60 protein-coding genes (1 of these 60 cut by a window edge) are annotated in these 54,463 nt (G+C 61.4%); 23 read left to right on the top strand and 37 right to left on the bottom strand.

Annotated features, from left to right (window positions below):
• Positions 1 to 520, bottom strand: the 5' end (the start) of a protein-coding gene (polA, locus tag KVQ74_RS00300) for a DNA polymerase I (RefSeq protein ID WP_217829001.1). It extends 2,288 nt beyond the left edge of the window; the window shows 520 of its 2,808 coding nt (coding positions 1-520); it begins with the start codon at positions 518 to 520; its stop codon lies beyond the left edge, outside the window.
• Positions 521 to 594: 74 nt separating this feature from the next.
• On the opposite strand from polA, the gene KVQ74_RS00295 reads away from it, so the two are divergent.
• Both KVQ74_RS00295 and KVQ74_RS00290 read left to right on the top strand, forming a co-directional pair.
• A complete protein-coding gene (locus KVQ74_RS00295; RefSeq protein WP_217829000.1) occupies positions 595 to 891 on the top strand; it encodes a DUF2782 domain-containing protein in 297 nt (98 codons plus the stop codon).
• 61 nt (positions 892 to 952) lie between these two features.
• On the top strand, positions 953 to 1,906 hold the full coding sequence (locus tag KVQ74_RS00290) for a homoserine kinase (protein WP_217828999.1): 954 nt from the start codon (positions 953 to 955) through the stop codon (positions 1,904 to 1,906).
• Positions 1,907 to 1,947: 41 nt separating this feature from the next.
• Here the strand turns inward: KVQ74_RS00290 and KVQ74_RS00285 are convergent, their stop codons facing one another.
• On the bottom strand, positions 1,948 to 2,877 hold the full coding sequence (locus KVQ74_RS00285; protein ID WP_217828998.1) for a zinc ABC transporter substrate-binding protein: 930 nt from the start codon (positions 2,875 to 2,877) through the stop codon (positions 1,948 to 1,950).
• A gap of 57 nt (positions 2,878 to 2,934) precedes the next feature.
• Here KVQ74_RS00285 and KVQ74_RS00280 point away from each other — a divergent pair, with 57 nt between their 5' ends.
• From KVQ74_RS00280 to KVQ74_RS00265, 4 genes are read left to right on the top strand one after another with little or no spacing between them, the layout of a single operon-like run.
• Positions 2,935 to 3,417, top strand: coding sequence for a Fur family transcriptional regulator (locus KVQ74_RS00280; RefSeq protein WP_217828997.1), 483 nt, complete (start codon positions 2,935 to 2,937; stop codon positions 3,415 to 3,417).
• A complete protein-coding gene (znuC, locus tag KVQ74_RS00275; RefSeq protein ID WP_217828996.1) occupies positions 3,417 to 4,202 on the top strand; it encodes a zinc ABC transporter ATP-binding protein ZnuC in 786 nt (261 codons plus the stop codon). The genes KVQ74_RS00280 and znuC overlap by 1 nt, the downstream gene beginning before the upstream one ends.
• The gene (znuB, locus tag KVQ74_RS00270; RefSeq protein ID WP_217828995.1) at positions 4,195 to 4,983 is read left to right on the top strand and encodes a zinc ABC transporter permease subunit ZnuB; all 789 of its coding nucleotides are present in this window, start codon (positions 4,195 to 4,197) and stop codon (positions 4,981 to 4,983) included. The genes znuC and znuB overlap by 8 nt, the downstream gene beginning before the upstream one ends.
• A 37-nt stretch (positions 4,984 to 5,020) precedes the next feature.
• Positions 5,021 to 5,734 carry a PA5502 family lipoprotein gene (locus KVQ74_RS00265; RefSeq protein ID WP_217828994.1) on the top strand — a complete coding sequence of 238 codons (714 nt, stop codon included), beginning with the start codon at positions 5,021 to 5,023 and terminating at the stop codon, positions 5,732 to 5,734.
• Positions 5,735 to 5,794: 60 nt separating this feature from the next.
• On the opposite strand, the gene katE is transcribed toward KVQ74_RS00265, so the two are convergent.
• Entirely contained in the window at positions 5,795 to 7,936 is a 2,142-nt protein-coding gene (gene katE, locus KVQ74_RS00260) for a catalase HPII (RefSeq protein ID WP_217828993.1), read from the bottom strand.
• Between the two features lie 259 nt (positions 7,937 to 8,195).
• Between katE and KVQ74_RS00255 the strand changes: the two genes are divergently transcribed.
• The 3 genes from KVQ74_RS00255 (at position 8,196) to KVQ74_RS00245 (ending at position 10,724) form a co-directional block, all read left to right on the top strand.
• Positions 8,196 to 9,203 (top strand): methionine ABC transporter ATP-binding protein, encoded by a 1,008-nt coding sequence (locus KVQ74_RS00255; protein ID WP_217828992.1) that lies wholly within the window; start codon positions 8,196 to 8,198, stop codon positions 9,201 to 9,203.
• Positions 9,203 to 9,877 carry a methionine ABC transporter permease gene (locus KVQ74_RS00250; protein WP_217828991.1) on the top strand — a complete coding sequence of 225 codons (675 nt, stop codon included), beginning with the start codon at positions 9,203 to 9,205 and terminating at the stop codon, positions 9,875 to 9,877. The genes KVQ74_RS00255 and KVQ74_RS00250 overlap by 1 nt, the downstream gene beginning before the upstream one ends.
• A 76-nt stretch (positions 9,878 to 9,953) precedes the next feature.
• A complete protein-coding gene (locus KVQ74_RS00245; protein ID WP_217828990.1) occupies positions 9,954 to 10,724 on the top strand; it encodes a MetQ/NlpA family ABC transporter substrate-binding protein in 771 nt (256 codons plus the stop codon).
• 271 nt (positions 10,725 to 10,995) lie between these two features.
• On the opposite strand, the gene KVQ74_RS00240 is transcribed toward KVQ74_RS00245, so the two are convergent.
• The 5 genes from KVQ74_RS00240 to KVQ74_RS00220 are packed head-to-tail and all read right to left on the bottom strand — an operon-like array spanning position 10,996 to position 14,904.
• On the bottom strand, positions 10,996 to 11,631 hold the full coding sequence (locus tag KVQ74_RS00240) for an SCO family protein (protein ID WP_217828989.1): 636 nt from the start codon (positions 11,629 to 11,631) through the stop codon (positions 10,996 to 10,998).
• Complete coding sequence (gene cyoE, locus KVQ74_RS00235) at positions 11,628 to 12,527, bottom strand: heme o synthase (protein ID WP_217828988.1); 900 nt, start codon at positions 12,525 to 12,527, stop codon at positions 11,628 to 11,630. The genes KVQ74_RS00240 and cyoE overlap by 4 nt, the downstream gene beginning before the upstream one ends.
• Positions 12,515 to 13,594, bottom strand: coding sequence for a COX15/CtaA family protein (locus tag KVQ74_RS00230; RefSeq protein ID WP_217828987.1), 1,080 nt, complete (start codon positions 13,592 to 13,594; stop codon positions 12,515 to 12,517). Before KVQ74_RS00230 ends, cyoE begins: the two co-directional genes overlap by 13 nt.
• A 10-nt stretch (positions 13,595 to 13,604) precedes the next feature.
• The gene (locus tag KVQ74_RS00225) at positions 13,605 to 14,198 is read right to left on the bottom strand and encodes a hypothetical protein (protein WP_217828986.1); all 594 of its coding nucleotides are present in this window, start codon (positions 14,196 to 14,198) and stop codon (positions 13,605 to 13,607) included.
• Positions 14,164 to 14,904, bottom strand: a complete 741-nt coding sequence (locus KVQ74_RS00220; RefSeq protein WP_217828985.1) for an SURF1 family protein — start codon at positions 14,902 to 14,904, stop codon at positions 14,164 to 14,166. Before KVQ74_RS00220 ends, KVQ74_RS00225 begins: the two co-directional genes overlap by 35 nt.
• 69 nt (positions 14,905 to 14,973) lie before the next feature.
• Here KVQ74_RS00220 and KVQ74_RS00215 point away from each other — a divergent pair, with 69 nt between their 5' ends.
• Positions 14,974 to 15,177, top strand: coding sequence for a twin transmembrane helix small protein (locus tag KVQ74_RS00215; protein WP_217828984.1), 204 nt, complete (start codon positions 14,974 to 14,976; stop codon positions 15,175 to 15,177).
• Positions 15,178 to 15,180: 3 nt separating this feature from the next.
• Here the strand turns inward: KVQ74_RS00215 and KVQ74_RS00210 are convergent, their stop codons facing one another.
• From KVQ74_RS00210 to coxB, 4 genes are all read right to left on the bottom strand, one after another.
• A complete protein-coding gene (locus KVQ74_RS00210) occupies positions 15,181 to 16,068 on the bottom strand; it encodes a cytochrome c oxidase subunit 3 (protein ID WP_217828983.1) in 888 nt (295 codons plus the stop codon).
• Between the two features lie 25 nt (positions 16,069 to 16,093).
• Positions 16,094 to 16,645 (bottom strand): cytochrome c oxidase assembly protein, encoded by a 552-nt coding sequence (locus KVQ74_RS00205; protein ID WP_217828982.1) that lies wholly within the window; start codon positions 16,643 to 16,645, stop codon positions 16,094 to 16,096.
• Between the two features lie 27 nt (positions 16,646 to 16,672).
• A complete protein-coding gene (gene ctaD, locus KVQ74_RS00200) occupies positions 16,673 to 18,259 on the bottom strand; it encodes a cytochrome c oxidase subunit I (RefSeq protein ID WP_217828981.1) in 1,587 nt (528 codons plus the stop codon).
• An 82-nt stretch (positions 18,260 to 18,341) separates the two neighbouring features.
• The gene (coxB, locus tag KVQ74_RS00195; RefSeq protein WP_217828980.1) at positions 18,342 to 19,469 is read right to left on the bottom strand and encodes a cytochrome c oxidase subunit II; all 1,128 of its coding nucleotides are present in this window, start codon (positions 19,467 to 19,469) and stop codon (positions 18,342 to 18,344) included.
• 369 nt (positions 19,470 to 19,838) lie between these two features.
• Between coxB and KVQ74_RS00190 the strand changes: the two genes are divergently transcribed.
• Positions 19,839 to 20,489: a hypothetical protein gene (locus KVQ74_RS00190; RefSeq protein ID WP_217828979.1), complete on the top strand. Its 651-nt coding sequence runs from the start codon at positions 19,839 to 19,841 to the stop codon at positions 20,487 to 20,489.
• 49 nt (positions 20,490 to 20,538) lie between these two features.
• On the opposite strand, the gene KVQ74_RS00185 is transcribed toward KVQ74_RS00190, so the two are convergent.
• From KVQ74_RS00185 to KVQ74_RS00160, 6 genes are all read right to left on the bottom strand, one after another.
• The gene (locus KVQ74_RS00185; RefSeq protein ID WP_217828978.1) at positions 20,539 to 22,065 is read right to left on the bottom strand and encodes a SulP family inorganic anion transporter; all 1,527 of its coding nucleotides are present in this window, start codon (positions 22,063 to 22,065) and stop codon (positions 20,539 to 20,541) included.
• A gap of 90 nt (positions 22,066 to 22,155) precedes the next feature.
• Positions 22,156 to 22,887: a carbonic anhydrase gene (locus KVQ74_RS00180; RefSeq protein ID WP_217828977.1), complete on the bottom strand. Its 732-nt coding sequence runs from the start codon at positions 22,885 to 22,887 to the stop codon at positions 22,156 to 22,158.
• 237 nt (positions 22,888 to 23,124) lie between these two features.
• Entirely contained in the window at positions 23,125 to 24,183 is a 1,059-nt protein-coding gene (locus KVQ74_RS00175) for a PA0069 family radical SAM protein (protein ID WP_217828976.1), read from the bottom strand.
• A gap of 74 nt (positions 24,184 to 24,257) precedes the next feature.
• Complete coding sequence (locus KVQ74_RS00170; RefSeq protein WP_217828975.1) at positions 24,258 to 25,559, bottom strand: c-type cytochrome; 1,302 nt, start codon at positions 25,557 to 25,559, stop codon at positions 24,258 to 24,260.
• 12 nt (positions 25,560 to 25,571) lie between these two features.
• Positions 25,572 to 27,356, bottom strand: coding sequence for a GMC family oxidoreductase (locus KVQ74_RS00165; protein ID WP_217828974.1), 1,785 nt, complete (start codon positions 27,354 to 27,356; stop codon positions 25,572 to 25,574).
• Positions 27,357 to 27,358: 2 nt separating this feature from the next.
• Positions 27,359 to 28,102, bottom strand: a complete 744-nt coding sequence (locus KVQ74_RS00160; RefSeq protein ID WP_217828973.1) for a gluconate 2-dehydrogenase subunit 3 family protein — start codon at positions 28,100 to 28,102, stop codon at positions 27,359 to 27,361.
• A gap of 301 nt (positions 28,103 to 28,403) precedes the next feature.
• Here KVQ74_RS00160 and KVQ74_RS00155 point away from each other — a divergent pair, with 301 nt between their 5' ends.
• A complete protein-coding gene (locus tag KVQ74_RS00155) occupies positions 28,404 to 29,048 on the top strand; it encodes a dual specificity protein phosphatase family protein (RefSeq protein WP_217828972.1) in 645 nt (214 codons plus the stop codon).
• A 45-nt stretch (positions 29,049 to 29,093) separates the two neighbouring features.
• Here the strand turns inward: KVQ74_RS00155 and KVQ74_RS00150 are convergent, their stop codons facing one another.
• Positions 29,094 to 29,378 (bottom strand): YheV family putative zinc ribbon protein, encoded by a 285-nt coding sequence (locus KVQ74_RS00150; protein ID WP_217828971.1) that lies wholly within the window; start codon positions 29,376 to 29,378, stop codon positions 29,094 to 29,096.
• On the bottom strand, positions 29,375 to 31,453 hold the full coding sequence (gene prlC, locus KVQ74_RS00145; RefSeq protein WP_217828970.1) for an oligopeptidase A: 2,079 nt from the start codon (positions 31,451 to 31,453) through the stop codon (positions 29,375 to 29,377). The genes KVQ74_RS00150 and prlC overlap by 4 nt, the downstream gene beginning before the upstream one ends.
• Positions 31,454 to 31,515: 62 nt before the next feature.
• On the opposite strand from prlC, the gene KVQ74_RS00140 reads away from it, so the two are divergent.
• Both KVQ74_RS00140 and KVQ74_RS00135 read left to right on the top strand, forming a co-directional pair.
• Positions 31,516 to 32,061, top strand: coding sequence for a gamma carbonic anhydrase family protein (locus tag KVQ74_RS00140; RefSeq protein WP_217828969.1), 546 nt, complete (start codon positions 31,516 to 31,518; stop codon positions 32,059 to 32,061).
• 18 nt (positions 32,062 to 32,079) lie between these two features.
• A complete protein-coding gene (locus tag KVQ74_RS00135; RefSeq protein ID WP_217828968.1) occupies positions 32,080 to 32,730 on the top strand; it encodes an HAD family hydrolase in 651 nt (216 codons plus the stop codon).
• Between the two features lie 38 nt (positions 32,731 to 32,768).
• Here the strand turns inward: KVQ74_RS00135 and KVQ74_RS00130 are convergent, their stop codons facing one another.
• The gene (locus tag KVQ74_RS00130; RefSeq protein ID WP_217828967.1) at positions 32,769 to 33,845 is read right to left on the bottom strand and encodes an aminopeptidase; all 1,077 of its coding nucleotides are present in this window, start codon (positions 33,843 to 33,845) and stop codon (positions 32,769 to 32,771) included.
• A 59-nt stretch (positions 33,846 to 33,904) separates the two neighbouring features.
• Here KVQ74_RS00130 and KVQ74_RS00125 point away from each other — a divergent pair, with 59 nt between their 5' ends.
• Both KVQ74_RS00125 and KVQ74_RS00120 read left to right on the top strand, forming a co-directional pair.
• Entirely contained in the window at positions 33,905 to 34,327 is a 423-nt protein-coding gene (locus KVQ74_RS00125) for a PA0061/PA0062 family lipoprotein (RefSeq protein WP_217828966.1), read from the top strand.
• A 41-nt stretch (positions 34,328 to 34,368) separates the two neighbouring features.
• The gene (locus KVQ74_RS00120) at positions 34,369 to 34,788 is read left to right on the top strand and encodes a PA0061/PA0062 family lipoprotein (RefSeq protein ID WP_217828965.1); all 420 of its coding nucleotides are present in this window, start codon (positions 34,369 to 34,371) and stop codon (positions 34,786 to 34,788) included.
• Positions 34,789 to 34,794: 6 nt separating this feature from the next.
• On the opposite strand, the gene KVQ74_RS00115 is transcribed toward KVQ74_RS00120, so the two are convergent.
• Positions 34,795 to 35,028, bottom strand: coding sequence for a DUF1161 domain-containing protein (locus tag KVQ74_RS00115; RefSeq protein WP_217828964.1), 234 nt, complete (start codon positions 35,026 to 35,028; stop codon positions 34,795 to 34,797).
• 103 nt (positions 35,029 to 35,131) lie between these two features.
• Positions 35,132 to 35,563, bottom strand: coding sequence for an OsmC family protein (locus KVQ74_RS00110; RefSeq protein ID WP_217828963.1), 432 nt, complete (start codon positions 35,561 to 35,563; stop codon positions 35,132 to 35,134).
• A 241-nt stretch (positions 35,564 to 35,804) separates the two neighbouring features.
• Here KVQ74_RS00110 and KVQ74_RS00105 point away from each other — a divergent pair, with 241 nt between their 5' ends.
• Entirely contained in the window at positions 35,805 to 36,806 is a 1,002-nt protein-coding gene (locus tag KVQ74_RS00105; protein WP_217828962.1) for an LLM class flavin-dependent oxidoreductase, read from the top strand.
• 127 nt (positions 36,807 to 36,933) lie between these two features.
• On the opposite strand, the gene KVQ74_RS00100 is transcribed toward KVQ74_RS00105, so the two are convergent.
• Positions 36,934 to 37,158 carry a DUF1161 domain-containing protein gene (locus KVQ74_RS00100; protein ID WP_217828961.1) on the bottom strand — a complete coding sequence of 75 codons (225 nt, stop codon included), beginning with the start codon at positions 37,156 to 37,158 and terminating at the stop codon, positions 36,934 to 36,936.
• Positions 37,159 to 37,285: 127 nt separating this feature from the next.
• Positions 37,286 to 37,501, bottom strand: a complete 216-nt coding sequence (locus KVQ74_RS00095; protein ID WP_217828960.1) for a dodecin — start codon at positions 37,499 to 37,501, stop codon at positions 37,286 to 37,288.
• 156 nt (positions 37,502 to 37,657) lie between these two features.
• Here KVQ74_RS00095 and KVQ74_RS00090 point away from each other — a divergent pair, with 156 nt between their 5' ends.
• Positions 37,658 to 37,984 carry a DUF883 family protein gene (locus KVQ74_RS00090; RefSeq protein WP_095190284.1) on the top strand — a complete coding sequence of 109 codons (327 nt, stop codon included), beginning with the start codon at positions 37,658 to 37,660 and terminating at the stop codon, positions 37,982 to 37,984.
• Here KVQ74_RS00090 and KVQ74_RS00085 read toward each other — a convergent pair.
• Positions 37,957 to 38,874: a LysR family transcriptional regulator gene (locus KVQ74_RS00085; RefSeq protein WP_217828959.1), complete on the bottom strand. Its 918-nt coding sequence runs from the start codon at positions 38,872 to 38,874 to the stop codon at positions 37,957 to 37,959. The genes KVQ74_RS00090 and KVQ74_RS00085 overlap by 28 nt on opposite strands.
• Before the next feature lie 126 nt (positions 38,875 to 39,000).
• Here KVQ74_RS00085 and trpB point away from each other — a divergent pair, with 126 nt between their 5' ends.
• The 3 genes from trpB (at position 39,001) to KVQ74_RS00070 (ending at position 41,611) form a co-directional block, all read left to right on the top strand.
• A complete protein-coding gene (trpB, locus tag KVQ74_RS00080) occupies positions 39,001 to 40,233 on the top strand; it encodes a tryptophan synthase subunit beta (protein ID WP_217828958.1) in 1,233 nt (410 codons plus the stop codon).
• The gene (gene trpA, locus KVQ74_RS00075; protein WP_217828957.1) at positions 40,233 to 41,045 is read left to right on the top strand and encodes a tryptophan synthase subunit alpha; all 813 of its coding nucleotides are present in this window, start codon (positions 40,233 to 40,235) and stop codon (positions 41,043 to 41,045) included. The genes trpB and trpA overlap by 1 nt, the downstream gene beginning before the upstream one ends.
• 122 nt (positions 41,046 to 41,167) lie before the next feature.
• Entirely contained in the window at positions 41,168 to 41,611 is a 444-nt protein-coding gene (locus KVQ74_RS00070) for an anti-virulence regulator CigR family protein (RefSeq protein ID WP_217828956.1), read from the top strand.
• A gap of 56 nt (positions 41,612 to 41,667) precedes the next feature.
• Here the strand turns inward: KVQ74_RS00070 and KVQ74_RS00065 are convergent, their stop codons facing one another.
• The 11 genes from KVQ74_RS00065 to KVQ74_RS00015 form a co-directional block, all read right to left on the bottom strand.
• Positions 41,668 to 43,629, bottom strand: coding sequence for a DUF7844 domain-containing protein (locus KVQ74_RS00065; protein ID WP_217828955.1), 1,962 nt, complete (start codon positions 43,627 to 43,629; stop codon positions 41,668 to 41,670).
• Positions 43,626 to 43,946 carry a DUF2388 domain-containing protein gene (locus KVQ74_RS00060; RefSeq protein WP_065260625.1) on the bottom strand — a complete coding sequence of 107 codons (321 nt, stop codon included), beginning with the start codon at positions 43,944 to 43,946 and terminating at the stop codon, positions 43,626 to 43,628. The genes KVQ74_RS00065 and KVQ74_RS00060 overlap by 4 nt, the downstream gene beginning before the upstream one ends.
• A 28-nt stretch (positions 43,947 to 43,974) precedes the next feature.
• A complete protein-coding gene (locus tag KVQ74_RS00055) occupies positions 43,975 to 44,283 on the bottom strand; it encodes a DUF2388 domain-containing protein (protein WP_217828954.1) in 309 nt (102 codons plus the stop codon).
• Between the two features lie 108 nt (positions 44,284 to 44,391).
• Positions 44,392 to 44,709, bottom strand: coding sequence for a DUF2388 domain-containing protein (locus tag KVQ74_RS00050; RefSeq protein ID WP_217828953.1), 318 nt, complete (start codon positions 44,707 to 44,709; stop codon positions 44,392 to 44,394).
• A gap of 134 nt (positions 44,710 to 44,843) precedes the next feature.
• Positions 44,844 to 45,053, bottom strand: a complete 210-nt coding sequence (locus KVQ74_RS00045; protein ID WP_217828952.1) for a DUF1127 domain-containing protein — start codon at positions 45,051 to 45,053, stop codon at positions 44,844 to 44,846.
• A 257-nt stretch (positions 45,054 to 45,310) separates the two neighbouring features.
• Positions 45,311 to 45,526 carry a DUF1127 domain-containing protein gene (locus tag KVQ74_RS00040; RefSeq protein ID WP_085579493.1) on the bottom strand — a complete coding sequence of 72 codons (216 nt, stop codon included), beginning with the start codon at positions 45,524 to 45,526 and terminating at the stop codon, positions 45,311 to 45,313.
• A gap of 322 nt (positions 45,527 to 45,848) precedes the next feature.
• Entirely contained in the window at positions 45,849 to 47,342 is a 1,494-nt protein-coding gene (locus KVQ74_RS00035; protein WP_217828951.1) for an acetyl-CoA hydrolase/transferase family protein, read from the bottom strand.
• A gap of 214 nt (positions 47,343 to 47,556) precedes the next feature.
• The gene (locus tag KVQ74_RS00030) at positions 47,557 to 48,990 is read right to left on the bottom strand and encodes an NAD(P)(+) transhydrogenase (Re/Si-specific) subunit beta (RefSeq protein WP_217828950.1); all 1,434 of its coding nucleotides are present in this window, start codon (positions 48,988 to 48,990) and stop codon (positions 47,557 to 47,559) included.
• Complete coding sequence (locus KVQ74_RS00025; protein ID WP_217828949.1) at positions 48,990 to 49,310, bottom strand: NAD(P) transhydrogenase subunit alpha; 321 nt, start codon at positions 49,308 to 49,310, stop codon at positions 48,990 to 48,992. The genes KVQ74_RS00030 and KVQ74_RS00025 overlap by 1 nt, the downstream gene beginning before the upstream one ends.
• Before the next feature lie 15 nt (positions 49,311 to 49,325).
• Positions 49,326 to 50,447, bottom strand: coding sequence for a Re/Si-specific NAD(P)(+) transhydrogenase subunit alpha (locus tag KVQ74_RS00020; RefSeq protein WP_217828948.1), 1,122 nt, complete (start codon positions 50,445 to 50,447; stop codon positions 49,326 to 49,328).
• Between the two features lie 434 nt (positions 50,448 to 50,881).
• Positions 50,882 to 51,781 (bottom strand): LysR family transcriptional regulator, encoded by a 900-nt coding sequence (locus tag KVQ74_RS00015; protein WP_217828947.1) that lies wholly within the window; start codon positions 51,779 to 51,781, stop codon positions 50,882 to 50,884.
• A gap of 158 nt (positions 51,782 to 51,939) precedes the next feature.
• Here KVQ74_RS00015 and KVQ74_RS00010 point away from each other — a divergent pair, with 158 nt between their 5' ends.
• A complete protein-coding gene (locus tag KVQ74_RS00010) occupies positions 51,940 to 53,121 on the top strand; it encodes an acyl-CoA dehydrogenase (RefSeq protein ID WP_217828946.1) in 1,182 nt (393 codons plus the stop codon).
• Between the two features lie 13 nt (positions 53,122 to 53,134).
• Positions 53,135 to 54,355, top strand: coding sequence for a CaiB/BaiF CoA transferase family protein (locus KVQ74_RS00005; protein WP_217828945.1), 1,221 nt, complete (start codon positions 53,135 to 53,137; stop codon positions 54,353 to 54,355).
• Positions 54,356 to 54,463 lie beyond the last annotated feature (108 nt).

Here is a 54,463-nt window from a genome sequence, read left to right as displayed (position 1 = left end):
TGATCTGCTCGGGAGCGACGCCGAATTTCTCCTTCACGCCGTCCACGTCCATCGAGCTACCGGACATGGTGTTGACCAAGGTAATGTGCCCGTCGACCAGTTGCGCCATGTCCTTGTCACCGGTGGAGATGATCACCGGGCGATCCGCCGCCGCGCTGCTGCGGGCCAGGGTGCCGATCACATCGTCGGCCTCGACGCCGTCGACACACAGCAGCGGAAAGCCGAGCGCAATCACGCTCTGGTGCAGGGGTTCGATCTGCACGCGCATGTCGTCGGGCATGCTAGGGCGGTTGGCTTTGTATTCGGCGTACATCTCATCGCGAAATGTCCCACCCTTGGCGTCGAACACCACGGCGAACGGACTGTCCGGATACTGCTTGCGCAGGCTCTTGAGCATGTTCAGCACGCCCTTGACCGCACCGGTCGGCAGGCCTTTGGACGTGGTCAGCGGTGGCAGCGCATGAAAGGCGCGGTACAGGTAGGACGAACCGTCCACCAGGACGAGGGGGGCTTGGCTCATGAGCAGAATCAACCTTTTCGGCGGGCCCGGCGCTAGAATAGCGGGACCGTTGACGACAAAGGGACAAGGTTATCATGCGTACGTTAAATCGCTTGCTGCTGGTCAGTTTGATTGCAACCACACCGTTGGCCGCGATCGCGGCGGATGATGCGCCGTCAGCGGAGCCTGAAGTCACCATCAACACGCACACGGAAGGCGACAAGGTCATTCAGGAATACAGCCGGAGTGGGTTCGTGTATGCGATCAAGGTCACGCCGAAGGGCGGCAAACCATACTTTCTGGTCCGCGCCGACGGTACGGACGCGAACTACATCCGTTCCGACCAGCCGGATATGCTGATTCCGTCGTGGGAAATTTTTACCTGGAAGTAAGTTTCCCGACTTTTAACAGGCGCCGCTTCGTGGCGGCGCCCGAACTGAGCAGTTTTTAACCATGTCTGTGTTCACCCCCCTGGCTCGGCCCGAGCTGGAAACCTTTCTCGCCCCTTACGGGCTCGGCCGTCTGCTTGATTTCCAGGGGATCGCCGCCGGCAGTGAAAACACCAATTTCTTTATCAGCATGGAGCAGGGCGAGTTTGTCCTGACCCTAGTCGAACGCGGCCCGGTGCAGGAAATGCCGTTCTTCATCGAGCTGCTAGACGTGCTGCACGAAGCCGACCTGCCGGTGCCTTACGCACTGCGCACCACCGACGGCGTGGCGTTGCGTGAGTTGAAAGGCAAACCGGCGCTGTTGCAACCGCGTCTGGCCGGCAAGCACATCAAGCAGGCCAACGCCCAGCATTGCGCGCAGGTCGGCGAGTTGCAGGCGCATCTGCACCTGGCGACCCAGGGCGAGCACATGATCAAGCGCAAGACCGATCGTGGCCTGGACTGGATGCTGGAGGAGGGCACCGAGTTTCTTTCGCACCTGAGCGACGAGCCGCGTGCGCTGCTGCAAAAGGCGCTGGAAGAAATCACGCAACAGAAAGAGAAAATTCTCGCGTTGCCGCGGGCGAACATCCACGCCGACCTGTTCCGCGACAACGCGATGTTCGAAGGCACGCACCTGACCGGGCTGATCGACTTCTACAATGCCTGCTCCGGGCCGATGCTCTATGACGTGGCGATTGCCTTGAACGACTGGTGTTCGGACGATGACGGCCTGATCGACGGCCCGCGTGCCCGGGCCTTCCTGGGTGCCTACGCGGCATTGCGCCCATTCACGGCCGCCGAGGCCGAATTGTGGCCGACCATGCTGCGAGTGGCGTGCGTGCGGTTCTGGCTGTCGCGGTTGATTGCGGCGGAATCGTTCGCCGGGCAGGACGTGCTGATTCACGATCCGAAGGAGTTCGAGCAGCGTCTGGCGCAGCGTCAGACGGTCAATACGCCGCTGCCATTTGCCCTGTAAAAGAAAAAACCGCAGCCTGTGCAGGCTGCGGTTTTTTTGTATCAGAGCGACTCCAGGCAGCCCGCCAGATCATTGCCCAGCTTCTCCAGCACTTGCTCATAACCCTGAGCAGTCGCCGGCGTATACCCACCCAGCGCATCCAGTTCCGCCAACTTGACCGGCAGGCCCGCCACCAGGGTTTCCGCCAGACGTGGGCGCAGCGGCGGTTCACTGAACACGCAGGTCTTGCCGACTTCCTGCAACCGCGCGCGCATCGCCGCTACGTGCTGGGCGCCCGGTTGCACTTCCGCCGCGACGCTGAACACGCCGGCGTGCTTCAAGCCGTAGGCATCTTCGAAGTAGTCGAAGGCTTCGTGGAACACGAAGTAGGGTTTGCCTGCAACGCCGGCCAGACGTTTCTTCAAGCGCTGATCCAGGGCATCCAGACGCTCATCGAAGGCTTTGGCGTTGCTCTGGTAGCGCTCGGCATTGGCCGGGTCGGCGGCACTCAGGTCGGCCGCCATCTTGTTGGCGATGACCCGGGCGTTGACCGGCGACAGCCACAGATGCGCGTCGAGGCTCCCGGGACGGTGGTCGTGATCGTGCTCGTCCGCCTCTTCGGCGTGGGAGTGGCTGTCTTCAGCGAAACGCCGCAGTTTCATCCCCGGCAGATCCTGCACCGCGACGCTCGGCAGTGTACGACCGTTCAGCACGCGCGGCAGGAAGCCTTCCATGTCCGGGCCGATCCAGTACAGCAGATCCACCGACTGCACCTTGCGCACGTCGGACGGGCGCAGCGCGTAATTATGCGGCGAGGCACCGGGCGGCAGCAGGACTTCAGGAATCGCCACGCCGTCTTGTACGGCAGCGGCGATCAACTGCAACGGCTTGATGCTGGTGAGGACTTTGACTTCGGCCTGGGCCGAGCCGATCAGCAGAAAACTGGCGAAAAATGCCACAAAAACAGAAAAAAGTCGGGACACGATGACCACTCAAGGAGGCGAGAACGGGTAACATAATAACGTCTCTAACCAAACTCGTCGCCGCTCATGCCTATTACACCGATTGCCAGCCGTCCCCACGACCATTCTCACTGCGTCCACAGCGCCCTGTCCGAGGCCGATGCCTTGTGTGCACAGAAGGGCCTGCGCCTGACCGCACTGCGTCGGCGGGTGCTGGAACTGGTCTGGCAGAGCCACAAGCCGCTGGGCGCTTACGACATTCTGGCGGTACTCAGCGAGCAGGACGGTCGCCGTGCTGCGCCGCCAACGGTGTATCGGGCGCTGGATTTCCTGCTGGAAAACGGCCTCGTCCACCGCATCTCTTCACTGAACGCCTTTGTCGGCTGCGTTCATCCTAAGCATTCGCACCAGGGCCAGTTCCTGATCTGCCGCGAGTGCCACGCCGCCATCGAGCTTGAGCAAAAAACCATCAGCGACGCCATCGTGCATAGCGCCAAGGACGTCGGTTTCATCGTCGAGGCGCAGACCGTCGAAGTGGTGGGTCTGTGCTCCGGTTGCCAGGGGGCTTGATGAGCGACGCGCTGATCCGTCTCGAGCAGGTGGCTGTCCGGTTTGCCGGGCAGAACGTGCTGGACAACATTCACTTGAGCGTCGAACCGGGGCAGATCGTCACCCTGATCGGCCCCAACGGCGCCGGCAAGACCACCCTGGTGCGCGCCGTGCTCGGGCTGTTGAAACCGGACAGCGGCAGCGTCTGGCGCAAGCCGAAACTGCGCGTTGGCTATATGCCGCAAAAGCTGCACGTCGATCCGACCCTGCCGCTGTCGGTGCTGCGTTTCCTGCGGCTGGTGCCGGGCGTCGACCGTCCGCGCGCGTTGGCGGCACTCAGGGAAGTCGGCGCCGAACACGTCATCGACAGCCCGGTGCAAAGCGTTTCCGGTGGCGAAATGCAGCGCGTGCTGCTGGCCCGCGCCCTGTTGCGCGAGCCGGAGCTGCTGGTACTCGACGAGCCGGTGCAGGGTGTCGATGTCGCCGGCCAGGCCGAGCTGTACAGCCTGATTACCCGCCTGCGCGACCGTCATGGCTGTGGCGTACTGATGGTGTCCCACGATCTGCATCTGGTGATGAGCACCACCGACCAGGTGGTGTGCCTCAATCGCCACGTCTGCTGTTCCGGGCATCCCGAGCAGGTCAGCGGCGACCCGGCCTTCGTCGAGCTGTTCGGCAACAACGCGCCGAGCCTGGCGGTCTATCACCACCATCACGACCATGCCCACGACCTGCACGGTTCGGTGGTCAAGGGACCGGTGAAGGGCCAACCTCACGTTCACGGAGAAAACTGCAAGCATGGCTGATTTTCTGTTCTACGCCCTGCTTGCAGGTCTGGCGCTGGCGGTAGTGGCCGGGCCGTTGGGATCGTTCGTGGTCTGGCGACGCATGGCCTACTTCGGCGACACCCTGTCCCACGCCGCGCTGCTCGGCGTGGCGCTGGGCTTCCTGCTGGATGTCAGCCCGACCGTGGCGGTCACGGTCGGCTGCCTGCTGCTGGCGGTGGTGCTGGTGACCCTGCAACAGCGTCAACCGCTGGCGTCCGACACCCTTTTGGGAATTCTCGCACCGAGCACGCTCTCCCTCGGGCTGGTGGTACTAAGCTTCATGCATGAAGTGCGGATCGACCTGATGGCCTATCTGTTCGGCGACTTGCTGGCGATCAGCCCGACTGACCTTGCGTGGATTCTCGGCGGCAGCGCGGCGGTGCTGGTATTGCTGGTGACGCTGTGGCGACCGCTGCTGGCGATCACCGTGCACGAAGAGTTGGCCAGGGTTGAAGGCCTGCCGGTGGCGGGTCTGCGCATGGCGCTGATGTTGTTGATCGCGGTGGTGATCGCTGTGGCGATGAAAATCGTCGGTGTGTTGCTGATTACCTCGCTGCTGATCATCCCGGCGGCTGCGGCACAACGTCACGCCCGTTCGCCGGAGCAGATGGCGCTGGGCGCGAGCCTGCTGGGCATGCTCGCCGTGTGTGGCGGGCTGGCACTGTCCTGGTTCAAGGACACCCCCGCCGGCCCGTCAATCGTTGTGACGGCTGCCGCACTGTTTCTGCTGAGTTTTGTTCTGCCCCGTCGAGGGGTGTAGACTTGCTCGTTTTTTGCGCAAATAGAGAGTCGCAGGAATGAAGCCGTTCGCCTCCCGTTATCTGCTCCTTGTCGCATTTTCAGTGCTGCTGGGCGCCTGCCAAAGCACGCCGCCGGTGGCCGAGGTCCCCGATGCGCGGGCCACGGCCATCGCGCAGCTGGAGCAAAGCCTGGCCAGCAGCGAACTGGCCACTGCCGAGGACCAACTGGCAGCCTTGCAGGCCGAAACGCCCAACGATCAGTCCCTTGAGCAATATCAGCGACAACTCGCCGAAGCCTATCTGCGGCGCAGCCAGATTGTCCTGCAAAAGGGCGATGTGAACGCCGCCGCGACCGCGTTGAGCCGTGCCCGCGCCCTGATGCCCAAGGCACCGGCGCTGACCGGCGGGGTCAACGGTGCGATCACCGAAGCGCGCAAGGCTGAACTCGAGAAGGCTGAGGCGGCGCTGCAAGCGGCCGAAGCCAAGCCGAAGGCCAAGGTCATCGACCCGACGGCCGAGAGCACCACGGTTGCGCTGAACATCACCGACAGCCGCAAACTTCGCCGACAACTGGATGCGATCGCCGCCGATGTGGTGAGTTACGAGTGTGCGGTGAGCATTCAGGCCCCGCGTACCGATGACTATCCGTGGCTGGCGACCTTGCTGACCAAGAGGGTGAAGAAGCTGGATCCGGATTTCGATCTGAAGATCGAGAAACAGATTCTGCGTACCGTGCCGGCGCAGATGGTTCTGAGTCCTAAAAAACCTTAAAAGCTTCGCAAGCAAGCCCGCGCCCACAAAACCGGTGGGGCTTGCTTGCGAAGGCGTTGCCTAGGCCGGAATCGCCTTGGCCTTCGTTTCCCGATCCCAAACCCGATGCTGCCCGATGGCGGCAAAGAACCCCTTGGTCAACGCTGGCACATCCTTGCCGGCGATCAATCCTGCATCCGCCTCCAGTTTCAACAGATCCAGCAACTGCTTCGCCTCGCCCTGCACGGCAATTGCCTTCAGGTGCTTGTAGGCCTCCAACAGGTAATGCAGCGCCACCCCGTTACCGCTCAAGGCTTTGACAGACGCCGCCCCACCCGGCACGAACACCGCGTCGAAGATCACCGACGGCATTCCCTCCATCGACGCATCCACCGCCAGGCTTTTGCCCTCGGCGGTTTTCACGGGGGCCGATGTCGGGCCGAGCAGTTTGGCGTGGGCGCCTTCTGCCTCGAGCGCCTTTTTCATTGCATCAATCGCTGCACCCTCGACGCCGTTTGCGGCAAGTATCGCCACTTTTCGTGTCTTGATGTTTTCCGGCAACAGATTGGCCTGACTCAGTGCCGGCGAGTGATCCAGCGAAGTCTTGCGTACCTGCACCGTGCCTTTGCCCGGTGCCGGCAAGCCGAGGTTCTCGGCCACGCGTTTGGCCAGTTCCAGATCGATGTTGGCCAGAATCTCGTTCACTTGCCGCGCCCGGATGAACTCACGCTCCACCTTGCCCAGCTCGAAGCTGTAGGCCGCGATGATGTGTTCCTGCTCGTGCTTGCTCATGCTCTTGAAGAACAACCGCGCCTGGGAGAAATGATCGCTGAACGACTCGCTGCGCTGGCGGATCTTGTTGGCATCGATGCGTTCCGGATAGCTCTCGAAGCCACCGTCCTGTGCGGCCGGTGGCGTCTCCTTCGGCCAGCCGCCGTCGATGGAATTGGGTTCGTAGGACGCACGCCCCTTGTCGATCGTCGAGCGATGCTGGGCATCGCGTTGGCCATTGTGGAACGGCGCCACCGGGCGGTTGATCGGCAACTCATGAAAATTCGGCCCGCCGAGTCGGCTGATTTGCGTGTCGGTGTAGGAAAACAGCCGACCTTGCAGCAGCGGGTCATTGGAGAAGTCGATGCCCGGCACGATATGGCCGGGGCAGAATGCGACCTGCTCGGTTTCGGCGAAGAAGTTGTCCGGGTTGCGGTTGAGGGTCATTTTGCCCAGCGGCGTGATCGGGACGATTTCCTCGGGAATCAGTTTGGTCGGGTCGAGGATGTCGAAGTCGAAGGCGTGCTCGTTTTCCTCCTCGATGATCTGTACGCCAAGTTCCCATTCCGGGTAGTCCCCCATCTCGATCGCCTCCCAGAGATCGCGACGGTGGTAGTCAGTGTCTTTACCGGCCAGTTTCTGCGCTTCGTCCCACACCAGCGAACAGGTGCCGGCGGTGGGGCGCCAGTGGAATTTGACGAAGCGCGATTTACCCTCGGCGTTGATCAGCCGGAAGGTATGCACCCCAAAACCCTGCATGCTGCGCAGGCTTTTCGGGATCGCCCGGTCGGACATGGCCCAGATCACCATGTGCGCCGATTCCGGCACCAGCGATACGAAGTCCCAGAAAGTGTCGTGGGCTGAGCCGCCGGTGGGGATTTCGTTGTGCGGCTCGGGTTTGACCGCATGCACGAAGTCGGGAAACTTGATCGCGTCCTGGATGAAGAACACCGGCATGTTGTTGCCGACCAGATCGAAGTTGCCTTCGTCGGTAAAGAACTTCACCGCGAAACCGCGCACGTCACGCACGGTATCGCCTGAGCCACGTGGCCCCTGCACCGTGGAAAAGCGTACGAATACCGGCGTTTTTTTCGCCGGGTCCTGCAGGAAACCGGCCTTGGTCAGTACCGAATGGTTCTCGTAGCTCTGAAAGAACCCGTGGGCGCCGGTGCCGCGAGCGTGGACGATGCGCTCGGGAATGCGCTCATGGTCAAAGTGCGTGATTTTCTCCCGCATGATGAAGTCTTCCAGCAGCGACGGCCCGCGCGGGCCGGCCTTGAGGGTGTTCTGGTTGTCCGCGATCTTCACGCCCTGGTTGGTGCGCAGGGCCTGGCCGGTGGCGTCGGAGCGGAATTTCTCCAGGCTGTCGAGTTTGCTGTTGGTGTTGGCGCGGTCCTTGGTGTCGGTTCCGGCCAGTTGGCTCTTGTCGGAGGCAGGCTTTTTGGTACTCATCAGACGTAAACTCCTCGTTTGACCCCTTCCATCCAGGGACTCTTGAGTGGTTTCCGGGCACGGCACCCGGAGTAGCAAGTCGCTTACTTAGTGACTGACGAGGGTTTTGGCCGTTCCTTTTTTATGACCTTTGATCGCGTTATTGCCAAATGAAAGGTTGAATGCGGAATAAATGCTAATAACCTCTATACGGACAGGCTAAAATGCGCGCCCGGCTAACCGCTGATCCTTTTCTAACGCGCCCCACAAGGTTCGCTACGTGATCGAGTTCCAAAACGTCCACAAGACTTACCGCGTCGCCGGTAAGGACATCCCCGCGCTGCATCCGACCAGTCTGTCGATTGAGAATGGTCAGGTGTTCGGCCTGATTGGCCATTCCGGTGCGGGAAAAAGTACCCTGCTGCGTCTGATCAATCGCCTGGAGGATTCCAGTGGCGGCAAGATCATCGTCGACGGCGAGGAAATCACCGCACTGGACGCCAACGGCCTGCGCCGTTTCCGCCAGCAGGTCGGGATGATCTTCCAGCACTTCAACCTGCTGGCCTCCAAGACCGTGGCCGACAACGTCGCGCTGCCGCTGACCCTGGCTGGCGAACTGTCGCGTGGTGAGATCGATCAGCGGGTGGCCGAGCTGCTGGCACGGGTCGGCCTGTCCGATCACGCCAGGAAATACCCGGCGCAGTTGTCCGGCGGTCAGAAGCAGCGCGTCGGTATCGCCCGCGCCCTGGCGACCAAGCCGAAAATCCTGCTGTGTGACGAAGCCACCAGCGCCCTCGACCCGCAGACCACCGCCTCGGTGCTGCAACTGTTGGCCGAGATCAACCGCGAACTGAAACTGACCATCGTGTTGATCACCCACGAGATGGACGTGATCCGTCGCGTGTGTGATCAGGTGGCGGTGATGGACGCCGGGGTGATCGTCGAGCAAGGCTCGGTGGCCGAGGTGTTCCTGCATCCGAAACACTCGACCACCAAGCGTTTCGTCCAGGAAGACGAGCAGATCGATGAAGGCGAGCAGCGCGATGACTTCGCGCACGTGCCGGGCCGCATCGTGCGTCTGACCTTCCAGGGCGATGCGACCTACGCGCCACTGCTCGGCACCGTCGCCCGGGAAACCGGTGTGGACTACAGCATCCTGGCCGGTCGTATCGACCGCATCAAAGACATTCCCTACGGGCAACTGACCCTCGCCGTCACCGGTGGCGACATGGACGCGGCGTTCGCCCGCTTCACCGCCGCTGACGTTCACATGGAGGTGTTGCGCTAATGGCAGACCTGATGAGTTTCTTCACCAATATCGACTGGTATGAAATCTGGCTCGCCACCGGCGACACCCTGATGATGCTCGGCGGTTCGCTGCTGTTCACCGTGCTGCTCGGCCTGCCGCTGGGTGTGCTGCTGTTTCTGTGCAGCCCGCGACAGTTGCTCGAAAGCCGTGGTGTCTACGCGATCATGTCGCTGGTGGTGAACATCCTGCGTTCGCTGCCGTTCATCATTCTGTTGATCGTGATGATCCCGTTCACCGTGCTGATCACCGGTACGTCGCTGGGCGTGGCCGGTGCGATTCCGCCGCTGGTGGTGGGCGCGACGCCGTTCTTCGCGCGTCTGGTGGAAACCGCCCTGCGTGAAGTCGATCGCGGCATCATCGAAGCGACCCAGTCGATGGGCGCGACCACCCGGCAGATCATCGTCAATGCCTTGCTGCCGGAAGCCCGCCCGGGCATTTTCGCGGCGATTACGGTGACGGCGATTACACTGGTTTCCTACACGGCGATGGCCGGTGTGGTTGGCGCCGGTGGTCTGGGTGATCTGGCGATCCGTTTCGGCTACCAGCGTTTCCAGACCGACGTGATGATCGTGACCGTGGTGTTGCTGTTGATCCTGGTGCAAGTGTTGCAAATGGTGGGTGATCGTCTGGTCGTCCATTTCTCGCGCAAATAACCGGTTTTGTAATCAAGACATAAGCCGGCCATTCGCTGGCAGGCGCCGGACGGGCGCCTCACAAGGAGTTAGCTGAATGAAAAAACTGATCGTTGCCCTGGCGGCCGTTGCCGCTTTTTCGGCCCACGCCGAAGAACTGACCGTTGCCGCGACCCCGGTGCCGCACGCCGAAATCCTCGAGTTCGTGAAGCCTGCGCTGGCGAAAGAAGGTGTGGATCTGAAGGTGAAGGTGTTCACCGACTACATCCAGCCGAACGTGCAGGTGGCCGAGAAGCGTCTGGACGCCAACTTCTTCCAGCACCAGCCGTACCTCGATGAGTTCAACAAGGCCAAGGGCACCAGCCTGGTTGCCGTGACCGGTGTACACCTGGAGCCGCTGGGCGCCTACTCCAGCAAGATCAAGAAACTCGACGAGCTGCCAAGCGGCGCCAACGTGGTGATCCCGAACGACGCCACCAACGGCGGCCGTGCGCTGTTGCTGCTGGCCAAGGCTGGCGTGATCACCCTGAAGGATCCGACCAACATCCTGTCGACCGTCAAGGACATCGCGCAGAACCCGAAGGATCTGAAAATCCGTGAGCTGGAAGCCGCGACCATCCCGCGTGTGCTGACCCAGGTCGACCTGGCACTGATCAACACCAACTACGCGCTGGAAGCCAAGCTCGATCCGTCCAAGGATGCCCTGGTGATCGAAGGCAGCGACTCGCCTTACGTCAACATCCTGGTGTCCCGCGCGGACAACAAGGACAGCGCCGCCATGCAGAAACTGGCTGCTGCCCTGCACAGCCCGGAAGTGAAGAAATTCATTACCGAGAAGTACAAAGGTGCGGTGTTGCCGGCGTTCTGATTCGGGCGCTGCAACGAAAAAGGGGACGCCATGAGCGTCCCCTTTTTTGTGTTGGGCAGTTGAGAACGGCTGTGAATCTTCCCCTCACCCCAGCCCTCTCCCGGAGGGAGAGGGAGCTGATCGAGGTGTCTTGCGTCCTGCATCGACCTGAAATACCGAGTTGATTATGGATTCGGTGCAGCAAGATCAGGTCGACGTATATCTGCAGCGTCCCCCATTCAGTCCCCTCTCCCTCCGGGAGAGGGTTAGGGTGAGGGCGCTTTTGATCTGATTACTTGCGGTCAAGCATCACCGGCAACTGCGCCACCAGCTTGGCATTGTTCAACGGCGCCCGAATAAACCCGCGCTGCGTCCCGTCCGGTCCGATCACCGCCAGATTGCCGCTGTGGTCGACGGTGTAATTCGGCTTGCTCGTATCCGCCGGAATAAACGGAATGCTCACCGCATTGGCAACCTTCTGCAACTCTTCAACCGAGGCCGGCGTCAGCCCCACAAACTGCGGATCGAAGTAACCCAGGTACTGCTTGAGCTGCTTGGGGTTGTCGCGGTTCGGGTCGACGCTGACCAGCACGATCTGCAATTTGTCCACAGCCTCTTTCGGCAGTTCGCTCTTGATCTGGCGAAGCTGGGCGAGGGTGGTCGGGCAGATGTCCGGGCAGAAGGTGTAGCCGAAGAACAGCAGGCTCCACTTGCCCTTGAGCTCGTTGATCGTGACCGGTTGGCCATCCTGATTGGTCATCGTCACGTCCGGCAGGTTACGGCTCTGCGGCAGCAGGATGATGCCGGCGTCGATCAGCGCGGTAGGATCGCCCTGGCCCTTGCCGCTCAGCACTTTGTTGACGGTCAGGCCGAGGATCAGCGCGATCACGGCGACGAGGATGAAGACGGTTTTCTGGGTTCGAGTCATAGGTTCAACAGTAAGTAGTGGTCTACGAGCAGGGCGATGAACAGCAGGAACAAGTAATAAATAGAGTACTTGAAGGTGTTGATCGCCGCGTGCGGCCGACTGCCACGGTACAGCACCACGGCCCATTGCAGAAACCTGGCGCCCAGCGCGAGCGCGCAGACCAGGTACAGCAGGCCGCTCATGTGAATCACGTAGGGCAGCAGACTGACCGCGAGCAGCGCGCCGGTGTACAGCAGGATGTGTACTTTGGTGTAGTGCTCGCCGTGGGTCACCGGCAGCATCGGGATGTCAGCCTTGGCGTATTCCTCTTTGCGATGGATCGCCAGCGCCCAGAAGTGCGGCGGGGTCCAGGCGAAGATGATCAGCACCAGCAGCAACGGTTCGGCGCTGACATGGCCGGTGGCGGCGGTCCAGCCGAGCAGCGGCGGCGCGGCACCGGCGAGGCCGCCGATGACGATGTTCTGCGGCGTCGCGCGTTTCAGGAAACCGGTGTAGATCACCGCGTAACCGAGCAGCGAGGCCAGGGTCAGCCAGGCGGTCAGCGGGTTGGTGAAGGTCAGCAACAACCCTTGGCCGAGCAATGCCAGCGCCAGTGCAAAGGTCAGCGCCGCCACCGGTGACACCCGTCCTTCGGCCAGTGGCCGCTTGTGGGTACGGGCCATCACCGCGTCGATCCGCCGATCCACCACATGGTTGACCGCCGCTGCGCCACCCGCGCACAGCGCAATCCCCAGGTTGCCGAACACCAGCACCGTCCACGGCACGCCGGCTCGGGTCGCGAGGAACATGCCCACCAGCGAGGTGATGAGCATCAGCACCACCACTTTCGGTTTGGTCAGTTCCAGATAATCCCGCCACAGCGCCTGCGCCGGACGTTCGCCGATCAGAATCGCCATGGCGTCTCTCCTTTTATCGTGATGGGCGCGGCCACGTGTTTAGCGGGGCTCAGGCGCCAGCGCGCGATCATCGGCTGCTTGACGCGGACCAGACTGGTGCGCGCGTGATAGTTGACCAGCACCATGGTCAGCAACAGCGCCGCGCCGCCCGCGTTATGCGCCACGGCCACCGGCAGCGGCAGGTGGAACAGTACGTTGCTGATGCCCAAGGTGATCTGCGCGGCGAGGGCGACCAGCACCAGCCCGGCCAGGCGCGTCATGCCCACCACCTTCAGTTGCCAGGCCAGGCCCAGCAGCACCAGGGTCACCAGCAGCGCGCCGATGCGGTGGGTCAGGTGAATCGCCGTGCGCGCGTCGCTGTCCAGTTGCCCGCCGAGGTAATTCGGGCCGATGTGCTGGGTCAGGTGAAAACCGTTGGCGAAATCCGCCGGCGGCAGCCATTGGCCGTGGCAGGTCGGGAAGTCGATGCAGGCCACCGCCGCATAGTTGGAACTGACCCAGCCGCCGAGGGCGATCTGGCCGATCACCAACAACAGTCCGGCGGTCGCCCAGTACTGCAAGCGACGCGGCACGGTCAGCGCCGGCAGCACGCCGGACAGACGCAAGGTCAGCAGAAACAGCAGGCTCAACGTGGCAAAACCGCCGAGCAAGTGCCCGGTGACCACTTGCGGCCAGAGTTTCAGCGTTACCGTCCACATGCCGAACGCAGCCTGGGCGAACACCACCGCCAGCAGGAACAGCGGCAGTTTCAGCGGTTGTCCCGGATGCCGGCGATTGACCCAGGCGCGCCCGGCCAGCAACGAAATCAACATGCCGAGGGTGCCGGCGAAGTAGCGGTGGATCATCTCGTTCCAGCCTTTGTGCGCTTCCACTGGCGAATCGGGGTAGTGCAGTTCGGCATGGGCCAGTTGCGCTTCGCTTTTCGGCACGCTGATAAACCCGTAGCAGCCGGGCCAGTCCGGGCAGCCGAGGCCGGCGTGAGTCAGGCGGGTGTAGGCGCCGAGCAGCACCACAATCAGTGCCAGCAGGGTGGCAAACAACGCGAGGCGAAATCCTGGTTTGGCCATGACGATGCCCTTATCCGATGTTCGACAGTTTCAGCAGGTGACGCAGGTCGTTGAGCAGATCCTTGCCTTTGACGTTCGGGTCATAGCGCAGCACCAGATTGCCGTGGGGATCGATGATCCACAGTTGCGGCGTGGCTTTGTCGCCGGTGGTCTTGCCGAAGGTCGCGGCGTCCAGCGGGTAGCGTTGCAACTGCGGGTATTCGCGGCTCAGCTTGGCTTCGTAATCGGCGGTCAACGGTTGCGCGGCAGCGAGGGCATGGCTGGCGCGGTTGGCATCACGGCCCAGGCCGATCTGGATCTGCCGCGCCAGGTACACCAGTTGCTGACAGTCCACCGCGCAATCCCTGGGCGCGGTCACCAGCATCTGCCAGGTTTGTTCGTCGGCCTGCACGCCGAGGTCGGCGCGGGTCTGGCCGTTGCCGATCAGTTCGCCGTGATAGCTGCGGCCCTCCGGCACCCAGAACTGCAATTTGTACATGCCGGTGGCGAGGATCATCGGGCCGACCACGCCGAGCAGGATCAACAGCAGTTGAATACGCCCGCGACCGCGCCGGCCCGGGGCTTTGGCTTCAGACATGCTGGGTGGATTCATGGCCGCTCCCATGGTGTTTCTCCTTTGCGTTGTGCCAGCCGAGATAGAGGTACAGACCGAACAGGGCGGTCGCCATGGCAAACCACTGCACGGCGTAACCCAGGTGTTTTTCCGGCCCCATCGCCACCACTGGCCAGTCGGCCTCATAGCTGGCGGGGCCGGGTTCTGCGCGTAATTCGTAGGCGAAGCCGTCGCGGTCGAGGGTTTTCCACAGTCTGGCCGGTTCGACGGCGGTGATGGTTTGCGGCCAGGTATTGCTGGCGGGGTCGGCGTGCAACTGGAAGGTCGCACCGGGAGCGACGTAGACCCAGGCGTCCAGATTCACCGCGTTGCCGGGGGTATTGAATTGCGGTGGCACGCGCCGGTCCGGCCACGCCAGCCAGCCGCGATTGACCAGCAGCCACAAACCGCTGCGCTGATCCTGAAACGGTTGCAGCAACTCGACGCCGACCTTGCCATTGCGCTGACGGTTGTCGAGCAGCAGGCTATGGGCGGCGTCGAACTGCCCATATAGATGTACCCGGCGATAGGCCGGGTCGGCGCTGTGCAGCAGTTCGCTGCTGGCCATCGGGTCGGCGGCGCGGCGTTCGGCGTAACTGGCGAGCAGGGCGGTTTTCTCCGCGCCCCGGCCCAGTTGCCAGAAGCCCAGCGAAATCAGCAGCGGTAGCAGCAAGGCGACCACCACCGTCGGCACCACGCCCGGCCGAAAGCGCTTCATGGCCGCGCCACTGAGTCGGTTTTCGCGAGCGCTATACTCAAATGCATCGCCTTCCCCCGGAGTCTTCCCATGCTCAAAGCAGCGATCGTCCTGATGCTGATTGCCACGGTGATCAGCCTGTTCAGCGGCCTGTTTTTTCTGGTCAAGGACGACAGCAGTTCGAATCGCCTGGTCATCGCCTTGAGCGTTCGGGTCACGCTGGCCGCTGTCACCGTCGGCTTGATCGCCTGGGGATTCTTCAGCGGCCAGCTGGTTTCACATGTGCCCTGGTGAGGTTCAGAGCACGTAGACGAAGATGAACAAGCCGATCCACACCACATCGACGAAGTGCCAGTACCAGCTCGCGGCTTCGAAACCGAACTGGTGATCGGCATCGAAATGCCCCTTCAGAATGCGCATCAGCATCACGAACAGAATGATCGTGCCGATGGTCACGTGGGCGCCGTGGAACCCGGTGAGCATGAAGAACGTCGCGCCGTAGATCCCCGAACCGAGGGTCAGGCCCAGTTCGTGGTAGGCGTGGATGTACTCTTCGGCCTGCAACGCGAGGAACCCGCAGCCCAGTAGCACAGTGATCGCCAGCCACAGTTTCAGCGCACCGCGATGGCCTTTCTTAAGGGCGTGGTGGGCGATGGTGATGGTCACGCTGGAGCTCACCAGCAAAATGGTGTTGATCAGCGGCAGGCCCCAGGGACTGATGACTTCCTTGGGCGGCGGGAACAGTTTCGGGTCCGGGGTGTGCAGCAGCGGCCAGGTGAACTGGAAGTTCGGCCAGAGCATGTGGGCGATGCCCTTGGTGCCTTCCCCGCCCAGCGCCGGGCCGGAAATGTGCCGCACGTAGAACAGCGCACCGAAGAAGGCGATGAAGAACATCACCTCGGAAAAAATGAACCAGCTCATGCCCCAGCGAAACGAGCGATCCAGTTGCGGGCTGTACAACCCGGCGCGGCTTTCCTTGATCACTGTGCCGAACCAGCCGAACAGCATGTACGCCAGCAACAGGCCGCCGACGAAAAAGATCAGCGGGCCGTGGGATTCCGGGCGCGCTGCCTTCAGATCGTTGAACCAGGTCGCCAGGCCATACACGGTGACGAACATCCCCACCGTGGCGACGATCGGCCATTTGCTCTGGGCCGGAACGTAATAGTGCTCATGAGTTGCCATTTATTGTTCTCCTTATCGGGCACGCTCAACCGCCAGTGTTTACAGCCACCGGAGGATGTCGGGCGGTGATATCGAACAGCGTGTAGGACAGCGTCAGGTGCTTCACGTCCTTGGGCATGTCGCGGTCAACGATGAAACGCACCGGCATTTCGATCTGCTGACCGGGCTGCAGCACCTGCTGGGTAAAGCAAAAACATTCGGTCTTGTGGAAATACGCCGCCGCAGTGCTTGGTGCGATGCTCGGCACGGCCTGGGCGCTCATGGGTTTGTCGGTGGGGTTGCGGGCGATGAAGATCATCTCGTTCACCGCACCGGGGTTGGCCGTCAGTTCGTCATGCTTGGGGTAGAAGTCCCAGGGCATGTCGATGTTGTTGGTCGACAGGAACTGCACCCGCACCTGGCGCGAGGTATCGACGGTCTGCTCGCCTTCGTACTGCCCGGCGGTCTTGCCGTTGATGCCGAACGCCTTGCACATCACGTCGTAGATCGGCACCAGGGCAAACCCGAAGACAAACATCGCCACCACCACGCCGAGCAGTCGGGTCACCAGTTTCTTCATCGAAATCGAGTCAGCCATGGTGGCAGGCCTCAAAGGCTACAGGTCTCATTTCACTTCCGGCGGCGTGGTAAAGGTGTGATACGGCGCCGGTGACGGCACGCTCCACTCCAGGCCTTCGGCACCATCCCACGGCTTGGCCGGTGCCGGCGGGCCGCCGCGAATGGTTTTTATCACGATGAACAGGAAGAAGATCTGCGTGGCGCCGAACATGAATCCGCCGATCGACGACACCATGTTGAAGTCGGCGAATTGCAGGTTGTAGTCCGGAATCCGTCGCGGCATCCCCGCCAGGCCGACGAAGTGCATCGGGAAGAACGTCAGGTTCATGCCGACGAAAGACAGCCAGAAATGCAGCTTGCCCAGGGTTTCGTCGTACATGTGCCCGGTCCACTTCGGCAGCCAGTAGTAGGCCGACGCGAAGATCCCGAAGATCGCCCCCGGCACCAGTACGTAGTGGAAGTGCGCGACCACGAAGTAGGTGTCCTGGTACTGGAAGTCCGCAGGGGCGATCGCCAGCATCAGCCCGGAGAACCCGCCGATGGAGAACAGGATTACAAACGCCACGGCGAACAGCATCGGCGTCTCGAAGGTCATCGAGCCCTGCCACATGGTGCTGGCCCAGTTGAACACTTTCACCCCGGTCGGCACCGCGATCAGCATGGTCGCGTACATGAAGAACAATTCGCCCACCAGCGGAATGCCCACCACGAACATGTGGTGCGCCCAGACGATGAACGACAGGAACGCGATGCTCGCCGTGGCGTAGACCATCGAGGTGTAGCCGAACAGCGGCTTGCGCGAAAAGGTCGGGATGATCTGGCTGACGGCACCGAAGGCCGGCAGGATCATGATGTACACCTCGGGGTGACCGAAGAACCAGAACACATGCTGGAACAGCACCGGGTCACCGCCGCCGGCGGCACTGAAGAAACTGGTGCCGAAGTGGATGTCCATCAGCATCATCGTCACGCAACCGGCCAGGACCGGCATCACCGCGATCAGCAGGAACGCGGTGATCAGCCAGGTCCAGACGAACAGCGGCATTTTCATCAGCGTCATGCCGGGGGCACGCAGGTTGAGGATGGTGGCGATCACGTTGATCGCGCCCATGATCGAGCTGATCCCCATCAGGTGGATGGCGAAGATGAAATAGGTCACGCTTTCCGGCGCGTAGGTGGTGGACAGCGGCGCGTAGAACGTCCAGCCGAAGTTCGGCCCGCCACCGGCGGTGAACAAGGTCGAGACCAGCAGCAGGAACGCCGCCGGCAACAGCCAGAAGCTGAAGTTGTTCATCCGTGGCAGGGCCATGTCCGGCGCGCCGATCATCAACGGGATCATCCAGTTGGCGAGGCCGACGAACGCCGGCATCACCGCACCGAACACCATCACCAGACCGTGCATGGTGGTCATCTGGTTGAAGAACGCCGGCTCGACGATCTGCAGGCCGGGCTGGAACAGCTCGGCGCGGATCACCATGGCGAACGAGCCGCCGAGCAGGAACATGCAGAACGCGAACCACAGGTACAGCGTGCCGATGTCCTTGTGGTTGGTGGTCAGCACCCAGCGCATCAGGCCTTTGGCCGGGCCGTGGGCGTGGTCGGCATGACCGTGGTCATCGATTACAGCGCTCATGGCCTGTCTCCTTTAAGCGAGTGGGCTGGGCGGCCCGGGGCGCGGTGCCCCGGATGTTGGCTGGATAACGCGATGGGCCGGTTCATTTGCTTTCCGCCTGTTTCAGCTCCAGCACTTCTTTTGGCGTGACCATGTCGCCCTTGTTGTTGCCCCAGGCGTTACGTTCGTAGGTCACGACCGCTGCGATATCGACTTCCGACAGCTGTTTGCCGAACGCCGCCATGGCCGTGCCGGGTTTGCCGTGGAACACCAGACTCAGATGCGCTTCTTTCGGCCCGGTAGCGATTTTCGAGCCCTTGAGTGCCGGGAACATCGGCGGCAGGCCCTGGCCTTCGGCCTGGTGACAGGCCACGCAGGTGGTGTGGTAGATCTTGTCGCCGCGCTCTTTCAACTCGTCGAGGGTCCATTCCTTGCTGGTCAGCTCCTTGAGCTGAGCGGCTTCGGCTTTGCGTTCGGCCAGCCATTTGTCGTAGTCGCCCTTCTCCTTGACGTCGACCACGATCGGCATGAAGCCGTGATCCTTGCCGCACAGTTCGGCACATTGCCCACGGTAGAGGCCCGGCTTGTCGATGCGGGTCCAGGCTTCGTTGACGAAACCGGGGATCGCATCGCGCTTGACCGCGAAGGCCGGCACCCACCAGGAGTGGATAACGTCGGCGGAGGTGACGAGGAAGCGCACTTTGGCCCCGACCGGCAGCACCAGCGGCTTGTCGACTTCGAGCAGGTAATGCTCGCCCTTGGCTTCCTTGTTGTGGATCTGTTCGGCGGGGGTGGCCAGGTTGCTGAAGAATTCGACATCCTGGCCCAGGTATTTGTAGTGCCACTTCCACTGATAGCCGGTGATCTGGATATCGATATCCGGCTCACTGGTGTCGTACATCTTGATCAGGGTGGCGGTCGCCGGAACGGCCATCGCCACCAGAATCAGCAGCGGCACGACGGTCCAGAGAATTTCGACGGTGGTGCTTTCGTGGAATTTTGCGGCGACCTGCCCGGTGGAACGGCGGTGCACCATCATCGACCAGAACATGGCGCCGAAGACGATGATCCCGATCACCACACAGATCCAGAAAATGGTCATGTGCAGGTCGAATACTGCGTGACTGATTTCAGTCGCTCCAGGCGCCATATTCACAGTCCAGGCCGCATTGGCCTGGCTGAAAATCGACCACAACAGGAGGCCCATCCAGACGTGTGGATGTCGCATCATTGCGGGTTCCCCTTATCGTTCTTGTTATCCCGCCGGCTTTCGCCTGCGGCAAGGGAGCGGCTGCATCAGACTACGAACTTGAATCGCCGGGCCTTGCTGCGGGTGCAGTCGGGCGTCATCAGCTAACTCCATTCACTGGCGAGTATAGACAGCGACTGGAAATTGCAATGCGCGGACGTAAATCATCTGAAACAGCTGGCACTTGCGTTCCGGGGCACGATTGGAGAAGGATGCAGACGAGTGGTGGCAAACCGATATAACGCCGGTGCATCAAGGATGAAATAATTATGACAAATGCGTCTTAGCATTTTTCGTAAGCCAGCTAAGTTATGTCTTCCCTATTTCATTGCCTTGTTCCCTGGAGTTTTCATGAACACCGCCGCATTGCGCGAGCAGATCCAAACAGCCCAACAACACGAGGCCGATACCGGCCTGCTGGCACGTCAACTCGAAACAAAACTCCCTCATCTGCACCCGGCAATCCAGCTGCCGGAAGCGGACGCCAACGGCGTGCTGACGCGTTTTGTCGCCGCCTACATCGATGAAGTACCGGACCTGCTGGATGCAGCCAATGAAGTCGCCAGGGAAGCGGGAATCGAATCGCAGATCAAACCGGTGCTGAAAATCGCCGAGCAGTATTTCCTCCAGCCGCCAGCCGTCCTCAACGGTCACGTCGGCCTGGACAGCCTGCTGGACGAAGCCTATCTGGCGCACCGTTTCGTTGAAGAGGTCAACGACCTGTACATCAAGCATTTCGGCCAGCCACTGATCCCCTTGGACATGACGGTCGCCAATCTGATTGCTCACCAATTGATCGGTGAGGAATTTGCCAACCAACTCGACGAAGTGGTGCATCACGCGGTCGACAGCATGCTCGACGACGACAGCTTTGCGCTGGAGTCGGTGGAAGCCTACCGCGAGAAACTCAGCAGCCCGGACACCGGTGCCGCGTGGAAACGCTGGCCGTGCATGGGGCGCCGCCTGGGCGTGGGTCTGGAGCTGGACCAGCCAGCCGCCTGATCCGCGCAAAAAATCGGGGGAACAGATCACTCTGTTCCCCCAAATGTTTTCAGCCCGCCGCACCGATCCCGGTGGTGGTGCGAACCCGGCCTTCAAGCCGTCGCTTCAAGCCGCGTGACTCGATCAGCAGTTTCGACCCCTTGGCCGCGTTCGCCCGGCCCCATTCTTCCAGCAACTCCAGACACGAATGGTCGATGTAGCTCAGGTTATTGAGCGGCACATGCACCGTCACGCCCGGCGGAATGCTGCCCAGCACCTGGGTCAGCGCCGGCACCTTGAGGAAGGTCGCCGCGCCCACCAGACGCAACTCCATCTCGCCATCCTGGGGCAGGTCGATCAGGCTGATCTTCAATCGCGAAGCCTTGAGCGCGAGCTTCACCAGGGTCAGCCCGAACCCGATCAGCACGCCGGTCAGCAGGTCGGTGAAGATGATCGCCAGCGCCGTCGCGGCGTAGGTGAACATCGGCATCCGGCCATACCGCCCCAGACCCCGAAAGGCTTTCAGATCCACCAGTTTGAACCCGGTGTAGACCAGCACACCCGCCAGGCTCGCCACCGGAATGCTTTGCAGCACGCTCGACAGCAACAGCACGAACGCCAGTAGCCACAGGCCATGGAAAATCGTCGAGTAACGGGTGGTGGCGCCGGCCTGTACGTTGGCCGAACTGCGCACGATCACCCCGGTCATCGGCAGTGCGCCGACCAGTCCGCAGAGCATGTTGCCGACGCCTTGCGCCGACAGCTCACGGTCGAAGTCCGAACGCGGGCCGCTGTGCATCCGATCCACCGCGGCGGCGGACAACAGGGTTTCGGCGCTGGCGATGAAGGCCACGGCAAACGCGGCGATCAGCAGGGTCGGATCGGCCAGGCTGAGCAGATCCGTCGGGGTCAGCCAGTCGATCGCTTCCGCCAGATTCGCCGGCACCTCGACCCGTTTCACCTGCAACGCCAGCATCAGGCTGGCGCCCGTCGCCAGACCGACACCGAGCAACGCGCCGGGAATGAAGCGCAACGAATGCGGGCGGAATTTCTCCCACAACCACATCACCGCAATCGTCGACAACCCGAGCAATCCGGCCTGCCAGCCAAACGACGGCAACGCCTGCGCCACCGCGCCGGGGAACGCCGTCAGGTTATCCAGACCGGAAGGTTGTGGCTTGGCATCGAGCATCACATGCACCTGGGACAGCACGATCAGCACACCAATCCCGGCGAGCATGCCGTACACCACGGCTGGCGCGGTGACCCGAAACCAGCAACCGAGCTTCAGGCGCCCGGCCACCAGTTGCAGAAAACCGGCGAGCAGCAGGATCGGCCCGAGCATCTCGATACCGTGCTGGCGCACCAGCTCGAACACCAGCACCGCCAGACCCGCCGCCGGCCCGCTGACTTGCAGCGGCGAACCGGCCAGCCAGCCGACCACCAGACCACCGATGATCCCGGTGATCAGCCCCTTGGCCGGCGGCAACCCGGAAGCGATGGCGATACCCATGCACAGCGGCAGGGCGACAAGGAACACCACCACCGAAGCCAGCAGCTCCCGTGGCAGAACAGCTTTCAATTGAGCAGCACGCATGACGATTCTCCCGAAGCGTTCTTCAGGCGTGGGGAGGCCGGGCCGCTGAAGCAGCGACCGGCATCAGACCACACAGATTTTTAGGAGGATTTAGAAGCGCGCTTTGGGCGTCGCCACCGGAATCGGATGGCTGCCGTCGAGCGGCAGGAAACAGGCCTTGTCCGCGTCGTAGGCTTTGATTTCGCTGGTTTCGATGTTGTAGACCCAGCCATGGATGAACAGATGACCGTTCGCCATGCGCGAGGCTACCGAAGGATGGGTACGCAAGTGCTGCAATTGGGCGATGACGTTTTCCTCGGTGAGGATCGGCATGCTTTCTTTTTCGTCGGCGCAGTTGCAGTTGTCCTGCACCATGGTTTTCGCGACTTCGGCGTGGCGCAGCCAGGCTTTGACCGTCGGCATTTTTTCCAGGCTGTCCGGGTTGAGTACCGCGCGCATCGCGCCGCAATCGGAATGGCCGCAGATGATGATGTGTTGTACGCCGAGGGCCAGCACCGCGTATTCGATGGCGGTGGAAACGCCACCGTTCATCTGGCCGTAAGGCGGTACGACGTTACCGACGTTGCGCGTCACGAACAAATCGCCAGGGGAGCTGTGGGTAATCAGCTCGGGCACGATGCGCGAGTCGGCGCAGGTGATGAACATCGCGCGTGGCGACTGGGCCGTGGCGAGTTTCTTGAAGAGTTCTTCCTGCTGTGGAAAGACCTCATGATGAAAATGCAAAAAGCCGTCAACAATGTGTTTCAGCGCTGCATCGGCGGATTCCGCCACAGGTTGTGGAGATGCCGACGCAGCCAACGGCTGTTTATCCTTGTCACTCATGATTCATCCTCTTTGGCGGATTCAGGGAGTCTTCCCGTGTAGTCCGGTGGAAGCCAGTGGCTGTTTACAACATCCGGGTCATCCCGACCCGTCAGTCACTCGATGAACAAGGTAGCGGCCGAAACTTAACTCAAACTGAATCAAGCGCTCTAGAACGTGTGTTCCAGGTCACAAAAAACGTGACCGACGTAAACCGGGCCAAGCCATTCCAGCGACTTAACCATAGGCCAATTGTCGCTAAATCAACGCCATCTGGCGACCCGGCGGACAGAAGGCCGTGCAATCGAGGTTGAACCCCTCCCGATGATTGAGCCCCAGGCGTTTGATGGCTTTGTTGAAGCGCTGCGCCAGCAGGTCGGCGAACGGCCCTTCACCGCGCATGCGGGCGCCGAAACGGCTGTCGTACAGTTCACCGCCCCGGCTCTGGCGGATCAGGCTCAACACATGAGCAGCCCGTTGCGGGTAGTGCGCCTGCAACCATTCCTCGAACAGCGGTGCCACTTCCAGCGGCAGGCGCAGCATCATGTAGGCGGCGCTCTGCGCGCCGGCGGCGTGGGCTTCGGTCAAAAGACTTTCGATCTCGCTGTCGTTGATCATCGGAATCATCGGCGAGCACAGCACGCCGACCGGAATTCCCGCCTCGCGCATCACCCGGATCGCCCGCAACCGGGCCTTGGGCGCGGCGGCGCGGGGTTCGAGGATGCGTTTGAGTTCGTCGTCCAGGGTGGTCAGGCTGATCATCACCGCTACCAGTCGTTGCTGTGCCAATTCGGTGAGCAGGTCGAGATCGCGCAGGATCAGTGAACCCTTGGTGACGATGGTCACCGGATGCCGATAGCGCAGCAGCACTTCGAGGGTCTGGCGGGTGAGCCGCTGTTCGCGTTCGATCGGCTGATACGGATCGGTGTTGGAGCCCAGATTGATCGGTGCGCATTGGTAGCCGCGTTTGCTCAACTGTTCTTCCAGCACCTGGGCGGCGTTGGTTTTGGCGATCAGTCTGGTTTCGAAGTCCAGCCCTGGCGACATGTCCCAATAGGCATGGCTGGGGCGGGCGTAGCAGTAGATGCAACCGTGCTCGCAGCCGCGATAGGGGTTGATCGAACGGTCGAAGGGCAGGTCGGGCGAGGTGTTGCGGGTGATGATGGATTTCGCCGTTTCAAAGCGGATTTCGGTGCTTTGGGTCTGCGGCACTTCCTGATACCAGCCGTCATCCTCGGCCACCGAACGATTCGGCGCGAAGCGGTTGTGCGGGTTGCTGGCGGTGCCGCGACCGCGCGGGGGAAGTGGAGCAGACATGGCAATGCCTCGATACTGTTTGCATATACAGTATAGAGGCACAGTGCATCTGACCAGTGCCGTTGGGCGACTCGTCAGTTGTGCCGGGTTACCTGACCGAGGTCATCGTTCGAGGTGTGCTGCATGTCTTCCTTGCGCAACTCGGCGACATCGGCGGCTTCGACCGGCGCACCTTTGTTGCCCCAGCTGCCACGGATGAAGCTCACCACGTCCGCCACTTCCTGATCCGACAGGCGCCAGGCGAAGCCCGGCATGGTGAAGGTTGACGGTGCGGCGTGGGTGGCCGGCAGGGTGCCGCCCTTGAGTACGATGTGAATCAGCGAGGTCGGGTCGTCCGATTGCAGCACCGGGTTGGCCGCCAGCGCCGGGAACACGCGGGTGTAACCGTGGCCGTCGGTGCGGTGGCAGGCGGCGCAGTTGTCGATGTACACCGAGGCGCCGCGCTGGCTGTCGTCACCGTTCCACAGGGCCTTGGCGGCCTTTTCATCGTACTGGTGCGGCTGGTCGGCCGGGTTGCTGGCCGGCAGCGATTTCAGATAGCGGGCGATCGCGGTCAGGTCGGCATCGGTCATGTACTGCATGCTGTGGGTAACCACATCGCTCATGCCGCCGAACACCGCACTGCGGTCGCTGCGCCCGGTCTTGAGGAATTGCACCAGTTGCTCCTCGCTCCAACTGCCGAGTCCGTCCTTGTGATCGCCGCGCAGGCTCTTGGCAATCCAGCCTTCCAGCGGTGCGCTGCCTGCCAGAAAATGGCTGCCATCCGCGGCACTCAGGGATTTTTCCTGCATGGTCAGGGCACGCGGCGTATGGCACGCGCCGCAATGTCCGAGGCCTTCCACCAGATACGCCCCACGATCGACGACGGCATCTGCGCCGCTTGCCTTGTAGTCCTCGACCTTCGGCGCAAACATCCAGCGCCAGCCCGTCAGCGGCCAGCGCATGCTCAATGGCCACGGAATGTCGCTGGCCTTGTTGTCCTGTGCCACCGGTTCAACGCCGTGCATGAAGTAGGCATACAACGCCTTCATGTCGGTTTCGCTGACGCGGGCGTAGGACGGATACGGCATGGCCGGGTACAAGGTACTACCGTTTTTGGCGACACCATGGCGCACGGCCTGGTCGAAGTCCTCGAAGCTGTAATCACCGACGCCGGTTTTGTCCGGGGTGATATTGGTCGAGTAGATCGTGCCGATCGGGGTTTCCATCGGCAGGCCACCGGCAAACGGCTTGCCGTTCTTGGCGGTATGGCAGGCCACGCAGTCGCCGGCACGGGCGAGGTATTCGCCCTGTTTGATCAAGGCCTGATCCGCTTCGGCGGCGTAAATGCCGGTGCTGCCGAGCAGCGCCAGGGTGGCGATAACGAGAGTCTTCATGGTCATCGCTCCTTAAGCCTGAACCAGCGGGCCGGGGTTTTTCAGGTACTGCTCGCGGATGGCTTTCGCCGACCAGTAGGTCAACGCGGCGACCAGTCCTGTAGGGTTGTAACCCAGACCTTGTGGGAAAGCCGAAGCCCCCGGTACGAAGACGTTATGCACGTCCCAGCTCTGCAAGTAGCGGTTGAGGGCGCTGGTCTTCGGATCGGTGCCCATGATCGCGCCACCGTTGAGGTGAGTGGTCTGGTACGACGCCGTGTTGAAGTGGTCGCCGACCTTCTTGCCGATCACCGCGATGGCTTTCGGTCCCATGGCTTCGGCGACCTTGCCCATTTTCTCGACCATGAAGCGGTTCATCTTGATGTCGTTTTCCTGCCAGTCGAAGGTCATCCGCAGCAGCGGCAAGCCGTAGGCATCGCGGTACACCGGGTCCAGATCGAGGTAGTTGCCTCTGTAGGACTGATGCGCGCCGTGGGCGTCCATCGATACCTGATGGGTGTAGTAATCGGCGGTGGCGCGTTTCCACGCACTGCCCCAGGCCGGGGTGCCCGGCGGGTTGGAGGTGCCGGCAATCGGTCGGCTGCCGGCCTGGTTGACCCACATCGGCGAGCCGCCGACGAAGCCGTGCGGGCCGTGATCGAAGTTGTCGGCGTTGAAATCGTCCAGCGCCACGCCGTTGCCACCGGCGCCGATGAAGTTGTTGGTGTGGGTGTCCTTGTCGAAGAACGCCTTGATCGTCGCCATGTTCTGGTAGGCGAAGTTACGCCCGACCACGCCTTCGCCGCTGATCGGGTCGTAGGGCTTGCCGATCCCGGAAAGCAGCATCAGCCGCACGTTGTGCAGCTGGAATGCGCCGAGAATCACCAGGTCCGCCGGCTGCTCGATCTCCCGGCCCTGGCCGTCGATGTAGGTCACGCCGGTCGCTTTGGTCTTGCTGCTGTCGAGGTTGACCCGCAGGACATGGGCATTGGGACGCAGTTCGAAGTTCGCCAGCGGTTTGAGCGCCGGCAGAATGTTCACGTTGGGCGAGGCCTTGGAATACATGTAGCAGACGTAGCCGCTGCAGAAACCGCAGAAGTTGCACGGCCCCATCTGCGCGCCGTAGGGATTGGTGTACGGTCCCGAAGTATTGGCCGACGGCAGGTTGTAGGGTTTGTAGCCGACCTCGGTAGCCGCTTTGCCGAACAGCTGTGCGGAAACCGTGTTTTTCTGTGCTTCCAGGGGGAATGGGTTGGAGCGATCCGGTGCATAGGGGTTGCCGCCCTTGCCCTCGCCGACCAATTGGCCTTTCACGGTCCAGGCCTGGCCGGAGGTGCCAAAGACTTTTTCGGCGAAGTCGAAGAACGGCTCCAGTTCTTCATAGCTGACGCCGAAGTCCTGGATGGTCATGTCCTTGGGGATGAAGTGCTTACCGTAGCGCTCTTCATAGTGGCTGCGCATGCGCAACTCGATCGGGTCGACCCGAAAATGCACGCCCGACCAGTGCAGCCCGGCGCCGCCCACGCCATTGCCCGGCAGGAATGCACCCAACTGGCGGTTCGGCAGGGCGATGTCGTTGACGCTGTGGCGGATGGTGACGGTCTCTTTCGAGATGTCCTGAAAGAGCTTTTTCCGCACGCTGTAGGTGAGTTCGTCGATCACCTGTGGATAGTTGCCGTCAGGATAGGTGTCCTGCATCGGCCCGCGCTCCAGCGCCAGCACATTGAGGCCGGCTTCTGTCAGCTCCTTGGCCATGATCGCGCCTGTCCAGCCGAACCCGACGATCACCGCGTCGACCTTCTTCATTACCGTTGCCATGCTCACGCCCTCTCGCCGCGAATCGAAACTGCCGGGAAGGGGTATTGCTCGTTGCGTTCCACCCAATCCATGAAATCGGCGCGGGCGCCGGGGAAGCCGATCATGGTCCAGCCGACCATGCCTTTGTTGCCACCGTGGATCGGGTCGCAGAAGAACCCTTCCTTGGTGTTCTGCAGCAGCAGATTGAAGAAAATCTTCGCCGGAACGCTGTCGAACTGGGGTTTGCCGGCTTCGAGCTGTTTTAGCAAATCGTCTCGGGTAGCGCTGTCTTGCTCAGCAAATACTTTACCGTTGAGGGATTTTGCCCACTGATCCGTGGCGGCGATGCCGAGGCGATAAATCTCTTTGGGCACCAGTTTGCTCTGCCAGCCCATCTCGGGCGCCGCGTCGGCATTGAACGGGCCTTGCATGTACCACAGGGCGCCAGCGGCATACGGGGTATTCATCTGTCGGTCGATGTACTCCGGCACGCCGGCCTCGAGGGCGCCGGGACCCTGGGCGTCGTTGGGAATCAGCTGCGCCACGGCGGCATTGATGAATGCCCATTCTTCAGCGGTGAACCAGGTCGGTTCATAGGTGCCTGCGTTGGCATTGGCGCGAACAGGTTGCGGTGCTGGCGCGCTCTCGGGAGCGGCTTGCAGCACGCTGCTGCCCAGGCCGGTGCCGGCAAGGGTGACCACGGGAATCAGGGTCAGGGATTTGCGCAAAAAATCACGCCGCGGGTTGTCTCGATTTTCATCAGACATGGGGTGTACCTCATCAGGCATTGAGGGTTGTCAGCCGTTTTCTGTGGGCGGCTTTCGGGGTTCGTGGCTGCGACGTGGCGGGTGATGACCCGGAGAAAGGGGACACGTCTGCAACATGCTGTGACAAATGGTAGCAGGCTAAGCAATCGGATGAAGCGATTCAGCTGAAAAAAGCCTGATTTTTGCGATGAAAGATCACCACCGATTCACGTTTCTTTGACAAGCGGCTCACAGGGATTTGACTGCCTGGCGCGCAAGCTGCGGCCTTCACTGGCGAAATAACATACGGTCACCGCACAGCATGTCCTTGAAGCGTTTTTCCTCTGCAATCGGTTTTTCGCTGTTTTTCCTGTTCAGCTCGATACCCGCCCATGCCGCCGATGCTCCTGCTGTCCGGCCCGCAGAATGGGCGCAACCGGTCGAGGTGCAATACAACCTGTTCCAGATGTCGCCGACCCTATACCGCAGCGCGCTGCCGGATAGCGGCGCGGTGCCGCTGCTGAACAATCTCAAGGTCGCCACGGTCATCAACTTCCTCCCGGAAGCGGATTCGCGGTGGCTGACGAGTCCCGGCATCAATCAGGTGCAGTTGCCGTACCGCACCAACCATGTTGACGACGCCGATGTGCTCAAGACTCTGCGGGCGATTCAGGCTGCCGAAGCCAACGGCCCGGTGTTGATGCATTGCAAACACGGTTCCGACCGTACCGGCCTGATGGCGGCGATGTACCGGATCGTTATCCAGGGCTGGAGCAAGGAAGATGCGTTGAATGAAATGACTCAGGGCGGTTTCGGCGAAAGTGGTCACTTCAAGGACAGCGTTCGCTACGTGATGCAGGCCGATGCCGACAAACTGCGCACCGCGCTGGCCAATGGCGATTGCAGCACCAGTGCTTTTGCCACCTGCTCGATGAAGAGCTGGTTCCAGACCGTCAACCTCAAGTAAACCGGGACCTTCCACGGCGTTGCACCGTGGAAGGTAACCCTTGGTTCAGTCTTCGGACTTTTTCGCGAGCTTCGGATTCGGGAAGAACTGCACGGTCTGGACGGTCTTGTCCGGCGCCGGTTTGAGTCCACTCGTGTTGACCCGTGTGCCCAGTTCTTTGGGAACCGACAACCCCTGCGCATTGAGCGTGTCGGCATAACCGCAAGCCACACATTCGCGGTGCGGCACGTCGTCTTCGCTCCACATCATCAACTTGTCCTGCTCGCTGCACGCCGGGCAGACCGCCCCGGCGATAAAGCGTTTCTTGGTCTTCACAGGTGCCTCACTCATGCTGCCGCGTCCTCACTCAGGCCGCTATGGCGCAAGAGTGCGTCAATCGACGGCTCACGGCCACGGAAGTCGACGAACAGCACCATCGGTGCCTGCGAACCGCCGCGCGCCAGGATCGCTTCGCGGAAGGCGCGGCCGGTGTCGGCGTTGAGCACGCCGTCTTCTTCGAACTTCGAGAAGGCATCGGCCGACAGCACTTCTGCCCACTTGTAGCTGTAGTAACCCGCCGCGTAACCGCCAGCGAAGATGTGCGCAAAACTGTTGGGGAAGCGGTTGTAAGCCGGCGGACGCATCACCGAAACCTCGTTGCGCACGCCTTCGAGCACCTGCGCGACGCTGCGGCCGTCGCCGGGGGTGGCGTGCAGTTCGAAGTCGAACAGCGAGAACTCAAGCTGACGCACCATCATCAGGCCGGACTGGAAGTTTTTCGCCGCGAGCATTTTTTCCAGCAGATCCTGGGGCAGTGGCTCGCCGCTTTCGTAGTGGCCGGAAATCAGCGCCAGACCTTCCGGCTCCCAGCACCAGTTTTCCATGAACTGGCTCGGCAGCTCGACCGCGTCCCACGCCACGCCGTTGATCCCGGACACACCGGCATGCTCGACGCGGGTCAACAGGTGATGCAGACCATGGCCGAATTCGTGGAACAGGGTGGTCACTTCATCGTGGGTCAGCAGCGCAGGCTTGCCGCTGACGGCCGGGGTGAAGTTGCACACCAGGTTGGCCACCGGGCTTTGCAGCACGCCGTCAGCGGTGCGGCGACGGTCGCGGGCGCCGTCCATCCAGGCGCCGCCGCGCTTGTTGGCGCGGGCGTAGAGGTCGAAGAAGAAGCGGCCGACGTGCTGGCCGTTTTCCTTGATTTCGAACAGACGTACATCCGGGTGCCAGGTGTCGAAGCCTTTCAGTTCGGCAATTTCGATGCCGTACAGACGCTGGACGATGGCGAACAGGCCGCTCAGCACCTTGTCGATCGGGAAATAGGCGCGCAGGGTTTCCTGGGCCACGCTGTAGCGCTGTTCACGGAGTTTTTCACCGTAGAAACCGCTGTCCCAGCTTTGCAGGTCGGCGCAGCCTTGTTCGGCGGCGTAGGCCTTGAGCTGTTGCAGGTCCTGGGCGGCGAACGGTTTGCTGCGCTTGGCGAGGTCGCGCAGGAAACTCAGTACCTGGTCGCTGGACTCGGCCATTTTGGTCGCCAGGCTCAGCTCGGAGAAACTGCTGAAGCCCAACAGTTTCGCCAGTTCCTGGCGCAGGTCGAGGATTTCGCCCATCACCGGGCCGTTGTCGTTCTGCCCGGCGTTCGGGCCTTGGTCCGAGGCGCGGGTGCAGTAGGCGGCGTAGACTTCTTCGCGCAGGGCACGGTCTTGCGCGTAGGTCATCACCGCGTAGTAGCTCGGGAATTCCAGGGTGATCAGCCAGCCGTCCAGCGCCTTGGCCTGCGCGGCGGCAGCCATTTGCGCCTTCGCCGAATCGGTCAGGCCCGCGAGGGCGGCTTCATCGGTGACGTGCTTGGTCCAGGCCTGGGTGGCGTCGAGCAGTTGGTTGGAGAAACGGCTGCCCAGCTCGGAAAGCTTGCTCTGCACTTCGGCGTAGCGCTTCTGCTCGGCTTCCGGCAGATCGATACCCGACAGACGGAAATCGCGCAGGGCGTGTTCCAGAATGGTTTTCTGCGCCACGTCGAAACCGGCGGCTTCCGGGCTGTTGGCCAGGGCTTCATAGGCCTGGAACAGTTCGCGGTTCTGGCCCATCTCGGTGGAGTAGGCGCTCAAGGCCGGCAGGCACGACTCGTAGGCCTCACGCAGTTCGGCGCTGTTGCACACGGCGTTGAGGTGGCTGACCGGACTCCAGGCGGCGCCCAGGCGATCATTGAGTTCGTCCATCGCCAGGACCAGGCCGGCCCAGGTCGGGTTCTGACCTTGAGTCTTGAGGATCCCGGCGATGGCGGCGCGGTTGTCGGCCAGGATGGTTTCGATGGCCGGCAGGACGTGTTCGGCACGGATCGTGGAGAACGGCGGCAGGTCGTAGGACTGCAAAAGAGGGTTGTTCACGCTCACGGTTGGCACCTTGGCTGGGAGAAACATGCGGCCATCTTAATTACAATCGGCAGCAACCGCAGCTATCGGCGACAGAGAGAGAAATTATCGTGTCCCTTCGCAAGTACCAGAATCACACGCCACGTTTGAGCAAAGGCGCTTTTGTCGACGGCTCGGCGGTGGTGATCGGCGACGTCGAAATCGGTGAAGACAGCTCCGTCTGGCCGCTGACGGTGATCCGTGGCGACATGCACCGCATCCGCATCGGCGCGCGCACCAGCGTCCAGGACGGCTGCGTGTTGCACATCACCCACGCCGGCCCTTTCAACCCGGACGGTTTCCCGTTGCTGATCGGTGACGATGTGACCATCGCCCACAAGGTCATGCTGCATGGCTGCACCGTCGGCAGTCGCGTGCTGATCGGCATGGGCAGCATCGTCATGGACGGCGCGGTGGTCGAGGACGATGTGATCATCGGCGCCGGTAGCCTGGTGCCCCCGGGCAAGCGTTTGCAAAGCGGTTTTCTGTACGTCGGCAGCCCGGTGAAGCAGATCCGGCCACTGTCCGACAAGGAAAGCGCCTTTTTCACCTACAGCGCGGCGAACTACGTGAAGCTCAAGGACCTGCATCTGGCCGAAGGCTACGACACCCTCTGAACCGACTTTGGAATTCCCATGCATTACCAGACTGTACTGTTCGACCTCGATGGCACCCTGACCGACCCGCGTGAGGGCATCACCCGTTCCATCCAGTTCGCCTTGGGCAAGCTCGGCATCGATGAGCCGGATCTGAGCAAACTGGAACACTTCATCGGCCCGCCGCTGTTGCAGGCGTTCATGCAGTTCTACGGATTCGACGAAGCCAAGGCCTGGGAGGCGGTGAATTTCTATCGCGAGCGCTTCAAAGTCACCGGCCTGTACGAAAACCGCGTGTTCGATGGCGTCACGCCGTTGCTGGAAACCCTCGGCGGCCAGGGGCGGCAGCTCTACATTGCGACATCCAAGCCGTGGGTGTTCGCCCGGGAAATCGCCCGGCACTTCGACTTCGCCCGGCACTTCAAGGTGATTTACGGCAGCGAACTGGACGGCACCCGCACCAACAAGGTCGAGCTGATTGCCCATCTGGTGGCCGAGGAAGGACTGAACCCGGCCGACACCCTGATGATCGGCGACCGCAAGCATGACCTGATCGGTGCGCGCAGCAACGGGCTGGATGCGGCGGCGGTGGGGTATGGGTTTGGCAGTCACGAAGAGCTGAGCGCCGAGGCCCCTGCTTATCACTTCGAGACGCTGGATGAGTTGCACCAGGCGTTTTTGCGGCGTTGAGGGAGTCGCCTTCGCGGGCGAGCCCGTGCCAATAAAGGTTATGAGCCTGCCAGGGCTTGCAGCGCCACCTTGCGCTCCCTGGCCGGCAATCCCCCCAGCTTCTCGACCTGTGCATAAAAGCGCTGCCAATCGCCGCCGGCCTGTCGGAACAGCTCGGCGAACGCTGACACCCACTGGTCATACAGCCCGAACGGCAACAACCGGGCATTGTTCAGTGGCGCATTGACCCAGGTGTCATAACGTTTGTCCCCGGCCCACTGGCTATCGCGCAGGGTCCGGTAATCCCGGCGAAACCGTTCGAACTCAGCGGCCTTGCGCGTGCGCATCTGCTCGGCGGGCAAGGGTTGCGCGTAGAGTTTTTCCAGACGGGTCCGGGTATCGAGCACCAACTGAATGAATTGATCGCGTCGTTGCAACTGCGCGTCGTGATCGGCCGGCAGTCCGCGAAATGCCCGCCACTGGCGAGTGCCTTCCTGCTCGACGAACGTGGCGAAGGACTCGTTGAACTCGGTGTCGTCCTGTACATAAAAGCGCTGATGCGCCAGCTCATGAAAGATCAGCGTCGCCAGCCGCTCGTCGCCCCAGCCCATCATCGAGTTGAGAATCGGATCGTTGAACCAGCCCAGGGTCGAATAGGCTTCCACACTGCCAATCGATACGTCCATGCCTTGCAGGCGCTGGATCGCCGCCTCGCCCCGGGCCGCGCTCTGGCTGTAGTAGCCGCGATAGGCCACGCACCCGGCAATCGGGAAACAATGGTTTTGCGGGGTCAGGGAAAACTCCGGGGTGGCGAACACATTCCACACCACATAGGGCCGGCCGATGTCGGCGTACAGGCGATAACTCTGGTTGTCCGGCAGGTGCAGGTGCTCGCTGGCGAAGGCCCGGGCTTTCTGCGACTGGACCAGGTGCGCGCGCAGGGTCGGGTCGCGACTCGGGTCGGCGATGACCTCACTCACCGGCTCCCGCGCCCGCAGCAATTGCATCTGCCCCGAGGCCAGTTGGCTGTAGTAGCCAAGGCTGGAGCAACCGTTGAGTAACAAAAACAACGCACCCGGAAACAAAACCCGCAAAACGCGATCAAGTAACCCAAGGCTTGGAAACGGCCTGATCACAATAAGAACATCCCTGGAAAGTCTGCCCGCAAGACTATCCCGCCCATTGGAGCTTCGCTATGCGCATGTTGATGCTGACTGGAGGCCTGCTGACACTGGCCGGTTGTGCCGGATTCGGAATGCCCAACCCTGACCCTTCCCAGGCCTGGATCGATCTGGATGCCCGGCAACAGGACACGGCGTTGCAAGCGTTGCAGGTCGACGCCAAGGCTGCTGTCGACAAACGTTATTTCGAAGTGCAGCCCGGCAGCCATGAGCTGAAAGTGCGTTACCAGTTTCCGGTGGAAGCGACCAACATCGGCCCCGACGCCCAGACGCTGTGGCGCGACTGTCAGTTGAGCCTGAAATTCAAGGACTTCAACGCCGGCCAGCGTTATCAGCTGCAGGCCGGGAATATCGGTTTCCGGCCTTGGGCCAAACTCTATGACCAGCAGCGCAAAGTGGTCGGCCAAGGCACGCCGGCGGGCTGTCAGGGCACCTGATCGGCGTTATGCTGGATGTCCGGAACAGGGGATATCCAATCATGCGCAAGTTGATGCTGTTGCTCGCCGTCGGCGCTATCGCCGGTTGCCAGACGCCATTGCCACCGGTCAATCCGCAAATGGCCTGGGTCGAATTCGCCACACCGACCCCGGGCGGCAAACTGCTCATGGCCGATCGTCTGGACAACCAGCGGCTGAGCGACGGGCGCTATTTCCAGGTGACGCCGGGCAGCCATGAGCTGCGCGTGCGGTTCGACTTCGAAGTGTTCGGTGGTGGCGGCAGCCTGATGACCGGGCCGATGGAACGCCTCTGCTATCTGACCATCCGCTACGACCATTTCGAGGCCGGGAAGCGCTACAGGCTGGAAGGGCGCTCGCTGGCGTTTACCCCGAGTGCCCGGCTGTACAACGACAGGCAGGAAATCGTCGCCGAGGACCGTGAGTCCTACTGCATCATCTGAGGCCTCTCAACGGTCGTTCTTCTGGTAGATGATCTTCTTCGTCCCGTTCTCGCACGAACCGACGACCATGTTCTGATCGTGGACTTCATCGTTGGTGACGATCTCCAGCGTGTAGGACGTGACCCCGCGCGCCTGGATCTTGGCTTCGATCTCGGCCTTGAGTTCTTCACAGGGTTTCGGTGCCGCCACGGCGCCAGTCGCGAGGGCAAGGCCGAGAACCGCCAAAGCAAAACGTTTCATGGTTGAAGCTCCCTGGAGCAGCGCGCACGAAGATGCGCGAAGGCTGCTGTCATTACATTCGACCAGCGTTTTGCCTGGCGGGTTCTGACCTGGCTCAAGGCGATCAGCCGACCAACGAGGCGTCCAGGCTGATCTTCGCATTCAGCACCTTGGAAACCGGGCAACCTTCCTTGGCCTTGTTGCTCAGTTCTTCAAACTGCGCCTGGGTCGCGCCCGGGATTTTCGCCTTGAGGATCAGCTTCACCGCCGTGATCGCGAAGCCGCCCTCCACTTGATCGAGGGTGACTTCGGCCTGGGTGTCGATGCTGTCGGCCTTGAGCCCGGCGTCGCCGAGAATCATCGAAAACGCCATGGAGAAACAGCCGGCGTGCGCGGCGCCGATCAGTTCTTCCGGGTTGGTGCCCTTGCCGCCTTCGAAGCGGGCCTTGAAGCCGTAGGGGGCTTCCCGCAGGACACCGGTTTCGGTGGAAATCGAGCCGATGCCGGTTTTCAGGTCACCTTCCCAATGCGCGGATGCTTTCTTCACGATAGCCATGTGTACCTCCTCATCATCAGGCGCGGAACGCCGCGCCATCGCGGTTTTGTCTGCAAGGTTTCTGAGGATAGACGGCGGAACAAAGTTCAGCTCATGTGAATCGTTGACAAATTTAGTAGGAAATTTTGCATCGGCTATTGAAACTCGGGTATATGCCCATATTGCTCTGGACACGCTTATGAATTCGGCAGGTTCGCGTTCGCGAGAACAAACCTGCGTCCTCACCCGGAGAAGCAGGGTTATGAAGCAACTGTCCGATGTAAAATTTTCCACGCTCGATCTGGTGCCCGTGCGCGAGAACGGCAGCCCGGCCCAATCGCTGCGCAATTCGCTGGACCTGGCCCGGCATGTCGAGAAGTTCGGCTACACCCGGTTCTGGGTCGCTGAACACCACAACATGGATGGTATCGCCAGCTCCGCGACCTCGGTGCTGCTGGGGTATCTGGCCGGCGGCACCTCGACCATCCGCGTCGGTTCCGGCGGCGTGATGCTGCCCAACCATGCGCCGCTGGTGATCGCTGAGCAGTTCGGCACCCTGGAAAGCCTCTATCCGGGCCGGATCGATCTGGGCCTTGGGCGTGCGCCCGGCTCCGACCAGATGACCGCCCGCGCCCTGCGTCGCGAGCGCTCCGGCAGTGCCGATGATTTCCCGGAAGATGTCGCCGAGCTGGTGCGCTTCCTCGGCCCGCGCACTCCGGATCAGCGGGTGATCGCGATGCCGGGCACCGGCACCAATGTGCCGATCTGGCTGCTCGGTTCCAGCCTGTTCAGCGCGCAACTGGCCGGGGAGCGCGGTTTGCCCTACGCGTTCGCCTCGCATTTCGCACCGCGCTTCATGCATGAGGCGATTCGTGTCTATCGCAACCATTTCAAGCCGTCGGCGGTGCTCGACAAGCCGTATGTGATGCTCGGTGTGCCGCTGGTGGCGGCCGACACCGATGAACAGGCCGATTACCTGGCGACCTCGGTCTATCAGCGAATTCTTGCGCTGATGCGTGGGCAAAGTCTGGTGCAGCGTCCACCGGTGAAAACCATGGACGGCTTGTGGCTGCCTCACGAGCGCGAGGCCGTGGGCGATTTCCTTGGCCTGGCGATGGTCGGCAGCCCGCAGAAGATCCGCGCGAAACTGGAAGTGCTGATCGAGCAGACCCAGGCTGATGAGCTGATCTTCACCTGCGATCTGTATGAACATGCGGACCGGCTGCATTCCTACGCGTTGCTGGCGCAGGTGATGAAGGGCTGAAAACTCGGGGACTGAGCGTGGGGATTGGGCTCCCTCCGCCTCCCGCCTCAATCACGCCACGATCCCCCAGCCGAGCGCCCACAAAAAAGCCGACGCATCCGCGTCGGCTTTTGCATTACAGGCGCACTCAACCGCGCTTGTAGACGATTTCCCTGGCGCCGCCCTCACACTTGCCGACGACCTTGCCGTCCGCCGCCGCACCTTTGTCGACAATCTCCAGCGAATAACCGGAAACGCCCTTGGCATCGAGCTTGGCCGCAATCTCGGCCTTCAGCTCTTCACAAGGCTTGCCGGCAGCAAACGCACCACCCGCAAGGCTCAACAAACCTACCGCCAACATGAACTTCTTCATCGGTCGCACTCCCTGGTCGGATCAAAAGAGGCGGGCACCGGGCGATCTGCTCGATGCGCTCACCTGTAGCGCTTTGCCATTCCTATGGCACTCGGCCAGCGCGCAAGTTCAGAAGCGTAGATCAAACTCAGCTACTGGCAATCTTGAAACCCACTTTCAGGGTCACCTGGAAGTGAGCGGCCTTGCCGTCCCTGATGTGGCCGCGAGTATCGACCACTTCAAACCACTCCAGATGCTTGATGCTCTTGTTGGCCTCGGCCAACGCGTTGTTGATGGCTTCTTCGATGCTGGTAGTGGACGAACCGACCAGCTCGATCTTCTTGTACGTGTGATGGTCACTCATGACGTTCTCCTTGAAGTGTGAATACAGCCTAGCAGTGAATTTCCAGTGTTGATTTCGGCGATCTGTGCGAGGCGAAGTTCAGATTTTCTGCACTTTCTCAAACCCGCGAAGTCCCAACCAACACACGCCACTCATCACCAATGCAGGAGAGTTATCATGGCCAACACCTCTTTACGCAAAGCCTCATTGCAAAGCATGGAAGCGGAGATCGAGAGTCTGCTCAAGTCGTTGGAAAGTCTGAAGGACGATGCTTCGGACGAGTCGCGCAAGACCCTCAAGGCGCTGAAAAGCAATGCCGAAAGCGCGCTGAAACATTCGCGCCACCTGCTCAGCGATGCCTATGAAGAAGTCAAAGTGAAAACCCGCGAGACCGGCATCGCCACCCGCGATTACGCGCAGGAACATCCGTGGACGACCGCCGGCGTGGCCGTCGGCGCGTTGGGTCTGCTGGCCGCTTACTTGCTGTTCAAGCGCGGCGAGTGATCCGCCTGGCGCAACTCGTCCCTGAGCCATTGCGCCAATTGCCGGGCGCGCCCGTCTGCGGCGCGCTTGGGTAGCCACAACGCCAGTTGCGCCGGGGTTTCACAAAAACCCCATGGCGCGACCAGGCGACCGGCCTTCAAGTCTTCGGCCACCAGCGGCTGCGGGGCGATGGCCACGCCGAGGCCGGCGACCGCCGCCTCCAGCAAATAATACAAATGCTCGAAACCCTGCCCGAACTTCAATGCCCTGGCGTCGAGGCCGCTTTGCTGCGCCCAGCTCGGCCAGGCCTGCGGGCGCGAGGTGGTGTGCAGCAAGGGTTCATGGAGCAACGCTTCGGCGGGCGCGTCTTGCAGCCGCTGATAGCCGCTGAACAGCGGGCTGAGTACCGGGCCGATGCGTTCGCTGGCCAGTTCGTAGACTTGCATGTCGGCCGGCCATGGCGGCTCGGCGAACAGCAGCAGCGCATCCAGTCCCGGACGCCGTGGATCGAGATCGCCTTCGCCGGCCGACAGGTGCAGACGCAAGTCCGGCAGATCCGCATTCAGTCGCCCCAGCCTTGGAATGAACCAGCGTGCCAGCAGGCTGCCGGAACAGCCGAGCACGAACGGCGCATCGGCGTGGCTCTGGGTCAGTTCGGCGCAGACGCTGCGCAACCGGTCGAACGCCTCGCCGCTGGCGTCTCGCAGGCGGATGCCGGCATCTGTGAGTTTCAAGCCGCGCCCATCCTTGACGAACAGACTCACGCCAAGGTGTTCCTCAAGCACCTTGAGCTGACGACTGACGGCTCCGTGGGTTACGTGTAATTGCTCGGCGGCCTGACTGACGCTGTTCAGCCGGGCGGTGGCCTCGAAGGCACGCAATGCGTTCAGCGGGGGAAGGTCGTGGCTCATGGGATCTGTGAGTTTTCCTGACAGGTTGCAGCGATCTTATCGGTTTTCAGCATAGAAGGTCAGGGGTAGAGTGGACGCCATTGTCCTTTCTCGCGGTCTACTCAGCGAATCCACCTGGAGCCACCCATGACCCAGACTTCGAACACTTCCAACCTGCGCAACGGCCCGGACGATAACGGCCTGTTCGGCGCGTTCGGTGGCCGTTACGTCGCCGAAACCCTGATGCCGCTGATCCTTGATCTGGCCCGTGAATACGAAGCGGCGAAGGAAGATCCTGCGTTCAAGGAAGAATTGGCCTACTTCCAGCGTGATTACGTCGGACGTCCAAGTCCGCTGTACTTCGCTGAGCGCCTGACCGAGTTCTGCGGTGGCGCCAAGATCTACCTCAAGCGCGAAGAGCTGAACCACACAGGCGCGCACAAGATCAACAACTGCATCGGCCAGATCCTGCTGGCGCGGCGCATGGGCAAGAAACGCATCATCGCCGAAACCGGCGCCGGCATGCACGGCGTGGCGACCGCCACCGTGGCCGCGCGCTTCGGCCTGGATTGCGTGATCTACATGGGCACCACCGACATCGAGCGCCAGCAGGCCAACGTGTTCCGCATGAAGCTGCTGGGCGCTGAAGTGATCCCGGTGGTCGCTGGCACCGGCACCCTGAAGGATGCGATGAACGAAGCGCTGCGTGACTGGGTGACCAACGTCGACAGCACTTTCTACCTGATCGGTACTGTGGCCGGCCCGCACCCTTACCCGGCGATGGTGCGCGACTTCCAGGCCGTGATCGGCAAGGAAACCCGTGACCAGTTGCAGGCTCAGGAAGGCCGCCTGCCGGACAGCCTCGTGGCGTGCATCGGCGGTGGCTCCAACGCCATGGGCCTGTTCCACCCGTTCCTCGACGACAAGGGCGTTGAAATCATCGGCGTCGAAGCGGCCGGTTATGGCATCGAAACCGGCAAGCACGCGGCCAGCCTCAACGGCGGCGTACCGGGCGTGCTGCACGGCAACCGTACTTTCCTGCTGCAGGACGACGACGGCCAGATCATCGACGCTCACTCGATTTCCGCCGGCCTCGACTACCCGGGCATCGGCCCGGAGCATGCCTGGTTGCATGACATCGGCCGCGTCCAGTACACCTCGGTGACCGACGACGAAGCCCTCGCCGCGTTCCACCAGTGCTGCCGCCTCGAAGGGATCATCCCGGCGCTGGAAAGCGCCCATGCCCTGGCCGAAGTGTTCAAGCGCGCACCGAAACTGCCGAAGGATCACCTGATGGTGGTCAACCTGTCCGGCCGTGGCGACAAAGACATGCAGACCGTCATGCATCACATGGAACAATCGAAGCAGGAGAAACACTGATGAGCCGCCTGCAAACCCGTTTTGCCGCCCTCAAGCAAGAAAACCGCGCCGCGCTGGTGACCTTCATCACCGCCGGTGACCCGGATTACGACACCTCGCTGGCGATCCTCAAGGGGCTGCCTGCCGCCGGTGCCGACGTGATCGAACTGGGCATGCCGTTCACCGATCCGATGGCCGATGGCCCGGCGATCCAGTTGGCGAACATTCGTGCCCTGGGGGCCAAACAGAATCTGGCGAAAACCCTGCAAATGGTTCGCGAGTTCCGCAAGGACAACCGCGACACGCCGCTGGTGCTGATGGGCTACTTCAACCCGATTCACAAGTTTGGCGTCGAGCGGTTCATTACCGAGGCCAAAGAGGCGGGCGTCGACGGTCTGATCGTGGTCGACATGCCGCCGGAACACAACGCCGAGCTGTGCGACCCGGCGCAGGCGGCCGGTCTGGACTTCATTCGTCTGACCACGCCGACCACTGATGACGCACGTCTGCCGAAGGTGCTCAACGGCAGCTCCGGTTTTGTTTACTACGTGTCGGTAGCCGGTGTGACCGGTGCCGGTGCGGCCACCCTGGAGCATGTCGAGGAAGCCGTGGCGCGCCTGCGGCGTCACACCGATCTGCCGATCAGCATCGGTTTCGGCATCCGTACCCCGGAGCAAGCCGCCGCCATCGCGCGTCTGGCCGAGGGTGTGGTGGTGGGTTCGGCGCTGATCGACCACATCGCCAATGCCGCCACACCGGCCCAGGCTATCGATGGCGTGCTGGGCCTGTGTTCGGCGCTGTCCGAGGGCGTGCGTAAGGCCCGCGTCAGCTGAAGGTAAAGTTCCTGATACAGAGGAATTAGCGCCTCGCGGCACAGACTAAATCAGCAAGATCGAGGGATTCAGGACTCTGTCCTGAATCCCTTTTTGCTGTCAGTGCAGTGAGGAAAGACCCGATGAAAATGCCGAAACGTCTGATTGCCAGTCTGGGCGTGCTGATGATCAGCGCGACACCGCTGCTGGCCAGCGCCGATCCGCGCGACGATCACGACCACGGCGGCCCGCAACAGGGCCACTACGACAATCGTGGCGGTGACCATCATGATTGGCAGAGCAACCACCGTGGCGGCCCGCCACCGCGTGATTTCGGCCCGGTTCGCCAGGTGATTCGCGACAACCATGGCTACTTCGTTCGCGGCGCGCCGCCGCCTCCGGGCATTCATCTGGAACGTGGCCGGCCGTTGCCGCACGGCTATTACGGAGAGCGTCTGGATAATCGCGCACTGGGGCGCTTGCCGGTGTATCCCGGCTATGAATGGCGCCGGGCGGGGGGCGATATCGTGCTGATCGCGGTGGGCACCGGGATCGTCTATGAAATTCTGGACGGCGTGTTGTATTGATCGACAGGCAATAAAAAGATCGCAGCCTTGTTTGTACAAGGCTGCGATCTTTTGTTTTACGGCAATTCCAGGCCGCCGGCCGCCTTGTGCAGTTTGCGCAGATGCTCGCCGATCAGCTTCACGTTGGCCTCGTTGGCGGCAATCTCGGCAGCGCGTTTCGGTTCCAGCAATGCCCGTACTTCCTTGTCCAGGTCGCCGCTCAACACCAGCAACTTCTGCTGACGCAACGCGCTTTCGGCTTCCAGGCGCTTGAATTCACTTGGTTGCGGCAAGCCGTAGCCACGGCTGTCGAGCAGCTCCGCCGGACGGCTGAGGAAGCCGCTATTGGCGAGGATCTGTTGCAAGGTCGCATTGGCCTTGTCCATGCCACCGTTTTCCAGCTCACGGGCGCCGAGATAGCGCTGCTTGACCTCATCCTGAGCCAGCAACAACTGGCGACGGAAACTCGCCTGCTCCAACAGCAGCAACGCGGCGCTGGTGCGCAGGTCCGCGCGTTCGAACCACGGTCGACGCTCGTCGGCGGACAGCGAGAGCCAGTCTTCGACGCTGGTCTGCTTGATCGGCAGCTGCTTCTTCAGCACATCGAACATCGCCTGATAGCGATCGCGGAACGAGTCGAAGCGATAGCCCAGGCGCAGGGCTTCTTTCGGGTCATCCAGCACGCTGGTATCGGCCAGACCCCGACCCTTGAGCACTTCCAGCAGACCGTTGGGCATGATGCTGTCCAGGCCCGTGAGCTGCGCGTTGTTGCTGCCGCTGCGCAGCAGTTTCAGGCTTTCCACCGCGCAGTTGTTGGACAGGAAGAAGTAATTGCCGTCGTAGCTCCAGTGCATTTCGGCGGCGTGCTCGACCGTTTCCTCGATTTCCTTGCGCGACAGGTTCAGTGGCACCGAAGCAAGGCTGCGCAGTTCGGTCTTGGTGTATTCGTCGATCACCTGCGCCAGTGGCAGTACGAACAGCCGCGATGGGTACTTGCCGACCAGGCCGTCCCAGCTCGACAGCTGCACGTCACCCACGAACGCGCGGTAAGACAGCACCAGATGCTGGTCGAGATCGAGGCGGCAGTCCGGCCCGCGTGGCCGGCCCGGGGCGCAGATCACCAGACGCAGCATGCTGTGGCCCCAGCGGCTGACCCAGTTCTGATTGGCCTCGGCCAGCAGGTAGTCGACGGCGTACACACGTTCCGGATCGACCTGGCCCAGCGGCTGTTTGGCGAAGTCGTTGCCCGCATTGAGGAAGGAGAAGGATTGGCTGCAGGTGTCCTTGGCCGGCGGCGCCCAGCCGAAGTGCTCCTTGTAATAGCGGTACAGCGCCGGACGGCGACAGGCGTAGCTCGGATCGAGCAGGAAATACTCCATGTTGACCGCGACAAACTCTTTCGGCGCGGAAATCTCATACAGGTCCGGGCTGCGGGCGATCTGCCGGTTGTGCTGCTCGCGCTCGCCACGGCGGCCGACATATTGCTGCCAGCCCGCGAGGTCGAGCAGGCGCGGATCATCGCTGAGGGTAAAGCGCCGCCCGTTCTGGCCGCGACATGCATCGGGAATGCCGATCAGCCCGGCGCTGTTGAAACGCCGGGTGCAGCGCTGGATCAGCGTACGTTCGGCGGCGGGCCATAAACGTGCGCGGTCGTAAATGTGGGTGATTTCGTGCAGGACCGTGGCCAACAGTTCGCGGCGTACGGTGCCGTGGGGGCGATTGGTTTTTTCTTTCGCCGCGCTGCCATCGGTGAGACCGGCGAGCAGTTTGCGATTCAGATCGAGTTCGTCGACCAGCGTCGCCTGGCCGTAGGCGTTGCCGGGCATGTCATCGGTCCAGCCGACATCGATGCGTCGGTCCAGACGTGCGATGAAGCTCGGCGGCAACGCCTGCATGGCTTCATCGAGCAGCGCCTGGCTGGCCTGTTGTTGGGCGGGGCTCAGACCGTCGGTCTTGAGCCGCAGTTGCAGGTCGGCGTGGGCGCTGTTGCCAAGCAGCAACAACGCCCCGGCCAGCAGCCAGGCGTTGAGTGACTTCACAGTGCGAGGATGGCTTCGGCGAGTACCTGATCACTGGCGTCGCGGGCTTCCGGCACGCGGGTGCGCAAGGTGTTGAGGGCGGCTTCCAGGTGCGCGCCACGGATATCGCCATTGCTGGCGACGAAGCTGGCGGCATCGTCGTGGGCTTCGCGGATGATTTTCGAATCGCGGATCGACGTCGTGGTATCGGACGTGAAATCGATGGTGCGCTGGGAGGCACGAACGATGATGTTACTGGTGGCTACCAGGGTGTGCGCCTGGGCCATATCGGCCAACAACAGCAGGCCAAGGGCGGCAGCAATCAGCGGGCTACGCATGGAACGACTCCGGAGGGGACAGGGATAACTATTGGACGAGAATTGCCTCAGCCAGTTCAAGGTCGCTTACATGAAGTTTTGGCCGGGATTTTCGCAGGTAATGCAGCGCGGATTCCAGCCGGGCGCCTCGTAACTGGCCGTCACTGGCAACGAATACCGCCGCATCGTCGTGGGCGGCGAGCAGCATTTTACGGTCGAAAGGCGCAGAAGACACCAGGCTGGTGGCGTATCCGCTGACGACGGTGTTTTGCGTCGACACATCGAAGGCATCGACCGATGTCGTCCAGCAGGCAGTCACGGCAACGGAAGGAATGAGCAGTTTGGCAAGAAAGCGCATGAGACTCGGCGGCTGTTGGTGAGCCCCAAGGCTAGCGTAACCCCCGGGCCAGAGCCAGCGCCGAAACATCGGGACATGACTGGCATGTCCCGCAAGTACCGCTGTCGCTTAGATCGTCAGAATGGCCTGGGCCAGCTGTGCGTCGGTCGCGTTCAGTTGCGGTGCCTGATGGCGGATGTGATCGAGGGCGCTTTCCAGTTTCACGCCGCGGATTTCGCCTTCGCTGGCCACGAAGCTGGCGGCGTCATCACGGGCGGCGAGCACGATCTTGTCGTCACGGAAGGACGAGGTGACGTCGGAGGTGGCATCGGAAGAGGATTTCAGGGCACCGACAACGGCGTCGGTGGTCACGATGAAGCTGGTGGCGCTGGCGTTGGCAGCCACGGCCAGCAGGGCGGCAGCGCTGAGCAGGCGAAGAGGGGACATGGTGTAACTCCTGTAGATAAAACCGTATTGAGAGGTGGCACGGTGTCTGGGAGTCAGACGCCAGTCGCACAGCATTCGCCACGTTCTGCGTGGATATTAGGCCGACGCGCGGTGTTCGCACAGTGGGCAGAATGCTAGCGCCAGAAGGGTTTGGTCATTTCATTGAGCCGATCGGCGCGGCTGAGACCCAGGTCGGCCAGATCCCGTGCATCGAGTTGCGCCAGCAGGCGCCGCGTTCTGGCGCGCTCCAGACCTTGCCAGAGGCCCTGAAACAGACGCCACAGAGGCTTTTGGCGAGCAGCGGACGGGATAACAACCGCTGACACATCCTGTAAGTCATTCATGACGTTTTCCTTTTACCGGGAGAGGCGAAAAGTCATGTTGAGCCGGATGCAAGGGCGGGGGCAGATACACAGAGTCAAAATTGTACTGGTTCAGTTGTGGTTTATTTAAAACTGTACCTGTCTTTGGCTCGGGCGGCTGTATCGGGAGTTTTTCGGGCCAGAAACGACAAGACCCGTCGCGGTTTCCCGCGACGGGTCTTGTTTGTTCAATTCGGGTTGCTGGCGGTGGGTCTAGCGACCAGAGCCAGCGACGCTACTTAGCGCCAGAACGGCTTGCTCAGCTCTTCGTAGCGTTGTGCTTCGCTGATACCGGCGTCAGCCAGCAGACGCGAATCCAGGCGAGCCAGTTGGTGGCGGCTGGAGATGCGGCGCTGCCACAGCATCAGGTTGGCGAGAACGCGCAGAGGCATGGAAGCCTGGGATTTAACAGCTTTGTCTTCGAAGAACAGTTCGGAACTGAGTGTACGTTCCATGGTTGACATCCTTCCGCTTGTGGCGGGATTAGGTAGTGGTTTAACTGGTGCCCATGATCCTCTCGTTTGCCCAGTCTCTGTAGATACAGTTCATATGTATTGTGAGTGACCAGTTAACTGTTTATAGACGGTGTACGGGTCAAAATCGCGCAAACTGTACCTGTCCGCTCGATAATGGTGCGTTTTTGCTCGAGTCAGCCCCGAAAGCAGGAAAAGCAGGCAGGAAAACACCGGTACAGCAGTACAGTTTTTTACGGAAATGGTCTTTGCAATAAATCCGCTGACGAAAACTGTGTTTGCATCAGCGGATCTTCTGTGTGGATTACACCGCCAGCATGCGTCCGGTTTCTTCCAGATTCATGTGCCAGCTCAACGCATCACGCAGAATGTGTGGCGTGTGACCGCCGATTGCACAGGCTGCGGTGAAGTAATCGTTCAGCGCCTGGCGGTAATCCGGGTGTACGCAGTTGTCGATGATTGCCCGGGCGCGCTCACGGGGCGCCAGGCCACGCAGGTCGGCCAGGCCGACTTCGGTCACCAGGATGTCGACGTCGTGCTCGGTATGGTCGACATGGCTGACCATCGGCACCACGCTGGAGATCGCGCCGCCCTTGGCGATCGATTTGGTGACGAACACGGCCAGGTGCGCATTGCGCGCGAAGTCGCCGGAGCCGCCAATGCCGTTCATCATCCGCGTGCCACAGACGTGGGTTGAGTTGACGTTGCCATAGATGTCGAACTCAAGCGCGGTGTTGATGCCGATGATGCCCAGGCGCCGCACGACTTCCGGATGGTTGGAAATTTCCTGCGGGCGCAGCACCAGTTTGTCCTTATAGCGCTCGAGATTGCCGAACACGTCGCTGTTGCGCCGCTCGGACAGGGTGATCGAGCTGCCCGAAGCGAAACTGAGCTTGCCGGCATCGATCAGGTCGAAGGTCGAGTCCTGCAGCACTTCGGAGTACATGCTCAGGTCTTCGAACGGCGAGTCGATCAGGCCGCACATCACTGCATTGGCGATGCTGCCGATTCCGGCCTGCAATGGGCCGAGCTTGTTGGTCATGCGCCCGGCGTCCACTTCCTGCTTGAAGAAAGCGATCAGGTGATCGGCGATGGCCTTGGTGTCGGCGTCCGGTGGCAGCACGGTGGACGGCGAATCCGGCTGCTGGGTGATGACGATGCCGACGATCTTCTCCGGCGGAATCGGGATGGCGGTGCTGCCGATGCGATCGTCGACCTTTACCAGCGGGATCGGCGTGCGCGTCGGGCGATAGGTCGGGATATAGATGTCATGCAGGCCTTCGAGGTTGGCGTTGTGCGCCAGGTTGATCTCGACGATCACCTGTTTGGCGAAAATCGCGAAGCTCGCCGAGTTGCCCACCGACGTGGTCGGCACGATATGCCCTTGCTCGGTGATGGCAACGGCTTCGATCACGGCAATGTCCGGCAGCTTGAGTTGCTGGTTGCGCAGTTGCTCGACGGTCTCCGACAGGTGCTGGTCGATGAACATCACCTCGCCGGCGTTGATGGCCTTGCGCAACGTGCTGTCGACCTGGAACGGCATGCGTCGCGACAGGACGCCGGCCTCGGTCAGTTGCTTGTCGAGATCGTTGCCGAGGCTGGCGCCGGTCATCAGGCTGATCTTCAGCGGCGTGACCTTGGCCCGCTCGGCCAGAGCATGGGGCACGGCCTTGGCTTCGCCGGCGCGGGTGAAGCCGCTCATGCCGACGGTCATGCCGTCCTCGATCAGAGCGGCGGCCTCGGCGGCGGTCATCACTTTATCCAACAACGCAGGCAGGCGAATACGGTCACGGTACATGGATTTTTATCTCGGGCAGCGAGTAGCAGGATGCGCAGTCTAGTGAATTTCGCGGACGCCTGTCCCGCTACCAAGGTCGCAAACGAGGCGTCTATTTAGCGGGTTTCAAGTAAAACACCGTTACCGGATCGGTAACAACGCGGCAAATTGTCCAACGATTTGCGCAAACAAAAACGCCCCGACGAGTCGGGGCGTTTTGCATTGCCGGTGAGGTTTACTCGACTGCTTTGACCATGTCTTCGATGACTTTCTTCGCGTCGCCGAACACCATCATGGTCTTGTCCAGATAGAACAGCTCGTTGTCCAGACCGGCATAGCCGCTGGCCATCGAACGCTTGTTGACGATGATGGTCTTGGCCTTGAACGCCTCGAGAATCGGCATGCCGGCGATCGGCGATTTCGGATCGTTCTTGGCGGCCGGGTTGACCACGTCGTTGGCGCCAAGCACCAGCACCACGTCGGCCTGACCGAACTCGGAGTTGATGTCTTCCATCTCGAACACCTGGTCGTACGGCACTTCGGCTTCCGCCAGCAGTACGTTCATGTGCCCCGGCATGCGCCCGGCTACCGGGTGGATCGCGTACTTCACGGTGACGCCGTGGTGGGTCAGCTTCTCGGTCAGCTCTTTCAATGCATGCTGCGCGCGGGCCACCGCCAGGCCGTAACCCGGAACGATGATCACGGTGTCGGCGTTGGTCAGCAGGAAGGTAGCGTCGTCGGCCGAACCGGATTTCACCGGACGCGCCTCTTTCGCACCGGCCGGGCCGGCATCCGCCGTATTGCCGAAACCGCCGAGCAACACATTAAAGAAGGAACGGTTCATCGCCTTGCACATGATGTACGACAGGATCGCACCGCTCGAACCCACCAGCGAACCGGCAATGATCAGCATCGAGTTGTTCAGCGAGAAGCCGATACCCGCCGCCGCCCAGCCGGAATAACTGTTGAGCATCGACACCACCACCGGCATGTCGGCGCCGCCGATAGGGATGATGATCAGCACGCCCATCACGAACGCCAGGGCCAGCATCAGCGCGAACGCGGCGAGGTTGCCGGTGAGCATGAAGGTCACGCCGAGTACCAGTGTGGCCAGGCCCAGTACCGCGTTCAGCTTGTGCTGACCGGAAAACTGTACCGGTGCCCCCTGGAACAGGCGGAACTTGTACTTGCCCGAGAGTTTGCCGAAGGCGATTACCGAGCCGGAGAAGGTGATTGCGCCGATGGCCGCACCGAGGAACAGCTCCAGACGGTTGCCCGCCGGGATCGCGTCGCCCAGTTGCTTGACGATGCCCAGCGACTGCGGCTCGACCACTGCGGCAATGGCGATGAACACCGCCGCCAGGCCGATCATGCTGTGCATGAAGGCGACCAGCTCCGGCATCTTCGTCATTTCAACGCGCTTGGCCATGATCGAACCGGCGGTACCGCCGATCAGCAGGCCGACGATCACGTAGCCGATACCGGCGGTAGCCAGCTCGGCGCCCAGCTTATAGATGAGGCCGACAGTGGTCAGGATGGCCAAGGCCATGCCGAGCATGCCGAACAGGTTGCCGCGACGCGACGTAGTCGGATGCGACAGGCCTTTGAGGGCCTGGATGAAACAGATCGACGCGATCAGGTAGAGCGTCGTGACGAGATTCATGCTCATTACTTCGGCGCCTCTTCTTTTGCTTTCGGGGCTTTCTTCTTGAACATCTCAAGCATGCGGCGGGTGACCAGGAAGCCACCGAACACGTTGACCGCCGCCAGGGCCACGGCGAGGGTGCCCATGGTCTTGCCCAGCGGAGTGATGGTCAGGGCGGCGGCCAGCATGGCGCCGACGATCACGATGGCCGAAATGGCGTTGGTCACCGCCATCAGCGGCGTGTGCAGTGCAGGCGTAACGTTCCAGACCACGTGATAACCGACATAAATCGCCAGCACGAAGATGATCAGGTTGTAGATACCGGGGGAGATAAGCTCTTCCATCGTCTGAATCCCTGCTTAGGCGTTTTTGCGGATGACTTGGCCGTCGCGGCACATCAGGCACGCAGCGACGATGTCGTCTTCGAGGTTCACGTCGAACTGACCTTCCTTGCTGAATACCAGCTTGAGGAAGTCCAGCAGGTTGCGCGCATACAGTGCCGAGGCGTCTGCGGCGACTTCGCCGGCCAGGTTGGTCGGGCCGACGATGGTCACGCCGTTCTCCACGACAACCTGATCGGCCACGGTCAGCGGGCAGTTGCCGCCCTGTGCGGCGGCGAGGTCGATGACCACCGAGCCTGGTTTCATCTGGGCCACGGTTTCGGCGCTCAACAGCGTCGGCGCCTTGCGGCCCGGAATCAGAGCGGTGGTGATGACGATGTCGGCCTGCTTGGCGCGCTCGTGGACGGCCTGGGCCTGGCGCTGCATCCAGCTTGCCGGCATTGGTCGCGCGTAACCGCCGACACCGACCGCGCATTCACGCTCTTCATCGGTTTCGTAGGGAACGTCGACGAACTTGGCGCCGAGGGATTCGATCTGTTCCTTCACCGCCGGACGAACGTCGGAGGCCTCGATGACCGCGCCCAGACGCTTCGCCGTGGCGATCGCCTGCAATCCGGCCACGCCCGCGCCGAGAATCAGCACGCGCGCCGCTTTCACGGTGCCCGCGGCGGTCATCAGCATCGGCATGAAGCGCGGGTAGTAGTGGGCAGCCAGCAACACCGCCTTGTAACCGGCAATGTTCGCCTGGGACGACAGCACATCGAGACTCTGTGCCCGAGAGGTGCGCGGCGCCGCTTCCAGGGCGAACGCGGTGATCCCGCACTCGGCCATTTTGGCGATGGTTTCGTTGTTGAACGGGTTGAGCATGCCGACCAGCACCGTTCCACGCTTGATCAGCGTCAGTTCGGCGTCGCTGGGGGCGACCACTTTGAGAATCAGCTCGGCACCGAACGCATCGTTGGCACTGCCAATGGTTGCGCCCGCCGCTTCATAGGCACTGTCGACAACACTGGCTTTGATGCCGGCGCCGGTTTGCACAGTGACCTTATGACCTTGGCTGATCAGCTTCTTAATGGTTTCCGGGGTTGCGGCAACCCGTGTTTCACCGGTCTGGGTTTCGAGAGGAACACCAATGTGCACGTCAAATCTCCTGCGTGATCTTATTGAGTAAACCCAGGCACTTCGGATGGTGCGACTGGGGCGGCCGATCAGCACGATCCCGCCAAATCAGGGCGGGGCGCGGCATTTTGCAGGCGAAGTTTATGCCCTTCAAGGGATTATGACGGGTGACGGAAAATTAACTACAAGTCATGCCGTGACCGAATGTCGCACATGGCCGGTCGAATCCCTTACAGGCCGTGCCTTGCAAGGATTCTGGACGAATATGCAAAATTTTCTCATCGGTGGCGTGAATAAGCAGTGATGCGTCGTAAATGTAGGCGCAAAGCCACGCGGGGAGCCGGTTCTGGGACGTCTGTACGACCTTCGTATACAGTCTGCTGATTTGCGACAAATACTTATATCTGTAGGGCTTTTGTTTTTCTGACTACGGGGTTAATAAATGCCGAATGCCTTTATCCTTCTGGGCTGTAGCTGTGCGCCTGATGTACGAGCCAGTCGCGAAAAGCCTTCAGCGACGCTGATTCGACTTTTCGCTCTGGAATCATCAGGTAATACGCCTTGATGCTCGCGAGCGCATTCGGGTTGGCGATGACCAGGCGTTTTTCCGCCAGTTCGCGTTGAATCAGAAACGGTGGAATCAGCGCGATCCCCATGTCGTGCATGGCCGCCTGCGCCAGCATGGAGAATAGCTCGTAGCGCGGACCTGTCATGTCGCGGGGAATATTCAGATGCTGTGAGTTGAACCACTGGCGCCACGCGTAGGGGCGAGTGGTCTGTTGCAGCAGGGGCAGTTCGGCGATGTCTTCGGCTGTCAGATGCGTCTTGTTGCCAAGTAGGGAGGGGCTGCACACCGGCATCGGATTCTCGCCCATCAATCTGTGTGATTCCGTACCCGACCAGTCGGCATCGCCGAAATAGATCGCCGCATCGAACTCGGTATCGGCAAACAGAAAGGGGCGCGTGCGGTTGGTCAGGTTGACCGTGACTTCCGGATGCCTGGACTGAAAGTCCTTGAGCCGTGGCAGCAGCCATTGGGTGCCGAAGGTTGGCACTACCGCCAGTTCGATCACATTGGTGCCTTGCTGGCCCATGACCGACAGCGTGTCGCGTTCCACCGCATCGAGTTGGGTGGCAACCCGACGACTGTAGGAAAGGCCTGCTTCGGTCAGTTTCACTCCGCGCCGCGAGCGTCGGAACAGTTCGACGTTGAGGAACTCCTCAAGGCTGGCGATCTGTCGGCAAATGGCGCCTTGGGTGAGCGAAAGTTCCTCGGCGGCCTTGGTAAAGCTCTCGTGCCGGGCGGCCGCTTCAAAACTGATCAGAGCGGTGGTGCTGGGAATCTTGCGGCGCATGTACGTCAACCTCACTAATGTTTCAGGTAAACGGCTATCGAAGATGTTTCGGAGTGAGAAATTAGCACAACAGAATGCGAAATCCTCGTTTGCCGCATGGCTCAGTCACGCCTAGGATCAATCCCACGTTAATTCACTCGATTTGCGAGGACTCACTCATGGGCGGTAAAGCTAGCTTCAACTGGATCGATCCCCTGCTGCTGGATCAACAGCTGACTGAAGAAGAACGCATGATCCGCGACACCGCCGAGCAGTTCGCCCAGCAGAGTCTTGCTCCGCGCGTTCTCGAGGCGTTCCGCCATGAAAAGACCGACCCGGCAATCTTTCGTGAAATGGGTGAAGTCGGCCTGTTGGGCGCGACCATTCCGGAACAGTACGGTGGCAGCGGCCTGAACTATGTCAGCTATGGCCTGATTGCCCGTGAAGTCGAGCGCGTCGACTCTGGCTATCGCTCGATGATGAGCGTGCAGTCTTCGCTGGTGATGGTGCCGATCAATGAGTTCGGGACCGAGGCCCAGAAGCAGAAATACCTGCCGAAACTGGCATCCGGCGAATGGATCGGCTGCTTCGGTCTGACCGAGCCGAACCATGGTTCCGACCCGGGCGCGATGATTACTCGTGCACGCAAGGTCGAAGGCGGCTACAGCCTGACCGGCGCCAAGATGTGGATCACCAACAGCCCGATTGCCGACGTGTTCGTGGTCTGGGCCAAGGACGACGCTGGCGACATCCGTGGCTTCGTCCTGGAGAAGGGCTGGAAAGGCCTGAGCGCCCCGGCGATCCATGGCAAGGTCGGCCTGCGTGCGTCGATCACCGGTGAGATCGTCATGGATAACGTGTTCGTACCGGAAGAGAACATTTTCCCTGACGTGCGTGGCCTGAAGGGGCCGTTCACCTGCCTCAACTCCGCTCGTTATGGTATTTCCTGGGGCGCATTGGGCGCAGCCGAATTCTGCTGGCACACCGCTCGCCAGTACACCCTGGACCGTCAGCAGTTCGGTCGCCCGCTGGCAGCCACTCAACTGGTTCAGAAAAAGCTCGCGGACATGCAGACCGAAATCACACTCGCACTGCAAGGTTGCCTGCGTCTGGGCCGCATGAAGGATGAGGGCACCGCTGCGGTGGAAATCACCTCGATCATGAAGCGCAACTCTTGCGGCAAGTCGCTGGAAATCGCTCGAATGGCTCGCGACATGCTCGGCGGGAACGGCATCTCCGACGAGTTCGGCGTGGCTCGTCACCTGGTCAACCTGGAGGTGGTGAATACCTATGAAGGGACCCATGACGTTCATGCGCTGATTCTGGGGCGTGCGCAAACCGGTCTGCAGGCGTTCTATTAATAGGAGAGCGACCATGGGCGCGCTGTCGCATCTGCGGGTACTGGATTTATCGCGCGTGCTGGCCGGCCCATGGGCCGGGCAGATTCTTGCCGACCTTGGCGCGGAGGTGATCAAGGTCGAGCGTCCGGGCAATGGCGACGATACGCGCGCCTGGGGGCCGCCCTTCCTGAAGGACGCCTATGGCGAGAACACCAGCGAGGCGGCGTATTACCTGTCGGCCAACCGCAACAAGCAATCGGTGACGATCGACTTCACGCGCCCCGAGGGGCAGAAGCTGGTGCGAGAACTGGCGGCGAAGTCCGACATCCTGATCGAAAACTTCAAGGTGGGTGGTCTGGCGGCCTATGGTCTGGATTATGAGTCGTTGAAGGCGATCAACCCGGATCTGATCTACTGCTCGATCACCGGTTTCGGTCAGACCGGGCCGTACGCCAAGCGCGCGGGTTATGACTTCATGATCCAGGGGCTTGGCGGGCTGATGAGCCTCACCGGGCGGCCAGAGGGTGACGAGGGGGCGGGTCCGGTCAAGGTTGGTGTCGCATTGACGGACATCCTGACCGGGCTCTATTCAACGGTTGCCATCCTGGCTGCGCTCGCTCATCGCGATCATGAAGGTGGCGGCCAGCATATCGACATGGCCTTGCTGGACGTGCAGGTGGCTTGTCTGGCGAATCAGGCGATGAACTACCTGACGACGGGCAATGCGCCGAAACGGTTGGGGAATGCGCATCCGAATATTGTGCCGTATCAGGATTTTCCTACGGCTGACGGCGACTTCATCCTTACTGTGGGTAATGACGGGCAGTTCCGCAAGTTCGCCGAGGTGGCAGGGCAGCCGCAGTGGGCGGATGACCCACGCTTCGCGACAAACAAGCTGCGAGTGGCAAACCGGGCGGTGCTGATTCCGCTGATCCGCCAGGCAACGGTTTTCAAGACGACGGCTGAGTGGGTCGCGCAGTTGGAACAGGCTGGGGTGCCGTGTGGGCCGATCAACGATTTGTCCCAGGTGTTCGAGGATCCGCAGGTGAAGTCCCGTGGGTTGGCGATTGAGTTGCCACATGCGTTGGCGGGAAAGGTGCCGCAGGTGGCCAGTCCGATTCGTCTGTCGCAGACCCCGGTCGAGTATCGTCGTGCGCCGCCTTTATTGGGCGAGCATACGCTGGAGGTCTTGCAGCGGGTGCTCGGGCTTGGGGTTGGTGCGGTGGATGCTCTCAAGAGGGATGGGGTGCTTTGATGGTGGCTTCTATATAGAGGGAGCTCTTCTATATAGAAGCATCGGGTTTTTGCCGTTTCGCAACTTGTTGAAAGAAAAGTGAAATTAACGGTTGACGGCAGATTCAGG

The sequence above is a fragment of the Pseudomonas botevensis genome (genome assembly GCF_019145475.1).
Taxonomy (GTDB): domain Bacteria; phylum Pseudomonadota; class Gammaproteobacteria; order Pseudomonadales; family Pseudomonadaceae; genus Aquipseudomonas; species Aquipseudomonas botevensis.
This window is presented reverse-complemented; position numbering and strand designations above follow the sequence as displayed.

Coding starts and splice junctions, on each gene's coding strand:
- trpA (WP_217828957.1), top strand. CDS start 40,233: ATGAGCCGCCTGCAAACCCGTTTTGCCGCCCTCAAGCAAGAAAACCGC.
- KVQ74_RS00245 (WP_217828990.1), top strand. CDS start 9,954: ATGAAAAAACTGATCGTTGCCCTGGCGGCCGTTGCCGCTTTTTCGGCC.
- KVQ74_RS00205 (WP_217828982.1), bottom strand. CDS start 16,645: ATGGCTGACTCGATTTCGATGAAGAAACTGGTGACCCGACTGCTCGGC.
- coxB (WP_217828980.1), bottom strand. CDS start 19,469: ATGATGCGACATCCACACGTCTGGATGGGCCTCCTGTTGTGGTCGATT.
- znuB (WP_217828995.1), top strand. CDS start 4,195: ATGGCTGATTTTCTGTTCTACGCCCTGCTTGCAGGTCTGGCGCTGGCG.
- KVQ74_RS00175 (WP_217828976.1), bottom strand. CDS start 24,183: ATGTCTGCTCCACTTCCCCCGCGCGGTCGCGGCACCGCCAGCAACCCG.
- KVQ74_RS00120 (WP_217828965.1), top strand. CDS start 34,369: ATGCGCAAGTTGATGCTGTTGCTCGCCGTCGGCGCTATCGCCGGTTGC.
- ctaD (WP_217828981.1), bottom strand. CDS start 18,259: ATGAGCGCTGTAATCGATGACCACGGTCATGCCGACCACGCCCACGGC.
- KVQ74_RS00040 (WP_085579493.1), bottom strand. CDS start 45,526: ATGGAACGTACACTCAGTTCCGAACTGTTCTTCGAAGACAAAGCTGTT.
- trpB (WP_217828958.1), top strand. CDS start 39,001: ATGACCCAGACTTCGAACACTTCCAACCTGCGCAACGGCCCGGACGAT.
- znuC (WP_217828996.1), top strand. CDS start 3,417: ATGAGCGACGCGCTGATCCGTCTCGAGCAGGTGGCTGTCCGGTTTGCC.
- KVQ74_RS00240 (WP_217828989.1), bottom strand. CDS start 11,631: ATGACTCGAACCCAGAAAACCGTCTTCATCCTCGTCGCCGTGATCGCG.
- KVQ74_RS00265 (WP_217828994.1), top strand. CDS start 5,021: ATGAAGCCGTTCGCCTCCCGTTATCTGCTCCTTGTCGCATTTTCAGTG.
- katE (WP_217828993.1), bottom strand. CDS start 7,936: ATGAGTACCAAAAAGCCTGCCTCCGACAAGAGCCAACTGGCCGGAACC.
- KVQ74_RS00085 (WP_217828959.1), bottom strand. CDS start 38,874: ATGAGCCACGACCTTCCCCCGCTGAACGCATTGCGTGCCTTCGAGGCC.
- KVQ74_RS00135 (WP_217828968.1), top strand. CDS start 32,080: ATGCATTACCAGACTGTACTGTTCGACCTCGATGGCACCCTGACCGAC.
- cyoE (WP_217828988.1), bottom strand. CDS start 12,527: ATGGCGATTCTGATCGGCGAACGTCCGGCGCAGGCGCTGTGGCGGGAT.
- KVQ74_RS00155 (WP_217828972.1), top strand. CDS start 28,404: ATGTCCTTGAAGCGTTTTTCCTCTGCAATCGGTTTTTCGCTGTTTTTC.
- KVQ74_RS00010 (WP_217828946.1), top strand. CDS start 51,940: ATGGGCGGTAAAGCTAGCTTCAACTGGATCGATCCCCTGCTGCTGGAT.
- KVQ74_RS00165 (WP_217828974.1), bottom strand. CDS start 27,356: ATGGCAACGGTAATGAAGAAGGTCGACGCGGTGATCGTCGGGTTCGGC.
- KVQ74_RS00115 (WP_217828964.1), bottom strand. CDS start 35,028: ATGAAACGTTTTGCTTTGGCGGTTCTCGGCCTTGCCCTCGCGACTGGC.
- KVQ74_RS00035 (WP_217828951.1), bottom strand. CDS start 47,342: ATGTACCGTGACCGTATTCGCCTGCCTGCGTTGTTGGATAAAGTGATG.
- KVQ74_RS00295 (WP_217829000.1), top strand. CDS start 595: ATGCGTACGTTAAATCGCTTGCTGCTGGTCAGTTTGATTGCAACCACA.
- KVQ74_RS00290 (WP_217828999.1), top strand. CDS start 953: ATGTCTGTGTTCACCCCCCTGGCTCGGCCCGAGCTGGAAACCTTTCTC.
- KVQ74_RS00250 (WP_217828991.1), top strand. CDS start 9,203: ATGGCAGACCTGATGAGTTTCTTCACCAATATCGACTGGTATGAAATC.
- KVQ74_RS00090 (WP_095190284.1), top strand. CDS start 37,658: ATGGCCAACACCTCTTTACGCAAAGCCTCATTGCAAAGCATGGAAGCG.
- KVQ74_RS00045 (WP_217828952.1), bottom strand. CDS start 45,053: ATGAATGACTTACAGGATGTGTCAGCGGTTGTTATCCCGTCCGCTGCT.
- KVQ74_RS00190 (WP_217828979.1), top strand. CDS start 19,839: ATGAACACCGCCGCATTGCGCGAGCAGATCCAAACAGCCCAACAACAC.
- KVQ74_RS00230 (WP_217828987.1), bottom strand. CDS start 13,594: ATGGCCAAACCAGGATTTCGCCTCGCGTTGTTTGCCACCCTGCTGGCA.
- KVQ74_RS00025 (WP_217828949.1), bottom strand. CDS start 49,310: ATGGAAGAGCTTATCTCCCCCGGTATCTACAACCTGATCATCTTCGTG.
- KVQ74_RS00180 (WP_217828977.1), bottom strand. CDS start 22,887: ATGAGTGACAAGGATAAACAGCCGTTGGCTGCGTCGGCATCTCCACAA.
- KVQ74_RS00105 (WP_217828962.1), top strand. CDS start 35,805: ATGAAGCAACTGTCCGATGTAAAATTTTCCACGCTCGATCTGGTGCCC.
- KVQ74_RS00150 (WP_217828971.1), bottom strand. CDS start 29,378: ATGAGTGAGGCACCTGTGAAGACCAAGAAACGCTTTATCGCCGGGGCG.
- KVQ74_RS00280 (WP_217828997.1), top strand. CDS start 2,935: ATGCCTATTACACCGATTGCCAGCCGTCCCCACGACCATTCTCACTGC.
- KVQ74_RS00220 (WP_217828985.1), bottom strand. CDS start 14,904: ATGAAGCGCTTTCGGCCGGGCGTGGTGCCGACGGTGGTGGTCGCCTTG.
- KVQ74_RS00215 (WP_217828984.1), top strand. CDS start 14,974: ATGCTCAAAGCAGCGATCGTCCTGATGCTGATTGCCACGGTGATCAGC.
- KVQ74_RS00100 (WP_217828961.1), bottom strand. CDS start 37,158: ATGAAGAAGTTCATGTTGGCGGTAGGTTTGTTGAGCCTTGCGGGTGGT.
- KVQ74_RS00160 (WP_217828973.1), bottom strand. CDS start 28,102: ATGTCTGATGAAAATCGAGACAACCCGCGGCGTGATTTTTTGCGCAAA.
- KVQ74_RS00055 (WP_217828954.1), bottom strand. CDS start 44,283: ATGCGCTTTCTTGCCAAACTGCTCATTCCTTCCGTTGCCGTGACTGCC.
- KVQ74_RS00110 (WP_217828963.1), bottom strand. CDS start 35,563: ATGGCTATCGTGAAGAAAGCATCCGCGCATTGGGAAGGTGACCTGAAA.
- KVQ74_RS00185 (WP_217828978.1), bottom strand. CDS start 22,065: ATGCGTGCTGCTCAATTGAAAGCTGTTCTGCCACGGGAGCTGCTGGCT.
- KVQ74_RS00030 (WP_217828950.1), bottom strand. CDS start 48,990: ATGAGCATGAATCTCGTCACGACGCTCTACCTGATCGCGTCGATCTGT.
- KVQ74_RS00225 (WP_217828986.1), bottom strand. CDS start 14,198: ATGGGAGCGGCCATGAATCCACCCAGCATGTCTGAAGCCAAAGCCCCG.
- prlC (WP_217828970.1), bottom strand. CDS start 31,453: ATGTTTCTCCCAGCCAAGGTGCCAACCGTGAGCGTGAACAACCCTCTT.
- KVQ74_RS00070 (WP_217828956.1), top strand. CDS start 41,168: ATGAAAATGCCGAAACGTCTGATTGCCAGTCTGGGCGTGCTGATGATC.
- KVQ74_RS00125 (WP_217828966.1), top strand. CDS start 33,905: ATGCGCATGTTGATGCTGACTGGAGGCCTGCTGACACTGGCCGGTTGT.
- KVQ74_RS00060 (WP_065260625.1), bottom strand. CDS start 43,946: ATGCGTAGCCCGCTGATTGCTGCCGCCCTTGGCCTGCTGTTGTTGGCC.
- KVQ74_RS00170 (WP_217828975.1), bottom strand. CDS start 25,559: ATGAAGACTCTCGTTATCGCCACCCTGGCGCTGCTCGGCAGCACCGGC.
- KVQ74_RS00095 (WP_217828960.1), bottom strand. CDS start 37,501: ATGAGTGACCATCACACGTACAAGAAGATCGAGCTGGTCGGTTCGTCC.
- KVQ74_RS00210 (WP_217828983.1), bottom strand. CDS start 16,068: ATGGCAACTCATGAGCACTATTACGTTCCGGCCCAGAGCAAATGGCCG.
- KVQ74_RS00015 (WP_217828947.1), bottom strand. CDS start 51,781: ATGCGCCGCAAGATTCCCAGCACCACCGCTCTGATCAGTTTTGAAGCG.
- KVQ74_RS00005 (WP_217828945.1), top strand. CDS start 53,135: ATGGGCGCGCTGTCGCATCTGCGGGTACTGGATTTATCGCGCGTGCTG.
- KVQ74_RS00050 (WP_217828953.1), bottom strand. CDS start 44,709: ATGTCCCCTCTTCGCCTGCTCAGCGCTGCCGCCCTGCTGGCCGTGGCT.